Source organism: Phaeobacter sp. HS011 (assembly GCF_018101215.1).
In the GTDB taxonomy this organism is placed as follows: Bacteria; Pseudomonadota; Alphaproteobacteria; order Rhodobacterales; family Rhodobacteraceae; genus Phaeobacter; species Phaeobacter inhibens.
Genome location: NZ_JAGEUF010000006.1, coordinates 173,015 through 230,178 on the forward strand (window position 1 = coordinate 173,015; position 57,164 = coordinate 230,178).

Here is a 57,164-nt window from a genome sequence, read left to right on the forward strand (position 1 = left end):
CGAAAGTGAAATCCATTCTGATCCACCTGATTGTGCCAACCTTCGTCATTGGCACCTCAGGCGCATCGGCGATGATGCAGCGGTTGCGCGCCAATATGCTGGACGAACTGGGCAAGCCTTATGTGGAAACCGCCATAGCCAAGGGAATGGCGCCTGCCCGCATGCTGACAAAATACCCCCTGCGCGTGGCGTTTAACCCCTTTGTCGCGGATATCGGCAACCTGCTGCCCGCGATGATCTCTGGCTCCGTTCTGGTCTCTGTCGTCTTAGGCCTGCAGACCATCGGCCCAACCCTGCTGACTGCGCTTAAGACACAGGATATGTTCCTCAGCGGATTTGTTTTGATGTTTGTGGCGCTACTGACGCTGATCGGGACCATGATTTCCGATGTGTTGCTTGTCATGCTGGATCCCCGCATCCGCTATGAGGAGCGCAAGCGATGAGCACACAGCCCGACAATCGCTATGTCGACACCACCCCCTATGATCCCGATGCAGCACTGCAAGAGCTGGAGCGCAAGGATCTGGATGCCCCCAATTGGGTTCTGATCTGGCGGAAGTTCAAAACGCATAAGCTGGGCCTCACCTCCGGTGTCTTCCTGCTGGTCTGCTATCTACTGCTTCCAGTCATTGGATTCATTGCGCCATATGGGCCGAATGAACGCGACAGCGAGCATATCTATTCGCCTCCTCAGTCCATCAACCTGTTTCACGAAGGCAGTCTTCGCGCGCCATTTATCTATCCGGTGACCTCTGAGGCGGACCTCGAAACCTTCCAGTGGGTATTCAAACCCGATCTGGAGAACCCACAATCGCTACGGTATTTCTGCGAGGGCGCAACTTACAAGATTGCCGGGCTGATCCCCTCCAACACACATCTCTTCTGCGCGCCCGAGGGGGCGACCCTCTTCATCTGGGGATCCGACCGCTTGGGCCGTGATGTCTTTAGCCGCATTCTCTATGGCGCACAGCTCTCCCTCACGGTGGGTCTGATCGGTATCACCGTATCATTTATTCTGGGCATATTCTTTGGCTCTCTGGCCGGATACTTCGGTGGCAAACTGGACTGGATGATCAACCGCATGATCGAAATCCTGCGATCCCTGCCAGAGCTGCCATTGTGGCTGGCGCTTTCGGCCGCTGTGCCCTCCAACTGGTCGCCAGTCGCGGTGTTTTTTGTCATCTCGATTATCCTCGGAATTCTTGATTGGCCGGGCCTTGCACGCTCTGTCAGGGCAAAATTCCTGTCTTTGCGGGAAGAGGAATACGTCCGCGCAGCTGAAATGATGGGTGCATCATCGGAACGGGTCATTCGCAAGCACCTACTGCCGAATTTCATGTCGCATCTGATTGCTTCAGCCGCGCTATCAATCCCGGCGATGATCCTGGGTGAAACGGCCCTGTCGTTCCTCGGCCTTGGTCTACGCGCGCCTGCGGTAAGCTGGGGTGTGATGCTGAATGATGCACAGAACCTAGCCTCGATCGAAATCTATCCCTGGACCGCTATTCCGATGCTGCCAATCATCGTTGTTGTGCTGGCGTTCAACTTCCTAGGGGATGGGCTGCGCGACAGTCTGGATCCTTATCAGCAATAAGCCGCGTCAGTTTAACGACCAGCAAGAGGAGGCGGCCATGCGCGATTTTCCCAGCCATAACATGTTTCGCGTGATCCCCGGCGATCACTGGCCAAGCTGTTACGCCGTTGCGGAGTTGGCCAACCGTTCTCTGGCCGCGGTCGGGGTCGCCCTTGCAGAGCTGATGAAGGCCACAAATCTGTCCGGACAAGCGCTACCAATCACCCTAGATCAACGCCGTGCCGCGCTTTGGTTTCGCTACAGTTTTCGACCTCAGGGCTGGGAGATGCCCAACCTCTGGGATCCTCTGGCAGGTGACTATCACACTGAAGATGGGTGGATCCGTCTTCACACCAACCTGCCCCATCATCGTGCTGCTGCGTTGAATGTACTGGGCTGCAACCCGGAGCCGGAAGCCGTTCGCGACGCAGTTGCACAGCAGCCGGGCGATGCGCTGGAACAGGCGATTGTTGCCGCAGGCGGCGTCGCAGCTGCCATGCGCAGCGCCGCAGAGTGGCAAGCCCACCCGCAGGGTCAGGCTGTCGCATCGGAGCCACTGATCGCGTGGACCAATGCCCGTCCAATTCACATGCGGGAGCGGCCGTCAGCCACATCGGAGCGACCTCTGGCAGGGCTTCGGGTGCTGGACCTCACCCGCGTGCTGGCAGGCCCCGTGGCTACGCGAACCCTGGCCGCATTTGGTGCAACGGTTCTGCGGATAGACCCGCCGGGATGGGATGAACCCGGTGTTCTTCAGGATATTTCACTGGGTAAACAGATGTCATCACTGGACCTGCGCACTGATCATGGGCGTGACCAGTTCGAAGCCCTGCTGGCAAAAGCTGACGTGCTGGTGCATGGTTTTCGCCCTAGCGCGCTTGAGGGACTGGGATACGACGGTCCAAAACTGCGAAAGCTGGCACCGAACCTGATTGATGTGCGCCTGAATGCCTATGGCTGGAGCGGCCCGTGGGCCAAGCGCAGAGGCTTCGACAGCCTTGTGCAGATGAGCAGCGGCATCGCAGAGCGCGGACAACATTGGGCAGCCGGTGGCCAGATCACGCCTGATACTGCTGCCAAACCCGTACCACTCCCCGTTCAGGCGTTAGATCATGCCACCGGTTATCTGATGGCTGCTGCTGTGTTGAATGCTCTGACCAAGGCCAGCCAAGGCGACCCCGTTGGGGATGCCCGCCTATCCCTGGCCCGCACCGCTCATGCTCTTGCGACCCTGACAGAGCATCACGGTGACGACAGTTCCCCTGCCGTCCCGCTCATGGGCGCGCTTGATGCGGATTACTCCAACCATATTGAGCAAACGAGCTGGGGGCCGGGGCTCCGGCTGCTTCCGCCGCTAAAGGTCGGCAAGACCACGATGCGCTGGGATCAGCCAGCAACAGCCTCGGGCACCGCTGCACCGAACTGGCCCGGATGAGACGTTACCGGTCATCTCCTCCGCCATCGTTCACATCCATCAGATCCTCATCAATAGCGGCCTGAACCGCTCCGACTGCCAGATCGCGCTTCTCCTTCGGCGCCTGATCTGCCTGATCCTCCGCCAGACGCACGGTGACCTCGCGATGGGCAAATTTGATGCCTTCTTGGGCGAAAAGGTCGCGAATTTCCTGAAACACTTTCTTGCGCACGAGCCATTGGTCACCAGGTTTGGTCATGAATTTGACCCGGATGATCATCGCCGAATCCTGCATTTCGATCACGCCCTGCGACTTCAGAGGCTGAATGAATGTGTCGCCGATCACCGGATCATCCAGCAACTCCTGTCCCAGTTTCTTGATCAGCTTGCGAACCTTCTCGACATCAGTGTCATAGGTCACTCGCAATGGGAGCTTCATCATGACCCAATCGCGGGAATAATTGGTCAGCACGCGGATTTCCCCGAAGGGAATGGTGTGCAGGGCCCCCAGATGATGCCGCAATTGAAACGAGCGGACGGAAATACGCTCAACCGTGCCTTTGACATCGCCGATATCGATATATTCGCCTTTTCGGAAAGCGTCATCGACCAGAAAAAACGCACCTGAAAAGATATCCCGCACCAGCGTTTGTGAGCCGAATCCCACGGCCAGACCAACAACACCGGCACCGGCAAAAAGCGGGCTTACGTTGATCCCCAGTTCAAGCAGAACGATCAGGATGATGGACACCACGACGACGGCTAGAATGGCCCCCCGAAACAAAGGCAGCAGAGTAGCAAGCCGGCTGGCTCCACCGGCCCCACCTTCGTCGCCCAACTCACCGACGGGCATATCGCCAACCTCTTCGTCAATCTTGCTGTCGATCCAGATCCGGGCGATATGATAGACGATATAGCCTATAAACAGGATCACGATGATATCACTCATCCGGTCCAGTCGGGAGTTTTCCATCCACGCGGCCTCGGGGTTCCATATGGCAACCATCGCGAAGAAGCCGACAGTGAACGCCAGAATACCCGCAATCCGACGCGCGAGATCTTCAAAAGTGGCGATCGGATGCCGCGGCTTTGGCGCGATTTCAGCCTCATCGCCCTCATAGTCGGCGTCATCCTCGTCGCTGGTGGGACCGCTCTCGACCAGAACCCGTCGCTGCGACCGATTGAAAAAGCGCTCGATCACATAGTTGATGATACCGTAGACCACGAGGATTGAGGTCAGAACCGAGTAGCTCCCGGCCATCAACGGCAGCGACATATCGCGCTCAAGCACCAGATCAAAGGCCAATTCCAGCCAGCCAAAGATGATATAGATCACCAAAACCGGCGCCCAGACCACAGACAGAAGCCGGACCAGCCATGAGCACGCCTCGGGCGGGCGGCCTGCGCGGATTGCATTGGAGATCGCGCGGGCGTTGATCACCACCATCAAAAGGTTACCCACAGTGCCCACCAGCGCCAGCACGCCGTAAACAAGCGCATAGACGTTATAATTCAGACCGAAATCCCCGACCCAGGTTGCAAACAGCACCGAACAGATATCGTAGGTCGCCAGCACCGAAGCCCAGACGTAGAGGCGGCGTGCATCCCGGTCCGAAAAAACGGGAATACGGTATTGGCTCAGGTAGGGCGACAGCACCATTCGCCACAAATCCGAGACCGATCTGGACAGGAAGAAGGCAGTGTAGATGGCGGTAACGGTGAATTTCACCGATGAATTACCGGACGATCCGAAGATCAGGTAGGACGTCAACAGCGCGAAAGCCATGGCCACAATGGTCCCGACCACCCCCATGAGAAAGCGAAACACCAGAAATGGCATTTTGTCCTGATAGCCTTCGGGATTTTCCTTGATCCGTGCCACCACATGCTTCTTGGCAATCCGTTTGCCGTAGATCTCTACCGAGACCCAACGCCCTATGAACAAGAGCAATAAGCTCCAGCCAAGCACCTTTACATAGGTGATGATGCGACCGTCCGGGCTGGTCTGCCGCAGAATGTATTGCACTTCGAATATCGAATAAGGCATCGCTTCAAGGCGACTTTCCAAGGCAGCGCCGAATTGCTCGACCTCGGATTGTGCCTTCATCAGCGCTGAGGCGCCGTCCATCTGATCCGTTGCCGGAACCGGAGTGCCGTCGGCAGGTGTATCCGAGGGGGAGACGAGTTGCCCGCGCCCATCCACGATGATCACGCCAACCCCGCTATCTGCCGCCTGTTCGATCGCCTTGGCCAGATCATCTCCGGTGGTGGAACTTGTGCCCTGCGCCAGTGTTTCAGAGGTGCCACTGACCGCAAAGGAGAGTACCAGGATCAAGCAGATAAGAAATTGCGATACCAGTCGCCGCATACGCACCACCTCAGAATTTGTAACCATTCATTCACCAAGGCCGCAAAATGGCGAAAATATCAAGTCTTTGCACGGTTACGTACACGAAGAGGCAAGGATTCTTCCCGCCCTGCAGCGCTTGATTGCAACTTATGCCTCTGCGCGTTATAGAAAATTCAGCGTACCGCGTGAGACGCAAGGATGGGACGGGACCGACGTGCACCCTAAGCCGCCTTCCACGTTTTTGGCCGGACGCAGCAACGATCTGTGCCTTGGCCCGTAGTGTGTCAGGCTGAGCAACCTGAGGCGACACTATGCTGAGGCGGACCCTGGCCGAGCCAACACGCACAGCCGCTGATGCGGGGTGTGGACAAATGTGTCCAATCGTCCGCGACAACGGTGATCCGCTAAGACACACCGGTGCCGCTCTCTCCCTTTCCTCCCCCCAGACGCAGGCCCAGCTATGACAGCCAACGCCCCCTCCAGCGCCCTTCGCGGCGCGCGTGTCATGCTCTACAGCCACGATACCTTCGGGCTGGGCCATCTGCGACGGTCGCGGGCACTGGCAGGTGCAATCACCCATGCTGATCCGACAGCCTCGGCTCTGATCCTGACCGGCTCACCTGTGGCGGGACGTTTTGCCTTTCCCTCGCGGGTCGACCATGTGCGACTGCCCGGCGTGATCAAACGCTCGGACGGCTCTTATGCCTCACGCACTATGGGCATGTCGATTGAAGAGACGACATCTCTGCGCGCCGGGCTGATCCGTTCAACTGCGCTGCAATATGCCCCTGATGTGCTGATCGTTGATAAGGAACCGACCGGGTTTCGCGGCGAACTGCTGCCAACCCTTGACGAACTTAAGTCCAATGGAAACACACAGCTGATCCTCGGTCTGCGCGACGTCCTGGATGAGCCGGAGGTCCTGGCCACTGAATGGGCACGCAAGGACGCTGTTGCCGCCACCGAACAATTCTATGATGAAATCTGGGTCTACGGCATCCGCTCCGTCTACGACCCAACTGCCGGTCTGCCGCTCAGTCCGGAGGCGCAGGCACGGATGCACTGGACCGGATATCTCCGGCGCGATTTGGGTGAGCTGGGCACACCACCCGAGCAACCTTATGTGCTGATCACTCCCGGCGGTGGTGGCGATGGCGCGATGATGGTTGATCTTGTGCTGACAGCCTATGAGCTGGATCCGAACCTGGCACCGCGTGCCATGCTGGTCTATGGCCCTTTCCTGTCCGGCGACACCCGAACCGAATTCGAGACTCGTGTTGCTGCGCTTGATGGTCGGGTCACAGCCGTAGGGTTCGAATCCGAGATCGAAACCCTCTTTGCAGGCGCTCAAGGTGTTGTCTGTATGGGCGGCTACAACACGTTTTGCGAAGTGCTGTCCTTTGACAAGCCCGCTGTGATCGTCCCGCGCACCACACCGCGACTGGAGCAGTGGATTCGGGCCAGCCGCGCAGAAGAGCTTGGATTGACAGCGATGCTCGACGAACGCCGCGACGGCTGGACGCCCGAGTCAATGATCCGGGCCATTCGCGCACTTGCCGATCAGCCTCCCCCCTCTGCTGCGATCCCGGACGGATTGCTGGACGGGCTGGACTACGTAACTGACCGTGTCGATGCGCTGCTGCATGGCACCCGCGGAAAGGCTGCCGAATGACTACCGGACCATCCGAGCCGCCCCGCCCGCCCCTCGCCGTTGTTGTAAAAGGCTGGCCACGTCTGTCAGAAACCTTCATTGCGCAAGAGTTGGTCGCATTGGAAGCCGCAGGCCACCAATTTGAAATCTGGTCTCTGCGCCATCCCACAGACGTGAAACGCCACCCCCTGCATGAGAAGCTGACTGCGGCGGTCCACTACCTGCCGGAGTATCTCCACCAAGAACCAGATCGCGTTTGGGCCGCGCGGGATCAGGCCCAAGCAATGCCGGGCTATCAGACTGCTTATCAGATCTGGCGCGAAGACCTGCGTCGCGATCCAACCCGTAACCGAATTCGCCGCTTTGGTCAGGCCTGCGTTCTGGCCGCGGAGATGCCCGATGCGGTGTTGGGTCTTTATGCCCATTTTCTGCACACACCTTCTTCTGTCGCGCGCTATGCAGCAATTATGCGCGGCCTGCCCTGGAGTTTTTCGGCCCACGCCAAGGACATCTGGACCTCGCCTGATTGGGAACTGCGGGAGAAACTGGCCGCCAAGAGCCAAGGAGCCACCTTTGGTGCGACCTGCACCGGATTTGGCGCGAAGCATCTGCAGGACATGGCAGATCGGAGCGACCGGGTTGATCTGATCTACCATGGGCTTGATCTGTCACGGTTCCCCTCGCCCCCGCAGCGTAAATGGCGCGCACCGGGCGATCCGTTGCACCTGATGTCAGTGGGCCGACTGGTCGAAAAGAAAGGCTTTGATCGGCTGATCGGTGCGCTGGCGCTTTTGCCCGGCGGACTGGACTGGCATTGGACCCATATTGGCGGTGGCGACATGCGGGATTTGTTGCAGGGTATCGCCGAGGACGTCGGAGTAGCGGACCGCATCACTTGGCGCGGAGCCTGCGATCAACCCGAGGTGATCGCCGCCATGCGCGCCTGCGATCTGTTCGTCCTGCCCAGTCGTATTGCACGTGATGGTGATCGGGACGGTTTGCCTAATGTGCTGATGGAAGCCGCCTCCCAGCGCCTGCCGATCCTGTCCACGGCGGTGTCGGCTATCCCGGAGTTCATCGAAAGCGGCACCCATGGCCTGCTCAGCGAGGACACGCCTGAAGCCTTGGCTGAAGCCATTCTGACCCTCAGTCGAAATCCCGAACAGGCGGCTCGTATGGCAGAGGCTGCATTGGGTCGGTTGCGCAGCGATTTCGGAATGGATCCCGGCATCGCGCGCCTGTCGGAACGGCTGCACCAAATGATGCGTAACACATGACGCCCGGCCAAGGCCGAACTATAGCATTTTACGCGCCGATGAAATCGCCGCGCCATCCGGTACCCTCAGGTGACCGCGAAATGGCGCGAAACCTGATGGGTTTGCTTTCTGGCTCCGGTGCGTTGGTCACATTGGCCAGCGAACTGCGAATCTTCGACAAATCAGGCGATGCTGAGCGTCAGGCAATTCTTCGCGCCAAGGCAGCGCAGGAAATCGATCGTATCTGCGCCGAAGTCGCAGCGGCGCCGAAAGCGGAGCGACCGGACCTCTGGCTGACCTACCACAACTATTACAAAGCGCCGGATTTGATCGGACCAACCGTCGCCAGTCGGTTTGCTATCCCCTATGTGCAGGTGGAGTCGACACGAGCCAAGAAACGCCTTTCGGGCCCTTGGTCCCGATTTGCACAAGCGGCCCATGACGCGGCGGACGCAGCCTCTGTCATTTTCTATCTGACAGAGCAGGACCACGAGACATTGTTGCGGGATAGGTATCGCGATCAGCACTTGGTTCACCTGCCGCCGTTTCTCCCGGATCACCGGTTGCCGGAACCAAGTGATCGTTCCGGCCCCATGCTGTGTGTCGGTATGATGAGGGAAGGTGACAAACTCACATCTTACCGCCTTCTTGCCGACGCGCTGGCTCAGGTTTCGCAACCCTGGCAACTGGATATCGTCGGTGACGGCCCCGCCCGACCTGAGGTGGAGCAGGTGATGTCCCGCTTCGGCAGTAAAGTTCGCTTTCTGGGAATGCTGGACCGGGAGGCCTTGGGCGTGATCTACAGGCAGGCCTCTGTCTTTGTCTGGCCAGGCTTCAACGAGGCATTCGGGATGGTCTATCTGGAGGCCCAATCCTACGGGATACCCGTCCTGGCACAAGACCGCCCGGGCCTGCGTGACGTGGTCACCAGCTGGGAGTTCCCAGCTCTCACGCCGTCACCGAGCAACGGGCCTGAGGGGTATGCACAAGCACTGACGCAGGTGCTTGATGATCCTGCCCTGTGCGACCGACAGGCGAAGCATGTTCGCGGCCGGGTCGCAGACCGGCACCTCGCACCGGTGGCCGCACAACGTTTGTGGTCAACCCTTTTACCCCTGCTGGAGATTCCAAAATGATCAGGCTTGCTTTCTTGCGCCACGGCCACACCGATTGGAATCGCGCCGGCCGCATACAGGGGCGCAGTGACATCCCGCTGGACGACACTGCGCGCGCCGATCTCACCGCGCAGACCCTACCCGCACCTTGGGATCAGGCGTCACTCTGGTCCAGTCCTCTGAAACGCGCAGCTGAAACTGCGGAACTGGTCGCCGGGCGCGCCCCAAAAACCAGCCCGGCCCTGATTGAAATGAACTGGGGCGATTGGGAAGGGCAGCACGGCAAAGAGCTCAAGTCCGATCCAGCCAGCGGGTTTCGCGATATTGAGAACTGGGGGTGGCACTACCGACCACCCGGTGGTGAAACCCCGCAGGAGGTTTGGGAGCGGATCGCCCCCTGGCTTGCGCATCTGACGGAGGACACGGTGGCAGTCTGCCATATTGGCATCATGCGAATGATCCTCGCGCGGGCCCATGGCTGGAATTTTGACGGCCCCGCCCCGTTTCAGATCAAGCGCAATCGATTGTTCGTAGTGGAGATTGATGGCAATGGCACTCTCACGCCCATTGCCGAACCAGTGCGCCTCAGCAAACGGAATACGGAATGAAAATTCTGATTGCCGTAACGCATCTGTTGGGCACAGGACATCTATCCCGTGCCCTGACACTGGGCCGCGCCTTCGCCGCTGCCGGGCATCGGGCCTACATTGTATCGGGCGGTGGCTCCGCACCCCACCTTGACCACAGCGGCGTTGATCTAATCCAGCTCCCCCCGCTACGCTCTGACGGGGTGGCGTTTAACCGATTGCTGACACCAACCGGCGAGCAAGCTGACGATACCTATCTGAACAATCGTGTTGAGCAGCTCTGCGATACGCTTCGAGATATCGAACCCGATATTCTGATCACCGAGTTATTTCCCTTTGGTCGGCGCAGCCTAAAGCACGAGTTTCTGGTACTTTTGGACCGGGCCACTAAGCTGCCCAAGCCGCCCGTCGTTCTGGCATCAATACGCGATATTCTCGCACCACCTTCAAAACCCAAGAAGGCGCAGGATGCCACCACAATTTTGACCTCACATTACGACGGCGTGTTGGTTCATTCCGATCCGCAGGCCACCCGATTGGAGGCCTCATGGCCGGTTACAGCCGAGGTCTCGAAGAAGCTTCACTACACCGGGTACGTTGCTCCAGCTGCGCCGACCCCGCATCCTGAGGGTGTCGGCAAAGGCGAGATCCTTGTCAGCGCCGGTGGCGGCAGTGTTGGTTCTGCGCTTTATCAGGTTGCTGCGAAAGCTGCCAAATTACGACCCGCCCTGCGATGGCGCATCCTAGTAGGCGGTAGCAGTGCGGCCGAGGAAATCATGCGCCTGAAAGAACAGCACGGTGAAACCGCTGCCATTCTGGAGCCGGCGCGGCCAGATTTTCGTCAAATGCTTCATGGTGCTGCCGCCTCAGTCAGCATGTGCGGCTACAACACCGCACTGGATTTGCTGCAGACGGGTGTGCCTGCGGTGATTGTTCCCTTTGATGCGGGCAACGAAGTTGAGCAATCTCTGCGGGCCGCCAGCCTTACCCCGCTTCACGGAATCACCTCCTTGGCTGCCGCCGATTTGACGCCGGAGGCGCTTTGCGCGGCATTGGACAACGTCATCGCCGCCCCTGCACGACCAACCGATGGCTTCCGGTTTGACGGCGCGGCCCGAACGGTAGAGATTGCCTGCAACTTGGCAAAGGAGCGTGCATGACACCGGATTGGACCAGCTTGGACCGCGAGCTTTCTCGATGGCAGGACGATGGGCTGATCCTGCCAATCTGGTGGCGCGACGACGACGCTATTGCCCCCACGCCGCAGCTGGATCGACTGATTGAACTGTCAGAGCGTCTGGCCCTGCCAGCCCATCTTGCGATCGTTGCGCGGGATGCAACACCCGCCCTTGCGGACCGATTGGCGCAGGTGGACGCGCTGGTGCCTGTCGTGCATGGCTGGGCGCATGAAAACCACGCAAGCGCCGGTGACAAGAAGGCAGAATTTGGCACCCACCGTCCGATCGACGATGTGCTGGAAGACGCTGAGAATGCCTTGACCCGGCTGCGTGGCCTACTGGGTGACCGGCTGCAACCAATGTTTGTCCCGCCCTGGAACCGGATAGATACCAATGTCGAACCTTGGCTCGCCGGGTTGGGCTACAGCGCCCTGTCGACCTTCACCCCACGCCGTCGGGCAAAAGCGGCACCAGGCCTCTGGCAGATCAACACCCATCTCGACCCAATTGACTGGAAGGGATCATGCGGGCTTGTAGCGCCAACGCTGCTGCTATCACAGCTGGTGACACAGCTTGCCGCGCGTCGTAAGGGGCAAGCCGATGTTGCCGAACCCTATGGCATCCTCACCCACCATCTGGTGCAGGATGATGCGACTTGGGGATTTTGCGAGGATGTGATGCGCCGCCTGCTGGATGGTCCGGGGCGCGCTTGGGTATTTGATGAAAGGATTATCTGAATGAGCCGCTTGGATTCCATGCTGCGCCGTCTGACCGCGCAGCGGGATGGGCTGAATTGGGCCGCAGAGCAGGTTCGCAACCTTGCCGGAGATGTGCTCGACATCGGTTTGGGCAATGGGCGTACCTATGACCACCTGCGCGAAACACTGCCGGACCGGCGGGTTCGCGTCATTGACCGGGTGTTGCAGTGCCACCCCTCCTGTGTGCCGCCAGAGGCTGATTTCTTGCAAGGTGAAGCCCGTCCGGTGCTGGACAAGCTGGCGCAGGAAGGTAGCCCGATCATATTGGCCCACTACGACCTTGGCTTTGGTGTGAAAGAAAAAGACGTCGCCGAAGCCGCTGCTCTATCCCCGGCGATTGCGGCTGTGATGGCACCGGCAGGGATCATCGTCTCTGGCCAGCCCCTCGTCGGCTTTGATGAGCTGAACGGCCCGCAAGGGATACCTTCTGGACGCTACCTTTTCTATCAGGTGAGATGAGAGCCCCGCGATGCTTGAAAAAACGCCCCGGAACAGTCCGGGGCGTTTTTTTGTGACATCTTGCTTCTAGGGATCAGGCGACGCGATTGCCACGTGACCAAACCGCACCCAGCGCTGGAACGCCAGCCCGCATTCGGAAGCGGATCAGATCCGCCCGCTTGCCAATTTCGATACGCCCGCGATCCGTAAGATTGACCGCATCCGCCGGGGCCGAGGTGACCGTCGCCAGGCCGCGCGCAATATCCCCCCAGAGTTCGCCAAGCTGCGCTGCCGCCAGCAGCAAGGCCGCAGGCACATAGTCCGAGGACAATACATCGAGGAGTTCCAGCTGTGCCAGATCCTTGGCCGCGACATTGCCGGAATGCGACCCCCCCCGGATCAGGTTTGGTGCCCCCATCATCACCTTGATACCATGGTCATGACAGGCCCGCGCGGCCTCTATCGTGGTGGGAAATTCGGCCAAATGGATGCCGTGACCAGCGGACACCGTCACCTGTTCTGCGGTTGTATCATCATGACTTGCCAGAACCGCACCAAACCGGCGCGCCGCTTTCACCGCTTCTACCTCATGCAGATCACCGTATGTGTCGCGCATGCGTTTCAACCCGGCAACATGCGCCTTGAAACCACCGTCATCAAAGCCGTGCTTGCCTTTAACATAGGCTTCCAGTTTCGACATGTCCCGGAATTGCCTCTGCCCCGGCGTATGGTCCATCAAGGAGACAAGGCCGACACGATCCGCGTCTCCAAATTCGTTTAGCTCATTCACAAGCGTCTCCGAACAGACTTCGGCGCGCAGATGCAGGAAATGACTAATTTTCAGTGCGTCCTGATCGCGCAGCTCAAGCAGCTCACTTGCAAGGCTACGGGCATATGCGCCGTAGCGGGCCTCCGCTGCCTTGATGGACCCCACCCGCATAGCATCGAACACTGTGGTGATACCGGTGCCTGCCAGCTCAGCGTCATGAGCGATAATCGCTGCTGCGTGGGGCCAGTCTACCTTGGGGCGGGGTTGGATATGACGTTCCAAATTATCGGTGTGCAGTTCCACAAGACCGGGGCAAAGATAATCTCCGCCAAGATCAATAGCCCCCTTGGGAACGGATGCGCCATCCGCGATGTCAGTGATCACCCCATCTGTCAGGGCAATGGAACCAACGCGGGTTTCACCGGGCAGGACAAGAGTGGCATTGGCAAGGATCAAAGGTTCTGTCATCTGAATTTCACACGGTTTGAGCTATAGAACGGGCCACACTTAGGAGGCCATTGTGACAGTCACGCGATACGCGATCTATTATGTGCCGCCTGCAAAGGCGGAGTGGAGCCGGTTTGCATCCAGTTGGCTGGGCTGGGACGTGCATGAGGGGGCTCCGTTGGATCACCCCACCGGCACCGGCCTCGACGTCGCGGCCATCACCGATGTGCCGCGTAAATACGGGCTGCACGCGACCATAAAACCGCCGTTTCGGCTTGCGGAGGGCACAACATCTGACGCTCTGGCCGAGCGGTTTGCGCAGTTCGCCGCAGCGGCAAAGCCGGTGGCGCTGGACGGGCTGTCTCTGACCCGGCTTGGCCGTTTCCTCGCCCTGTGTCCGAGCGGGGATCAACTGGGCCTGAACCGTCTTGCTTTTCATTGCGTCCGCGATCTGGATGAGTTTCGCGCGCGCCCCACACTCGATGAGCTGGAAAAACGGCGCGCTGGTGGGTTGTCTTCTGCGCAGGAACAAGCGCTGGTAACATGGGGCTACCCTTACGTGGGCGACAGTTTCCGGTTCCACATCACCTTGAGTGGCAAGCGGCCCAAAGCGGAGCTGCCTGCCATAGAGGCTGTGCTGCGGGATCGATTGGTTCCCCAGCTGCCAACGCCTTTCGTCATTGGCGATCTTGCTTTGGTTGGCGAAGATAGCGACGGGCGGTTTCACATGCTGCATCGTCATGCCCTTTCCGGCTGAAGCCAGGGCATCAGGGCAGTTTCCGCTGCCTTGATCGCCTCTTCCAGTTGGCCGCTGTTGTCGATGTCAAACACCTGCGACAGTCCGGCAGGCACCGGCGTTGACGCGCGGGCGAGCCTGCGCTCGACCTCGGCGCTGTCCTCACGCCCGCGCGCGCTGAGCCGTGCGGCAAGTGCTTCGGGCGCGGCGGTGACTGACAGAACGATCAACGTGCCGAAGGCCGCCTCAGCCTCCAGGAGTACCTTGCGTGAGAGATTCACAAGAACACCAGAGGCCCGATTGCGCAGCTCGTCAATATCTCGCGGAATCGCATAGCGTAACCCATGCGCTTGCCAATGCAGGGCAAAGCCTGGCGCGGAACAAAGCGTTGCAAACCGATCCTCAGTCACAGCATCGTAGTCCTCCCCACCGAGTTCCGGCGCGCGGGTGATAATCCTCCGCTGCCTCACCAATCCCGGTACGCGCTCTAGCAGCGCGTCCATCAGGCTGTCCTTGCCGACACCCGACGGGCCGACCACGGCGATCACCGGTGCCTTGGCCGGTTGCGTATTCATGCTGCGGCCTTTGGTGTGAAGGCAGAAACATCGACAAAGCGATCACAGACCTGTTCGCGCGCGGCCTCATCATGGAAAATTCCGATGATGGCTGCCCCGCGCGCTTTCGCCTCTTCGATCAGGCTTAGAACCGTGGCGCGGTTTTGCGCATCAAGGCTTGCGGTCGGCTCATCCAACAACATCGCAGGATAAGTATGGGCAAAACCGCGCGCGATATTCACCCGCTGCTGTTCCCCGCCCGAAAACGTTGTCGGGCTGAGCTGCCAGAGGCGTTCTGGAATGTTCAGCCCAGCGAGCAGAGTTGCGGCGCGGTCGCGTGCAACTGCAAGATCGACCCCCACAGCCAAGAGCGGCTCTGCCACGACATCCAGTGTCGGCACCCTCGGCACCACCCGCAGAAACTGGCTCACATAACCGAGCGTCTCGCGCCGCAGCACCAGAATTTCGCGGGGCGCGGCCCTAGCCACATCAACCCCACCGATCATGACCTTGCCAGATGCCGCCAGATAGTTCCCGTAAATCACCCGCATCAGGGTCGATTTCCCTGCTCCAGACGCGCCTGTGAGGCCAATACACTCCCCTGCCGCAACCGTCAGGCTCGCGCCTTCCATGACCGGAATGACCGCGCCGCCTTGATTGTGAAGGGTGAAGCTCTTGCTCACGTTTTGAAGTTCAATCATCTCGGATCCTCAGACCTGAAGAACGCTGGAAACCAGCAATTGGGTGTAGGCGTGCTGCGGATCATCCAGCACCTGATCGGTCAGACCTGTCTCGACGACATGGCCGTCTTTCATGACCATCAGCCGATCCGCCAGAAGCCGCACCACTGCGAGATCATGGGTTACAATAATGGCGCTCAGCCCCATCTCGCGCACCAGGCTGCGCAGCAAATCCAGCAGCCGCGCCTGTACCGAAACATCCAAGCCCCCCGTGGGTTCATCCATGAAGACCAACCGTGGTCCGGTCACCAAATTTCGAGCGATCTGCAATCGTTGCTGCATGCCGCCGGAGAAGGCGGTGGGGCGATCATCAATGCGGCTTTCGGCGATCTCGACCCGCCCCAACCAATCCGCAGCATGGGAGCGGATGTTCCCGTAGTGACGATCCCCCACAGCCATCAGCCGCTCGCCGATGTTGCCGCCCGCCGAAACGGACATCCGCAAACCCTCACGCGCATGCTGGTGAACAAAGGCCCAATCCGTACGCCCGAGCATGCGCCGTGCAGGTTCCGACATGGTGACCGTATCCACGGGCCCGTCTGTGCGGGTGTCGAAAATCACTTCGCCACGATCCGGCGTCAGATGCCCTGCCATACTGTTCAACAGGGTTGATTTCCCCGACCCGCTTTCACCAACGATGCCCATGACTTCGCCCGGATAAAGATCAAAGCTCACATCTGTGCAGCCAATCCGCGCGCCATACATCTTGGCCAGGTTTTTTACTTGCAACAGCGGCGTCATCACGCGGCCTCCTCGCTCAGGCGGCCGAGATGGCCCGCGTCACGCCGGGATCGGCAATAATCCGTGTCGGAGCAGACAAACATCCGGTTGCCAGCATCATCAAGGATCACCTCATCCAGATAGCTGTCCTCTGCCGCGCAGAGATCGCAGGGATGATCTGCCTTGCTGGCTTCAAACGGATAGTCCTCGAAATCGAGTGAGACGACTTTGGTATAAGGCGGGACGGCATAGATGCGCTGTTCACGCCCCGCGCCAAAAAGCTGGATCGCCGCCATATTCATCTTTGGATTGTCGAACTTTGGAATGGGAGACGGATCCATCACATAGCGATCCGCGACCTTCACCGGATACGCATAGGAAGTCGCGATGGCGCCGTGCTGGCTGATATCCTCATAAAGTTTCACGTGCATCAGCCCATATTCCTGCAAGCTGTGCATCTTGCGAGTTTCGGTTTCGCGCGGCTCAAGGAAGCGCAGCGGCTCCGGGATCGGCACCTGATAGACCAGGATCTGGTCTTCGGTCAGCTCTGCCTCCGGGATCCGATGGCGGGTCTGGATGACGCTGGCCTTTTCCGTTTCCTCGGTGGTTTCAACATCGGCGGTCTTTTCAAAGAACTTTCGGATCGAAACTGCATTCGTGGTGTCATCGGCACCCTGATCGATCACTTTCAACGTGTCATCCGGGGTCAGCGTGGCGGCAGAGACCTGCACGCCGCCGGTGCCCCAGCCATAGGGCATCGGCATTTCGCGGCTGGCAAAGGGCACCTGATAGCCCGGCACCGCCAGCCCTTTCAGGATCGCCCGGCGGATCATCCGCTTGGTCTGTTCGTCCAGATATGCAAAGTTGTAGTCAGACATGTTGCCTCAATTCGTTGCAGGAACCGTTTTATGCAAACGCCCCTGATTTCCTGGATTTTGATTTTGGCCTTCGGGGTGTTCGCTCTTTGGGACTACCGTCGAAAGAAACGTCGAAGGGATAGCCTCCGCAAAGAACCTGATGGCACTTGGACTTGGATTGGCCTTGACGGCTCTGAATACAAATCGCCCAATCATCCTGATCGGCCAGGAGGTGACTGGTACGCCGAAACGAGCAATACTGATGGATGGGGAGACTAGCCTCATTCTGCCGCCTCCCGTGCCGCCAGCGTTTCCGCCAGCTCCGCTGCCTCGCGGCGCAGTTTGCGGACCAATTCCAGCTCGGACTGAAAATCCACGTAATGCGGCAGCTTGATATGCTCCAGAAAGCCGGTGGCCTGGATGTTGTCGGCGTGGCTCAGAACAAATTCCTCATCCTGCGCAGGCGCACCCAGATTGTCCTCGCCGAGTTCCTCCCAGCGCAGTGCCCGGTCGACCAGCGCCATGGCGATAGATTTGCGTTCTGACTGGCCGAACACCAACCCGTAGCCACGGGTGAACTGCGGCGGCACGGTTTTCGAGCCCTTGAACTGGTTCACGGTTTCACATTCGGTCAGCTCCACCTCGCCAATCTCAATGGCAAAGCCGAGTTCGGGGATCTCCATTTCGACCGGTACGGTGCCGATGCGCAGCTCACCCACAAAGGCGTGGTTGCGCGCATAGCCACGTTGGGTCGAATAGGCCATACCAAGGATAAAGCCTTCATCTCCTCGGGTCAGCGACTGCAGACGCACCGCCCGGCCCGCCGGAAATGACATCGGCTCGCGCGTCAGATCACCCGGCGTTTCATCTGTTTGAACCTCCTGCTCGATGATATTTTCCCCATCGAGAAACGACAGAATATGCGGGGTGTCTTCATCCCTAGGCTCGGCTGTCTGCGCCTGCGGTTGATCTTCTGCATCGGCCTCAGCAGCCAGTTTGAAATCCAAAAGCCGATGGGTGTAATCGAACGTCGGCCCCAGCACCTGCCCGCCCGGCGCGTCCTTGAATGTTGCAGAGATCCGGCGATCGCAGGCCATGCGGCTGCTTTCAACCGGCAGCGTCGCGCCAAACCGCGGCAAGGTGGTGCGATAGGCACGGATCAGAAAAATCGCTTCGATCAGATCTCCGCGCGCCTGCTTGATTGCGAGCGCCGCCAGATCAGGATCATAGAGCGAACCCTCAGCCATCACCCGGTTGACGGCAAGACTAAGCTGTTCGCGGATCTGGGCGAGGCTCAACTCCGCTACAGAGGTATCTCCACGGCGTTCTTCTGCGAGCCAGGCATGGGCGTTATCAATCGCCCGCTCGCCCCCTTTTACGGCAACATACATGTCTTAGCCTTCCTTGTTGGACAGCGGCGTGATCCGGCTGGATCGGGGCAGCGCAGAAATCTGGCTACCGGCGGTAAAATAGGTGTCAAAGCCAAGCGGGAAGAGCATAGAATTGGCCTGAAACGGACCGATATCCGGCAGCGAAATCTCAGTGCAGGTCTTGATGCCTGGACCACGCAGCTCGGCGTTTGTTGTATCAATGGACGGCAACTCCACAATCAGGGTTGCCGAGCGATCCGGGTATTCCGATGTCCCGATGCGATAACGATCCAGCGGCGCAAGCGCTGACCAGCCACCGATGGCGAATTCAGCCTGCTCTGGCAGGACGAAAGGCGCGCCGGTGTGGAAGGTAATCCATTCCCGCACAGCCGGGCGATCCACATCAGGCGCAAGAAATACGCCCGTATCGGGATCGCAGAGCGTCAACACCAGACATCCCGCTGCAACCGAGAGCCCTTCTGGCGGGGTGGCGCCATTGATGTCTTTGATCTCACCGGGCCGCGCCATGGCCGACATCGCAGCGCGAAACGCTTTCGCCGACTGAATGGGCGGAGCGGTAAAACCTCCGGAAAAATGAGAAGCCTGGGATTGTGATGACATCAGTCTTCCCCTCGCACCATGGTGAAAAATTCAACTTTTGTTGCCGCGGCCTTTGCAGCTCGACTCATCTTGCGTGTGTGCTTTGCCGCCTGTAGGGGCGACAGAACCCGGCGATGAACCTCCTCTGCTGCATCTGTCTGCATCAGCGCATCGACTTTGGCTGCAGTCTCTGCCTGAAGCTTGCTACGCCCCTGCACATATCCATGCCCGACAGTGCCATCTGCCAGTGTCAGAGCGCAGCGGGTGACCGTCATTTCACCAAGATTGAAAGGCGCCCCACTGGCCCCCATCCGTCCCTGGACCATGACGCCACCAACCTCCGGCGGGCGAAGCCATGTGTGATCGGGATTGCACCCATAGTTCTGCCACAGATCTTGCAGCGCCTTTGCATCTGCAGTGGCAAGCAGGCCCATCCATGCCTTGCGGTTGGCGTGATCGCCATTCTCGCCCGCTGTCATGCTCTTTTCACTGTTCATCTTGTCTAAGCCTCTTGGCCTGTTTGTCTATATAATCTATACAACTAGACAAATGTTATCCGAGTCGCCCTAGGCGGCGCAACGACAACCTTGTGAAAGTTTCGTGACATGGCTCGCACCGCGGTCTGGAAATCCATCGCTATCAGTCTCACCGATGATATCGCGCAGGGTCGCTATCAGACCGGAGACAAGCTGCCACCCGAAGTGCAGCTCTCAGGCCGGTTCGGCGTGAACCGGCACACTGTGCGGCGAGCCTTATCTGAGATGGCAGATCAAGGGCTGGTCCATGCCCGACGGGGTTCGGGGGTCTTTGTCGCGGCGCAACCGACGGAGTATCCGATTGGCAAACGGGTGCGGTTTCACCAGAACGTTGCCCGTCTGGGGCGTATTCCCGCCAAAAGGATCCTGACGCTGGAAACCCGCGCTGCCGGCCCGCGCGAGGCAGAGGCGTTGTCTCTTGATCCCGGTGCGGCCGTCCATGTTTACGACGGGCTGTCACTGGCGGATGGTCAGCCTATCGCACTGTTTCAAAGCGTGTTTCCGTCAGACAACTTTCCAGATCTGCTTGCCGCGCTGAAAGAGACCCAGTCGGTAACAGAGGCGCTGAAACACTGCGGCGTTGCTGATTTCACCAGGGTCGAGACCCGTATCACTGCCAAGCTCGCAACTGCCACACAGGCCTTGCATTTGAAGATTTCTGAAGGCAGCCCAATTTTGCGAACCACAGGTATCAACGCCGGTCCGAGCGGCGATCCGGTTGAGTTCGGGCGTACCTGGTTCGCGGGAGACCGCGTCACCCTGACAGTCAGCGACCCAAACAGCGATAAAGCAGATGTCAGTTAATCGGCGACAACACTCACGGACCTAGGATCAGCCCTGCCGGACGCTACGCATATTTCTCCAGAAACGCCTCAGCGCTCAGCACGCGAAAGTCGGGAACCGCAGCCTTCAGTCGGGTGTCCTCCCAATCCCACCACGCCAAAGCCATCATCCGTTCAGCAACGGTCTCAGTGTATCTGCGGCGGATCAGCTGGGCCGTATTGCCCCCAACAATCGTATAGGGTGCGACATCCTTGGTCACCACCGCGCCCGACGCCACCACCGCACCATGGCCGACGGTCACCTCGGGCTTGATCAGCGCACCATGGCCGATCCAGGTATCGTGCCCGATATGAGCCAGACGACTGGCCCGATGATCAAACCAGGCCGCGTCATCCTCAACATCATCCCAATAGCTGGACGACCGATAGAGGAAATGGTGCAGAGAAGCCCTTTGCAGGGGATGGTCGGTGGCTCCAATCCGGGTAGCGCTGGCAATATTGGAGAACTTCCCAATTTCCGCATTGGCGATATCGCAGTTACGATCACAATAGCTGTAGTCGCCAAACCGGCTGTTCAGCACGCGACTGTCTGCGCCGATTTCAACGAAGGCGCCGAACTGGCTATTGGTGATGGCACAGTTGGGGTGCAAATGCGGGTGATCGGCAGAGAGGCGGGGCATCTGATAGCTTTCAATGGGATAGAGCGGGCCAATGAAGACCCCAAACAGTCAGGGCAGTAACATCGCAGCCCCTTGACGGCGTGCCTTACGACCCGGTTCACCCTTGATCAGGCGGCGACGAAGCCAGCCGGAGAGCCAATCCATCAGCATTACCATGAGTATGATCAATACGATGTAGTAGGCGACTTCTTCCCAGTCTTTCTGGGTGATGATTGCCTGCGTCAGTAGCAGACCGATGCCACCTCCGGTGATGGCACCAATGATGGTCGCGCTGCGGGTGTTCGATTCAAGGAAGTAAAGCAGCTGACTTAGCAAGACCGGTGTGATTTGCGGGATCACTCCAAACCGGTAGCGCTGCGCTGGCTTGGCACCGGTTGAGGCGACGCCCTCAATCTGTTTCTGATCGACGTTTTCCAAAGCTTCGGAAAAGATCTTGCCGAAGGTTCCAGTGTCGGTCACCAGAATTGCCAGCGCACCGGTCAGCGGGCCAGGGCCGAAGGCCCGCGCCAGAACAACCGTCCAGATCAGCGAATCCACGCCGCGCACAAAGTCGAACACGCGACGGGTGGCGAAGCGAACCGCGCGCAACGGCATGAAATTCCGGGTGGCAGCAAAGGCCAGCGGAAGCGCAATCAAACCTGCCCCCATCGTTCCCAGAAATGCCATCAGCAGCGTTTCAAAAATCGCCCAGGCGACATCCTGATGACGCCACATCTTATTCGTCCAGAAATCATGGAAAATCGCGCCCGCTTCGCCGGTGGCGGCCCGCGTCATCAGCTCACCGATGCCCATGCCGTGGTACGGGCTGTCCAGGGTGAAGAAAAACAGCTCCCAACCGGCAAAATAACGAAACACCTCCGCCCGGTTCCGGGTCACCGTCAGGCGCCCAGCTTCCGTCGTGACGGCCAGTCGGTTCTTCGATGCATTGATCCAATCCGGCAAATCCCCCGCCGGGAATTCCGCCTGTACACCGGCGCTGCGGCTTGGCGTTGCGCGAATGGTACCATAGCCGGGTATATCAAAGGCGATGCTCTCAGGACCAAACCGGATCTCATAGCCATCTTCGAGGTCAATGATCGTAACCTGCGAAGATGTATCGGCGAGCGTCACCCACTCCGGAGACTGCCCGTCCGGATAGGCACCCTTGCGCTCTCCCTCGATGGCCACGCTGACGGCACCGCTGCGGTTGTCACGCGTAACGTGGGTTTTGTAACTGTAGCTGTCTGCTACCAACGTGCGTGCATTCTTCGGGTTCATCCGCTCGGCCAGACCCGCCACATCAAAGGCGACGAACACATAGGCAAGATAGGCAAGCACCAAGAGCGGCAACGCCAGACTCAAGGCACGCTTGCGCATGAACAGGCGCTCCATATCCAATTTGCGCAGAGTCGGAGGGACGGTCGTGTCAAAAGTCGTCATTGTTTGGCTCCGTGGGTCAACCGGTCACGCAGCAGGCCTGACAGTTGATCCACCAGGACGATGGTGAAAAACAGCAGAAGAAAGATTGCAGCAGCTTCGTCATAGCGCCCCTGCCCCCAGGACATGGCGTTGCGCAACTCATATCCGATGCCACCCGCCCCGACGAAACCGAGGATAGCCGAGGCCCGAATATTGATTTCAAACCGCAAGAGCGCGTAGCTGACATAGTTTGGACCAACCTGAGGAAAGACACCCAACACCATGCGCTGCGCCCAGCCAGCGCCGACGGAGGCCAGCCCTTCGACTGGTTTCAGGGATGCATTTTCATTCACTTCCGAGAACAGTTTGCCCAGCGCCCCCGCCGTATGGATTGCAATCGCAATCATCGCAGGCACAGGGCCGCCACCCAGAAGAAAGATCAGAACCAGTGCGATCACGATTTCCGGGATCGCGCGGAAGATATCCAGCAACCGGCGAAAGACCGGGATCAAGGACGGCCAGCGGGCCAGACCCCGCGTCGCCAACAGCGACAGAAGAGTGCCAAAAATGGCGCCAATCAGCGTAGCCGCGGCGGCAATATTCAGCGTCTCAATCAACGCGGGGAAGAACTGCACCACATGCGCAGGCAGCAGGGAAACCTTCTCGACCGCTTCTGACAGCACCTCGGAAGGATAATCGAAAACATGGGTAATGCCATTCCAGAATGAGCCGGCATTGCGATCATCTGCGATCCGAAAACCGGCTGCCATCATGGCGACAAATACCGCCAGAATGACCCCTCCATACAAGCGTTTTCGCTGGATTAGTGCCTGATACTCGGCCTGGATATCAGCCACTGGCCGGGCCGAGACTGTTGCATGTGTCATGACTGGGATCCTGTGTGGCAGCAATTGCGTCAGCATCCTACGGGACGGTGATGCTCTCGAACGAGCATCTCTGCTGACCTGTTCAGGCTGTTGGCAATTGGCCGTCAAAATGGCGGGAGCGATGCTGATGCTCCGCCCCCGCACGCTTTGGTGCTGAAATTAGTTGGACTTCAATTTCCGCGCTTCGATGATCACCTCATAGGCGTCATGGGTGATCGGCATGAAACCTTTAGCCTCACCTGCTGCGACCCCGTAGAAACACTCCGCATCCATTGATTTCAGGGACGCCATCAGGCCGGTCATCTTCAGTTTCACGTCCTCAGGCAAATCGGTACGCAGGACAACAGGGCCTTCGGGGATAGGCTTGGACTGCCAGATCTGGACAAGGTCATTCATATCGACAAGGCCTGCATCGACAGCCCGACGCAGCGCACCTGAGTTAAAGCCATCTTCCCATTCGCCCAGGCCATCGGCCCAGCTGACGCCGGCATCGACATCGCCATTGGCAACCGCAACGATAGTCTGTTCATGGCCACCGGTGAATTTCACTTCACCAAAATAGTCGCCTGACGTCATGGTGGCGCCGGTTGCTTCGGGGATCTCGATCGAGGGGATCAGGAACCCGGAGGTGGAGTTCGGATCACCAAAGCCAAAGGCCTTGCCCTGCATATCGTCCAGCGACGTGATGCCGCTGTCCTTGCGGGCAAAACCAACGGAGTAGTAGCCATAGCCACCGTCATTGTTTACCTTCACAAGGATAGGCTCAACGGCAGCCGGATCGCTCAGGTAGGTCTTCGCGTAACCCGATGCGCCCAGCCATGCCATATCGATGGTGCCGCCCAACAGGCCCTGAATGACACCGTTGTAATCTGCCGGGGCAAAGAGCTTGGTTTCGACACCGAGCAGATCTTCGGTTTTCTGGCGCAGACACTCGTTGTTGTTCAAACGATCCTGAGCGTTCTCGCCACCAAGAATACCGATGCGGAATTCCTGAATCTCCGCGGTGTCAGCCAGAACCGGTGCGGTCAGGGCTGTGGTCGCCAGAATGGCAATAAACAGGTTTTTCATAGTCAATCTCTCTGGTTGGTCAGCCCGGCACACAAACGGCCGGGTTTGGAAAAGCGATCAAACAGCCACAGCTGGCTGACGGCGCGGTTTGGTACGGTTCAGGGTCTCAATCTCGGTGGAGGTGGCGGCTTCGGAGAAATCATCGCCGGCGCCATAGATTTCGCGCGCAACGCCTGTGGTCAGCTGCTCTGGCAGACCATCAAAGACGATACGCCCGTCGCGCATGCCAACAACGCGGTCACAGTAGCGGCGCGCCGTGTCCAACGTGTGCAGATTGGCGATAACGGTACGGCCATCCTCTTCATGGATACGGCGCAGGGCCTCCATCACGGTCTGTGCGTTCATCGGATCCAGTGAGGCAATCGGCTCATCGGCGAGAATGATCGCCGGATCCTGCATCAGGGCGCGGGCAATAGCGACGCGTTGCTGCTGACCACCGGAGAGTGCCTCTGCCCGTTTCGCGGCATGTTCCGCGATGCCCAGCCGATCAAGAATGTCGATCGCGCGGTGAATGTCATCCATCGGGTAGAGATTGAACAGCGTCGCCAAAGTTGAGCGTCGGTTGAGTGTACCGTGCAGCACATTGGATACGACATCCATGCGCGGCACCAGATTGAACTGCTGGAAGATCATCGCGCAATCCGATTGCCAGGCGCGCTTCTCCTTACCGCGCAGCTGGGTCACGTCTCGCCCTTCGAAAAGGATCCGCCCATCGCTGGCGTCACCAAGCCGGTTAATCATGCGCAACAGCGTGGATTTACCCGCCCCCGACCGGCCGATGATGCCGATCATGCAAGGCTTATCGATATCCAGCGTGGCGGTATCCACCGCGATTTTATCACCGAATCTCTTGGTCAGTTTGTCAATTCGCAGCACCTGAGGCTCCCGTCTCTGTCTGGGACTGCCTAAGGGGAGAGAGCAAAACTTGTGTGTCATCGCGGTGAAGCTTTTGTAACGCTACCCTTCGTGGTCACCGGTGCCCCCTAGGCGCGCAGCCTCCAAGCCGCTATATGGCGGCAAAACGCTATCCATGAACCCAAGGAACCGCTGCCATGTCTTTCGACCGCTCCATCAAGATTGCACCGTCTATCCTGTCCGCCGATTTTGCCAACTTTGGCCAAGAGATTCAGGCCATCGAATCTCAAGGAGCCGATTGGGTCCATATCGACGTGATGGACGGGCATTTTGTGCCCAACCTCACCTTCGGTCCGATGGCGGTGAAGGCATTTCGCCCCCATGTAAAAACTGTGATGGACGTCCACCTGATGATCGCACCAGTCGATCCATATATCGACGCCTATGCCGATGCAGGCGCCGATGTTCTGACCGCCCATATTGAGGCAGGCCCACACATCCACCGCACCCTGCAGGCGATCCGTGCTGCCGGCATGAAAGCCGGCGTCGCGCTTAACCCAGGCACCCCAGCAGAAGCTGTGGCGCATCTGCTCGACCTGACCGACCTGATCTGCGTGATGACCGTCAATCCCGGTTTTGGCGGTCAAAAATTCATTGATATGACCAGCAAGATCCGCAGCCTGCGCTCAATGATCGGTGATCGTCCGGTCCATATCGAGATTGACGGCGGCGTTGATCCGAGCACAGCCCCACTGGTCGCCGAAGCTGGCGCCGATGTGCTGGTGGCCGGATCTGCGGTATTCAAGGGGGGCTCCGTCAATGACCCCGACGTCTATGGCGCCAACATTCGCAATATCCGAGATGCTGCCAACGGCGTCTGGGCCTGAAACTATCGCTGACAAGCACTGCGGGCCTAGGTAGCTCTGATCCGCACCCTCCCACCCGCTGTGAGACCTTTAAAAAAGGCATCCCTACTGTTGGGGTAAGCGCCGCGCGATGCGCGGCGCGGGCGCATCAGGTCAGCTGATCCGCAAAATGCGTCAGCAACATATGCTTCAGGATCTTACCTGTCGGCGCAGCTGGCAGCTGGTCCGTCAGGATGATGAGACCAGGTCGTTTGTAGCCTGCAAGCTGCTCCGCAACGAAGGCCCGCAGTTCATCGACCTTTGGCTCATCCCCAACCGCTACCTGTACGAAGGCAACCACCTGCTCGTCGCCATCCTGCGGGCGACCGACAACAGCGGATTGAATCACCTGCGGATGGGCGTTCAGCGCAGCTTCGACTTCTGGCGGAAAGACATTGAAGCCTCCGTGGATGATCAGTTCCTTGGCGCGCCCATCAATGTGTAGGTTGCCACTTTCGTCCAAACGCCCCATGTCGCCGCTGCGCAACCAGCCCGCAGGATCGAGGACAGCCTGCGTTGCCTCCAGGTTGCCGAAATATCCCAGCATGACGTTACCCCCGCGCAGGCAGATCTCTCCCACCCCATCGCCACCACCCGGAACGCTCTGGTCCAGACGCACATCAACACCGGGTAGCGGCGGACCAACCGATGTATCAGAGTCACCCAAACGGTTGCGCGTGGCGCAGATGCCTGCGGTGGCCTCGGTCATACCATACCCGTTTTGCAAGGCAACGCCATAAAACGCCTCGGCCCGACGTTTCCAATCCGGATCCAACGGCGCAGCACCGGACGACACGTAGCGCAAATCCGGGCTACCGAGATGGTCCAGTCCCTGTTCCTTGGCATATTGCATCACCAGCGCATGCATCTGTGGCACTGCAGAGACCAGCGTGACCCCGGATCGTAGCGCCTGATAAAACCGCTCCGCCGTAAAGCGTGTCTCAAGCCGAACCTCCGCCCCGATCATCACGGAAGCGGTCAAAACGGACGCAAGGCCAAACACATGGCTAAGAGGCAACACACCGTAAACCACATCCTTGGTCGTCATATCGCGCAGCCGTGCCGAGGCGCCGCCCCCGAAACTCAGATTGTCGTGACTCAGCATCACCCCTTTCGGATCGCCAGTGGTGCCTGTGGTATAGAGGAGCACCGCCAGCCCCTCTGGTATCTGGGCGCAGGATTTGCCACCGGCATCCTGAGAAACAACATGCAGGCACCCGAAGTCGCCCTCGACCCTCTGCGCGCCAAGACGGCTGGCATGGGCCGCCGCGTCAGGCGAAGCGGCAGCAGTCAATAGGACAGCTGCGGGCTGGGCGTGAGCGAGAATTCGGTCCACCTCAGCGGCGCGCATCCGGGCATTGACCGGCACCGCCACGGCCCCCAGCTGCGATGTGGCAAACAGCGCAGCGACTGCCGCACAGCAATTCTCGCAAAGCAACATGACCCGATCACCGGGCCCGATACCCAAGTCGGCCAGATGTGTCATCAATGCGTTGCAGGCCCGCGCGAGATCACCATAGGTCCAGCGCGCACCACCACTGTCACCAAAAGCCGGGGCCTTAGGGCGTTGGCGCGCATGCTGTTCGATATATTCATGCCATAGCGTCATGGGTCACCCCTGTGATTGTACCGATCGTGAAAGATCACCCGGCGAAGAAACAGTGGAGTCGCGTCAGCCGCGTATCCTTTTGAAAACGCCATTTGCAGTAGCCAAAATTTGACCGCTGCCATCCATCAACTCGCCTGCGACATAGGCCAGCGATGCGCCACCACCGGTGGCCTTCGCCTTGGCCTCAACCCGTCCAGCGCGCGCAGCTGCCACATAGGAGAGGGTTAGCGATACGGTGACCACCGGTGGATGCGCTGCCGTATCGAAATGTTGTGAGGCCGTATTACCGCAAACCACATCCATCAATATCGCAACGATACCACCATGCAGCAGCCCGTTGCGGTTGAGATGTTGCGGCGCGAGCTCCAGTGAGACGCGGCAGGCTCCAGTGCGCGTGTCAATCTCAGTGCGATAGCCGACCAGTTGCTGGCAGCCCAGATCCTCAATGATCCGTTTGACCGGAACCGGCGCCTGTCCGCCCTCAGCCGGGTCGGTTGGCGATATCGGATCAGGCTGCCGATAGGTCAATGAACCGCTCCAGCTGAGTGTCCGCGTCGCCGAACCGATGTTCGGTCATCACAATGCGTTTGGCGATATGGGCCAACTCATATTCTGCGGTCATGGCAATACCGCCGTGCAACTGGATTGCCTCCTCGGCGATATGACGCCCGGTTCGACCGATGAGATTGCGTGCGGCTGCAATGTGGCGGTCGCGGACCTGCGGCGCACCCTCGAGATGACCCGCAGCATTGATGACCGCAGAACGCGCCTGCTCTACCTCAATCAACATCTCAGCGAGACGATGTTGCAGCGCCTGAAACGTCCCGATCGGTCGCCCGAATTGGTGTCGCGTGGTAAGGTAATCCATGGTCAGCCGCGTGGCCGTTTCCATCGCACCAAGGGCCTCTGCCGCCAGTGCAACCTCCGCTGCCGCCAATGCGCTCTCAACCCGGACAGCAGCCCCTCCTGCTGTACCAAGACGCGCTGAGGGCGACAGGCGGACACCATCCAATTCGATCTCTCCGGCTCTGCCGCCGGCCAGTAGCGCGCTGCCTTGCATGCGCACCCCAGCCGTCTTCGGATCGACGAGGAACAGTGACAGGCCGTCGCGGTCACCAGACGCGCCCCCTTCACGCGCAGAGACAATCAACAGCTCCGCCGCCTCAGCATTGACCACCACAGATTTGCGGCCTGTCAGGACAATATCCTGTCCATCAACAGTCGCCGTGGTCTCAACCCAAGTGCGCTCGTAGCGGCTGGCTGGCTCCCCATGGGCAAAGGCCAGCTGCAGATCCCCCGCGATCAGCCGCTCAAGAAATTGCCGATCACGGGGCAACGGCTGCGCACCATGTGGCCCGCACAACAAAGAACCGCAGAGCACGGCTGTATCAAGGACCGGTTCAACTACACCCGCGCGGCCTAACTCTTCAAAGATCGTCGCGATGTCGAAGCCAGCGCCGCCATATCCACCGACCGCTTCGGGCAGCAAGGCGCCAAGTACACCAAGGTCAGCCAACTGCCTCCAAATCGCAGAGGAATACCCAGAGGGATCCGCAATAGCCTTGTTTCGCGCAGTAACCGTATAGCGATCCGCAAGAAACCGGCGCAGGCTATCCTGCAACATCTGGCGCTCTTCCGTCAGCTGAAAATTCATGTCCGGCCTCCCAGCGATACCTTTGCGATGATGTTCTTCTGGATTTCGTTCGAACCGCCAAAGATAGACAGCTTGCGATTGTTGAAATACTGCGCCGCAGCGGCGTCGCTGCCTTCCGGTGGAGCGAGGGCACTGTTGTCACCCGCCAGAGCCTCAGACGCGAAGGGGAGCGCGTAAACGCCAGCGGCACGGCGCGCCAGATCGTTGATCTCCTGACGAATTTCGGTGCCTTTTACCTTGAGCATCGAACTCTCGACGCCCGGAGCCTGACCTTGGGCGGCGGCAGAGATGATACGCAGATTGGTGGTCGCCATAGCCATCAGATCGATTTCCGCGCGGGCCAGTCGCGCCGCAAAATGTGGGTTCTCAATCAGCGGGCGGCCGCGGTGGATCTGTTGACGTGCGAGCCGCTTTACCGCTTCCAACCCCGCCTGACTGAACCCCACGCCTGCGATATTCGTACGTTCGTGGGTCAGCAGATATTTCGCGTAGGTCCAGCCCTTGTTCTCCTCTCCAACCAGGTTTTCAACCGGCACCCGCACATCGGTGAACCAGACTTCGTTCACCTCGTGGGTGCCATCAAGCAGGATGATTGGCCGCACCTCGATACCGGGTGTATCCATATCGATCAGCAGGAAGGAAATGCCCTCCTGCTGTTTCGCATCCGGGTCGGTCCGCACGAGGCAGAAAATCCAGTTGGCGTATTGGCCAAGCGTGGTCCAGGTTTTCTGCCCGTTGACAACGTAATGATCCCCGTCACGAACAGCCCGGGTGCGCAGGCTGGCAAGATCAGAGCCGGCGCCAGGTTCGGAATACCCCTGACACCACCAATGTTCCCCCGAAAGGATCTTTGGCAGAAAATAAGCACGCTGTTGGTCAGATCCGAATTTCTGCAAAACAGGCGCCAACATGGTCAGCCCAAAGGGGACGATACGTGGCGCATGAGCGCGGCAGCATTCTTCCTCAAAGATATGACGCTGGACTGCATTCCAACCGCAGCCTCCGTATTCCTCTGGCCAGGTTGGTGCCAGCCAGCCCCGCTCATTCAAAATACTGTGCCAGCGATCATGCCCTTCCTTGCCCAGCCCGCGCCCCAGACGCACGGCATCCGATAGATCCTGGGGCAGTTTGGCCTCCAGAAACGCGCGGACCTCTGCGCGGAAGGCAAGGTCCTCGGTCGAATAGTTCAAATCCATATGCCGCGCACCTCCCCGTGCTGATTGGCCGTTATGCTTGATTTACCCGTCCTGCTCTCCTGATCATGCAAACAGCGCGGCCAGAAAACCCCGCGTAGTTGTGATCAGTAAATCTCAAACAGGCCCGCCGCGCCCATGCCGCCGCCTATACACATGGTCACCACCCCGAGTTTGGCGCCGCGTCGGTGACCTTCGCGTAGGAGGTGCCCCACCATCCGCGCACCAGTCATGCCGAACGGGTGGCCGATCGCAATTGAGCCGCCGTTCACGTTGCAGATCTCATCCGGAATGCCGAGTTTGTCCCGGCAGTAAAGCGCCTGACTTGCGAAGGCTTCGTTCAATTCCCAAAGGTCAATATCCGCCGCCGTCAACCCGTGTCGCTCCAGCAGGCGCGGCACGGCATGCACGGGGCCGATGCCCATTTCATCGGGCGCGCAGCCTGCCACACAAAACCCTCGAAACGCACCCATAGGATCAAGGCCGCGGCGGCTGGCTTCGTCGGCCTCCATCATCACAACCGCAGCTGCACCATCCGAGAGCTGGCTGGCATTCCCTGCGGTGATGTACTTGCCCGCGCCACGCACCGGCTCCAATCCCGCCAGCCCGTCCAACGTCGTCTGGGGACGGTTGCATTCATCCCGATTTACTGTGACCTCGCGATGGCTGATCTCTCCTGTGTCCCTGTCCTTTACGGCCATAACCGTTTGCATGGGCACGATTTCATCGTCGAAGATACCTGCATCCTGCGCTGCTGCAATTTTCTGTTGACTGCGCAGGCCATAGGCATCCTGCGCCTCCCGGCTGATGCCATAACGCTCAGCCACGACATCTGCCGTGTCAATCATCGCCATGTAGACGTGCGGGTTATGCTCCTGCAGCCAGGTATCCTGCACCTGAGTCACATTGGGCTGCACCATGGAGATACTCTCCACCCCACCCGCAACCATCGGTCCGGCCCCTTCGGCGGTGATCTGCTGCGCCGCCAGCGCGATGGTCTGAAGGCCCGACGCGCAAAACCGGTTCACCGTCATACCAGCAGCAGTCTGCGGCATGCCAGAACGTAAAGCGATCTGGCGCCCGATATTGTGCCCTGTCGCCCCTTCGGGAAAGCCACAGCCAATAATGCAATCCTCAATTACGCCCCCCTCCAGACTGGCCCGCTCAACAGCGGCAGCGACAGCATGCCCCCCCAAGGTGGCACCATGCGTCTGATTGAAAGACCCACGAAAGGATTTGGCCAGCCCGGTGCGGGCAGCAGAAACGATAACAGCCTGTTTCATATCAGCGGGCCTCCTTGTTGAGGTCATCAAAGCTGCGCCCTTCGGCAACCATCTGCTCCAACAGCGGAGCCGGTTGCCAGAAGAAGGCATCTTCCTTGGCGTAACGACGAATATCCTTGAGAATGCTGTCCAGCCCCTGCAGATCCGCCCATTTCAGCGGGCCACCCCAGAACCGGGGAAAACCGTAGCCAAACAGCAGCACCATATCGACATCCAGGGGGCGGCAGGCGATACCCTCGCCGACGACCTTTGCCGCTTCGTTGACCATCGCGCACATGTAGCGGCGCAGAACCTCGTCATTGGCAAAAATCTGCGGTGTCACGCCCTGATCACGCTGATCGCGCTCAATGTATTCGGCTACCTGTGGATTCGGCGTCCCGCCACGCTTGCCCTCTTCATAAACGTAGAAGCCCCGACCGGTTTTCTGCCCGAAATCGCCGCCTTCACAAAGCATATCAGAGAAATGCACCACCCGTTCGCGTGGATCGAGTGTCGGCGCACGACGCTTGCGCGCGGCCCAGCCAATGTCCAGCCCCGCCAGGTCAGCGACCGCAAACGGTCCCATGGCGAAACCAAACCCCGTCATCACCTTGTCGATCTGATACGGGGATGCACCGTCCAGAACCATATAGTCAGCCGCCTTGCGATAGCTGTTCATGATCCGATTGCCGATAAAGCCATCACAGACGCCGGAACGTACGGAGGTCTTCTTCAGCCTTTTGCCCAAGGCGAAGCCGGTGGCCACAACATCAGGCGCTGTCTGATCCGCGACCACCACTTCCAGCAGTTTCATCACATGCGCGGGAGAGAAAAAATGCAGTCCGATCACGTCAGATGGCCGACTGGTGGCGGCAGCAATGTCGTTGATATCCAGATATGACGTATTGCTGGCGAGAATGGCGCCCGGTTTGCAATGCTCATCCAGCGCTGCAAAAACGTCGCGTTTTACATCCATGTCCTCAAAAACCGCTTCAACCACCAGATCGACCTGCGACAAAGCCGCGTAATCCGTCGCCAGCTTGAGCGTCTCATTAAGGATAGCATCGAATTGCGACTGGCTGATCTTGCCTCGCTTCAGCGCCCCCCTGAGATTGCCTTCAATGCGCTCCCGAGCCGCAACTGAGGCCGCCTCGTCCCGTTCAATCAGCACCACTGACAGTCCTGCCAGCAGCGCGGCTGTTGCAATGCCAGCACCCATGGTGCCGCCGCCGATGACGCCCATCGCAGCGACATCGCGGGGGGAGACATCAACAAGCTCAGGCAGTTTACTGACCGCCCGTTCCGAGAAGAAGGCGTGGATCAATCCCTGCCGCTGATCGCTTTCCATCAGCTTCATAAACAATTCGCGTTCTTGCCGCACACCATCAAGAAAACTTGGTGCTTCGCAGGCGGCCTGCACTGCCCGCACCGCAATCGCCGGGGAGAGCTGGCCGCGCCCACGGGCCAGAACACGTTCGTATGTAGCATCAAAATCGACGGGCTCTGGTGCGGGCATGTCACAGACCGGGCGACGCAGTGCATTCTGTTCAAGCAGCTCACGGGTATAGGCCAGTCCGACCTCGCGCGGGTTGCCCTCAGCAATGCGATCGATGACGCCCTTGTCGAAAGCCTCGGCAGCGGCCACGTGACGGCCAGTTGTGATCATCTCCAACGCAGCCTCTGTACCTGCGACGCGGGGTAGCCGCTGGGTCCCACCGGCGCCTGGGATGATCCCCAGATGGACCTCCGGCAGCCCCATCTTGGCGCCTGGTACGGCAATCCTGTAGTGCGAGGAGAGTGCGACCTCCAACCCACCGCCCAGCGCTGTGCCGTGCAGGGCCGATACAACGATCAGCTTTGCGGCCTCGATACGGTTGCAAAGATCCGGCAGGCCCGGTTCTTCCATGGGTTTGCCAAACTCACGGATATCAGCGCCTGCAAAATACGTCCGCCCCTCGCCATAGATCAGTACGGCACGCGCGCCTTCCTTCTCGGCGCGCTCAATACCAGCCAGCAAGCCGCGGCGCACATTTATTCCAAGTGCATTCACCGGCGGGTTCTGTGCAGCGAGAACTGCGATATCGCCAATCCGTTCATAGACAATGGCTTCGGTCATGGATCTTTCCTCTTCTTGCGGGCGGTATCGATCAGGATTGCGACGAGGCTCAAGTCACGAAAGCCGGTCTGCCACGTGACTACCCTTGATCGAAACACAGGTGTCAGCCCTATCAATTTCGCAATGCGGAACATTATTCCGCAGATTTGCATTTGACCCTAGATCCGGATCCACAAGCTGACAAGATCCATCATGCCGCGCGTCAACGCAGCTTGCCAAGCGTCGCCCAGCATCTGCTGCATATGACGGTACGTCTCTTCGAACGCGAGAACTGCATTCAGCTCGTGGGTTTCGGGATCGGTCGACGGTAGGCCTCAGTCAAGGTATCATCCACCTCGGATGGCTCATAGACGCCCAAGAGGATACCCTTCCGGGCCGACTTTCCCCGCCGCGTGGCGATCTGTGTGTCCGATAACGTGATGCGCTGCGACATCCGCAAACCCCACTCCAGTAAGCGATCACACATCAGATCGATCACCTCCTGGTGCGCGCCACTCTTAGCAAGATCTACCAACTCATCAGGATCTTCCTGAAGATCAAACAGCATTGGGCGCAGACCGCCTTCCGCGTGCATGAATTTCCACCGTTTATCGACAACCATAAACAGGCGGGCATCTTTGGGAGTCAGCCCGAGCTTTTCGCACAATGGCAGCGTCGCATAGTCAAACTCTGCTACGGCATAGTCGCGCCATTCGGGCATTTCTCCGCGCAGCCATGGCATCAGAGAGCGCCCCTCAAGGATATGTGGGGCAGGTTCCCCTCCTGCAGCTTCCAGAAAAGTCGGCAACAGATCAATCGCCTCAACCACCTCATCACAAGTGGCTCCGCGCGTGGCATCTGCCTCACCTCGTGGGTCATAGATAATCAATGGCACCTTGATCGACGGCTCGTGGAACAGGTTCTTCTCGCCCATCCAGTGATCGCCAAGATAATCCCCATGGTCTGACGTCAGCACGACCATCGTATCCTGCATGCGTCCCGTCGCCTCCAACCAAGCAAACAAATGACCCATCTGATCGTCTGCCTGCTTAATCAACCCCATATAGGCCGGGATCACCTTCTGGCGCACCTCATCGCGGGAAAAGGCCTGGCCAATCTGGTTGTTCATCATCCCCTCGAACACGGGATGAGCATCCTGCCGCTCGGCCGCACTACGCACAGCCGGAAGCACATGCTCAGCATCATACATATCATGATAGGGGGCCGGCACGATGTAGGGCCAGTGCGGTTTGATATAGCTCAGATGCGCGCACCAAGGCTGATCACCGTTTTGTTCTGCTATCTCAATAAACCGCATTGCCTCACGGGTAAGCCAGGGTGTCTCGCTGTCTTCCTCTGCAATATTGGCTGGCTTGTCCGCATTGACCATAAACCAGCCGGACGCGACATCCTGCCCCTCCGTCCCGGCATTGGCGAAATCACTCCACGGATTTTCGCCCGGATAGCCCTTCGATTTGAGATACTCATTATATGGGCTACGCTTATCATCATAAAGACCATCCGGCCCTTCGGCCCAAAGCCCATCGTCACGAACAAAGGGATCAAAACCACATTCCGTCTGGCGCACGCCGATAAGGCTGTCCGGAGCAAGACCAAGGCGCTGCAGCCCTTCGGCATCGGCAACCATATGGGTCTTACCAATCAGATGGCAGCTCATCCCGGCTTTGCGCAGATGGTCGCCCATCGTCCACTCGCCGACGCGCAGAGGGTAGCCGTTGAATTGCACGCCGTGGCTTGATGGGTAGCGTCCTGTATAGCTGGACATACGCGAGGACCCGCAGGTCGGCGATTGCACATAGGCACGAGTGAACCGCACCCCACGCTTTGCCAAACCGTCAATATGCGGCGTCTGCAAGTGCGGGTGTCCAGCACAGCTGAGATAATCGAACCTCAGTTGGTCAAACATGATGTAGAGAATATTCATCAAGCCCTCCTCTGTCTGTGACCGTCTCTGCCTGTGACTGACACGCTGATCAAAAATGCAGGCCAAGGCCAGTCAGAGTGCAGGCGCAAAATTAGTCAACATGTAAACTATTCCATTTCTCATCGCGCGACGAAACAGGCTTCTCGATGGGACACATCCACACAGTATTGCGCGATCGCCCGACCAGTGGCAGATTATTAATATGTTACAGATTTTGCAAAAATAGATATATATAGTTACATATCTCTTGCCGAGAATCACTTCTAAGCCTATTACCGACTATATGGTCGGCTTATAACTTGCCGCGATTTGGAGACCCGTAGACCCATGGATGCTTTCATCTGCGATGCCACCCGCACCCCGATCGGCCGCTACGGCGGCGCGCTGAGCCAGGTGCGGACCGATGACCTTGCCGCCCTGCCGATTGCTGCCCTAGCGGCGCGCAACCCGGATGCGGACTGGGGCGCCTTGGATGACGTGATCCTGGGCGATGCCAACCAGGCCGGCGAAAGCAACCGCAATGTCGCCCGCATGGCCGCCCTGCTGGCAGGCCTGCCTGCCACCGTGCCCGGCACCACCATTAACCGGCTTTGCGCCTCCGGCATGGATGCGGTCGGCATGGCATCGCGCGGTATCAAGGCGGGTGATTATGACATGGCCATCGCCGGCGGTGTTGAGAGCATGTCGCGCGCACCCTTTGTGATGCCCAAGGCAACCTCCGCCTTCACCCGCGCCAATGAAGTTTATGACACCACCATCGGCTGGCGTTTCGTGAACAAGAAAATGCACGAGATGTATGGCACCGATTCCATGCCGCAGACTGCCGACAATGTCGCCGCAGACTATGGCATTTCCCGCGACGATCAGGACGCCTTTGCTGCCCGCAGCCAGGCCCGCTGGGCCGCAGCGCATGAGGCGGGCCTTTTCAACGACGAAATCACCCCGGTGACGATCCCCCAGCGCAAGGGTGAAGCCCTGGTGGTGGACACCGACGAACACCCGCGCCCCGGCACCTCGGCTGAAAAGCTCTCGGGCCTCAAGGGCGTCAACGGACCGGACAAGACCGTCACCGCAGGCAATGCCTCTGGCGTCAACGACGGCGCTGCGGCGATCCTGATGGCAAATGAAGCCGCGGCCGCGAAAAACGGGTTGAAACCGATGGCGCGCATCGTCGGCATGGCCGCCGCCGGGGTTGAGCCGCGCATCATGGGCATCGGCCCGGTGCCTGCGACCCGCAAGGTGCTGGCCCGCACCGGTCTGACCATAGACCAGATGGACGTGATCGAACTGAACGAGGCCTTCGCTGCGCAGGGCCTCGCCACCCTGCGCGAGCTTGGCCTTCCGGACGATGCGCCCCATGTTAATCCCAACGGCGGTGCAATTGCACTGGGCCACCCGCTTGGCATGTCCGGCGCCCGGCTGGTGTTGACCGCTGCCTATCAATTGCAACGCACCGGCGGGCGCTATGCGCTCTGCACCATGTGCGTCGGCGTCGGACAGGGCACCGCCCTGATCCTCGAACGCGTGTAACAAACCCAAGGGAGGTCCCAGACATGTATGCTCAGATGGTCAAATCCGAAGCGACCCAGGACGATCCGGAACAGCTGGCGGCCTTTCAGGCGCGCATCGACGCGGGCGAGAAGATCGAGCCCAAGGACTGGATGCCCGAAGGCTACCGCAAGACGCTGATCCGCCAGATTGGCCAGCACGCCCATTCCGAAATCGTCGGCCAGCTGCCCGAGGGCAACTGGATCACCCGCGCACCGACGCTGGAGCGCAAGGCGATCCTGCTGGCCAAGGTGCAGGATGAGGCAGGCCACGGTCTGTACCTCTATTGTGCTGCGGAAACGCTGGGCGTGTCGCGCGACGAGATGACCGAGATGCTGCTGGACGGGCGCATGAAGTATTCGTCGATCTTCAACTATCCGACGCTGAACTGGGCCGACATCGGCGCGGTCGGCTGGCTGGTTGACGGTGCGGCGATCATGAACCAGGTGCCGCTGCAGCGGACCTCCTTCGGCCCCTATTCGCGAGCGATGATCCGGGTGTGCAAGGAAGAAAGCTTTCACCAGCGACAGGGCTATGACGCCATCCGAAAGATGGCCGAGGGCACGCCCGAGCAGAAGAAGATGGCCCAGGATGCGCTGAACCGGCTGTGGTATCCGTCGCTGATGATGTTCGGCCCGTCCGACAAGGACTCGGTCCATTCCGCCCAGTCGATGGCCTGGAAGATCAAGATGAACACCAATGACGAGCTGCGCCAGAAGTTTGTCGACCAGACCGTGCCGCAGGCCGAATACCTGGGCCTCACCGTTCCCGACCCGGACCTGAAATGGAACGAGGAGCGCGGCCATTATGACTACACCGACCCGGACTGGAACGAATTCTTTGACGTGATCAAGGGCAACGGCCCCTGCAACGTGGACCGCCTTGCCGCCCGCAACAAGGCCTGGGACGACGGCGAATGGGTCCGCGACGGGCTGTTGGCGCATGCCAAAAAGAAGGCCGCGCAAAAGCACGCTGCCGAATAACCCCAAGCATTCCGGCGCTCTGCCCGTTTTCGAACACTGCGGCGGCGCCCCCTCAGCCAGGAGGATTTAAGACATGAAAAACGAATGGCCCCTCTGGGAAGTCTTCATCCGCGGCCAGCACGGCATGAGCCACCGCCACGTCGGCTCCCTGCACGCGCCGGACGCCGAGATGGCGATCAAGAACGCCCGCGATGTTTACACCCGCCGCAATGAGGGCGTGTCGATCTGGGTGGTCGAGGCGAACCACATCGCCGCGTCCTCGCCCAGCGACAAGGGCCCGCTTTATGAGCCGTCCGAGTCCAAGGTCTATCGCCACCCGACCTTCTTCGACATCCCCGAAGAAGTGGGGGCGATGTAATGACCCGCCCGCTTAACAAAGACGAGGCACTCACCCAGTTCCTGCTGCGGATGGGTGACAACACCCTGATCCTCGGCCACCGGGTCAGCGAATGGTGCGGCCATGCGCCGGTGCTGGAAGAGGACATCGCGCTGGCCAACACCGCGCTGGACATGATCGGCCAGACCCAGATGTGGCTAGGCCTCGCGGCTGAGGTGCAGGGAGACGGCAAGTCCGCCGACGATCTGGCTTTCCTGCGCGATGCTTGGGATTTCCGCAACGTGCTGCTGGTGGAAGTGCCCAACGGCGACTTTGGCCGCACCCTGATGCGCCAGTTCCTGTTCGATGCCTGGCATTCGATCCAGCTGGGCCGGTTGATGAAATCTTCAGACGAACGCGTCGCTGCGATTGCCGAAAAGGCCTCGAAAGAGGTGGCTTATCACCTGGAACGTTCCGCCGATACCGTGGTGGGCCTGGGCGACGGAACTGAGGAAAGCCATCGCCGGATGCAGGAGGCACTGGACTATCTCTGGCCCTACGCGGGTGAGATGTTCCAGTCCGACGACGTGGACGCGGAAATGGTCAAGGCGGGCATCGGACCCGACCCGGCCTCCCTGCGTGAGGAATACGACGCACTGGTCTCCCGCATCCTGGGCGACGCAACACTGACCATTCCGGAAAGCCGTTTCGCCCATAAGGGCGGCCGCACCGGTGCAATGCATACCGAGCACCTGGGCCATCTGCTGACCCAGATGCAATGGCTGCAGCGCGCCTATCCCGGCGCCAGGTGGTAAGGCCACGGCCAAAGAACTGAGGGCGGCCCCCGGCCTCGGGTGGGGGTGAAGCCCCCTCCCGTGGGGGAGGTCGGGGGCTGCCCGGCCTATCGTCCGGGCGGTGCATAGCAAGGATAAACCGCATGAGCCAAGTGACAACTCAGCCAAGCATCAACCAGATCTGGGAGTGGCTCGACTCCGTGCCGGATCCGGAAATCCCGGTGATTTCGCTGGTGGATCTGGGCATCATCCGCGATGTGGCCTGGGAAGGGGAAACCCTTGTGATCAGCGTCACCCCGACCTATTCCGGCTGCCCGGCAACTGCAGTGATTGCCCTGGATATCGAAACCGCCCTGCGGGGCCACGGCGTTACCGATCTGAGACTGAAAACCCAGATCTCCCCTGCCTGGACCACCGATTGGCTGTCCGACAAGGGCCGCGCCAAGCTGGAGGATTACGGCATCGCCCCGCCCCAGGCCGCAGGAGGCCCGGAAAAATGCCCCAACTGCGGCAGCACACATGTCACCAAGGTCAGCCAGTTCGGCTCGACCCCCTGCAAGGCCCACTGGCGCTGCCAGGACTGCCTCGAACCCTTTGATTATTTCAAGTGCATCTGAGGAGACCCTGATGGCGCGCTTTCACGACCTAGAAGTCACCGACGTCCGCAAGACCATCCGCGATGCGGTGGTTGTCACCCTGAAACCCGTGGGCGGCGCGGCAGAAGAATTCGATTTCACCCAAGGCCAGTACCTGACCTTCCGCCGTGACTTCGACGGCGAGGAACTGCGCCGCAGCTATTCTATCTGCGCAGGCAAGGATGAAGGCATCCTGCAGGTCGGCATCAAACGCGTCGACGGCGGCGCGTTTTCAACCTGGGCCAACACCGACCTGAAGGTCGGCGACACCCTGCAGGCGATGGCGCCGATGGGCAGTTTCTTCACCCCGCTTAATGAGGCGGCCGAGAAGCACTACCTGGGCTTTGTCGGCGGTTCCGGCATTACCCCGGTACTGTCGATCCTCAAGACCACGCTGGCGGCAGAGCCGAACGCCTCCTTCACACTGGTCTACGCCAACAAGGGCGTGAACACGATCATGTTCCGCGAGGAACTGGAGGATCTCAAGAACCTCTACATGGGCCGCTTCAACGTGATCCATGTGCTGGAAACGGACGCGCAGGAAATCGACCTGTTCACCGGTCTGGTGACCGAGGAGAAATGCGCCCAGCTGTTTGAGCGTTGGATCGACATCCAGTCTGTCGATACTGCCTTCATCTGCGGCCCGGAGCCGATGATGCTGGGCATCGCCAGTGCCCTACGCACGGCGGGCCTCAATGATAGCCAGATCAAGTTTGAGCTGTTCGCCTCAGCCCAGCCAGGCCGTGCCAAACGCAAGGTCACGGCAGGTGGCACAGGGACCGGTGCCAATCAGACCAAAGCTGCGATCACCCTGGATGGCGCGACCCAGACCATCGAGATGGGCAAGGATATGACATTGCTGGATGCGGCACTGGAGAACGCAATGGATGCGCCCTATGCCTGCAAGGCCGGCGTCTGCTCCACCTGCCGCTGCAAAGTGCTGGAGGGCGAGGTCGAGATGATCGCCAACCATGCGCTGGAGGATTACGAGGTCGAAAAGGGCTATGTCTTGTCCTGCCAGGCCTATCCGCTCAGTGACAAAGTCGTGGTGGACTACGATCAATAGCCCATTAGGTTAGGACGCAGGCGGCGACAGCTGCGCATCAGCAGATCCGAGGAGAGCATGGCATGAATGATGAGATGAGCATCGAGGGCTATCTGGCGGCCGGTGGCGTCCTCAGCAACCCTTCCAATGTTCCGCCACGCTACCGCGCAGAGTTGATGACAATCATGGCCAGCTTTGTCGACAGCGCGCTTGCAGGCGCCGCGGGGTTTGTCGATATCATCAACGAAGGTCCGGGTATCAAATCCCGCATGGCTGCAGCCCGGATCGTTTTGGAAAAAACCGCCAACGCTGATCGTGTTCTGCAGGTAATGGGTGATTTTGGCGCCGATACTGAACGCTATGTGGATCATCACCCCTGGACTGCGCGTCTAGATCGCGATGCAGGACTTGATCAGAGCCGATCAAAACACGACCGGCGCCTTGCGGTGTTCAACTACCCGCTGGAAGGTTGGGCCGATGCGGTGGTTATGAACCTTTTGATGGGCCGCGCGGTCGCTGTTCAGCTGGCAGAGCTGTCGATGATTTCCTACCAACCGTTGGCTGAGGCCTTCCGCTCAATTCAACCTGTCGAGGCCCATCATGCGCGCCTTGCCCACGAAGGGCTGGCGCGATTGGTGCAGGAAGGCGACATCAGCATGTTGACGGAATCCATTCACTATTGGTGGCCCCGGGTTGCCATCAGCTTTGGAACTGATGCCTCTGACAAGTTCGAGACCCTTTCTGCACTTGGCCTGCGCCACCGCAGCAATTCAGACCTGCGCACCAGGTGGCAAAGCGAGATGCGCGGCGTTCTGCGGGAGCTGGGGTTAGATGCGCCAGAACCTGCCTGATCAAGACGTATTCGCCGCCCAGATCTAGCAATACGCCCAAGCGCAGACGGCAGGAAAAGGTCTGGACGACTGACCCATTGCGCCCTAGGGTCGCCCCACTCCAGCACCTACAGGACGAGGCCCGGCATGGCGATCAGCAAGACCATTCGCACCTATTTCAACGGCAGCTGGCACGACGGTGATGTCGCGATCATGAAGGCTGCAGACCATGCCGCGTGGCTCGGGTCCTCCGTATTTGATGGGGCCCGTCTGTTTGATGGGGTCACCCCTGATCTTGATCTGCACTGCGCGCGCGCCAACGCTTCAGCTGAAGCCCTTATGATGGCACCGACCGTCAGTATCACAGACATGGTCGCCATTGCCAAAGAAGGGCTGTCTCTCTTTGCCCCCGGCGCAGCCGTCTATATCCGGCCCATGTACTGGGCGACAGACGGCGATTCCACAATGATCGCACCGGGGCCAGAAAGCACCCAATTCGCGCTCTGTCTGGAAGAGATCCCGATGGCACCCCCGACAGCCTCCGCCACACTGACCCGCACCTCTTTTCGGCGGCCCATCCTTGAAAGCGCCGTGGTGAATGCAAAGGCGGGCTGCCTCTATCCCAACAACGCCCGCATGCTGCGCGAAGCCCGCGCCAAAGGCTTCAGCAACGCTTTGGCACTAGATGCGATGGGCAATGTTGCCGAAACCGCGACGGCAAATATCTTCATGGTGCGTGACGGCGAGGTCTTCACCCCGATTGCCAACGGCACCTTTCTTGCCGGGATCACCCGCGCCCGCCACATTGCAAACCTACGCGCCGATGGCATCACGGTTCACGAGAGCGTGCTGGGCTACACGGATTTTGAACAGGCCGATGAGATCTTCATGTCGGGCAACATGAGCAAAGTCACCCCGGTCACCGCTTTCGACGACAATCAGTATCAGATCGGCCCCCTCGCCAAACGAACCCGCGAACTCTACTGGGACTGGGCAACAAGCAACGCCAGTTGATCCCGTCGATGTGACGCCGCGTGCTCGTCTATTGCACCAAGGGATCGCTTACGCCATGATCCAATCGGAACAACCAGAGGATCAATATGCGCAAATTTCTTGTCGTATTGGATGACAGTCGCGAATGTCTGAACGCGATGCGGTTCGCCGCCATGCGCGCTGCCAAAACCGGCGGCGGGGTTGAGATCCTTTCAGTGATTCCCCCGGATGAATTCAACCACTGGATCGGGGTTGGCGAAGTGATGCGGGAAGAAGCCCGTGAACGCATACACGCGCATTTTGAAGTTTTTGCAAAATGGATGCGGGACCGTCAGGGGATTGAACCCAAACTTGTGATCCGTGAAGGCGAAGCTGTGCCTGAGATCATCGCCCAGATCGAGTCCGACACCGAAATTGGTGTTCTGGTACTGGGCGCAGGGGACGATCGCAAAGGTCCCGGCCCGCTTGTCACCCAACTTAGCCGCTCATCTGGCAGCCTGCCGGTGCCGATCACAATCGTGCCCGGCGATCTGTCCAAGGAAAAACTGGAAGCGATCACCTGACGGCTTCTGACCTGCCAGCACAGTTGTCGCTCTCCTCCTGAGGGGATCCGACCAGGACACGCCAGCACGGCCCGATAGGGCTTTCGAATTTAGAATTGTTCCAAATCTTGACTTAAGCGGGTCGGAGGCGCATATCTCTGCCACGCTTTAAGGAGGCCCGACATGTTCATTCAGACCGAATCCACGCCCAACCCGGCGACGCTGAAATTCCTGCCGGGCCAGACTGTTCTGGAGATGGGCACCGCCGATTTTCCAACCGCTGATGCCGCGGGCAGCTCGCCTCTAGCGCAGCGAATCTTTGCCGTTTCCGGGGTCACAGGCGTGTTCTTTGGCAATGACTTTGTCACAGTAACCAAAGCTGATACCGTTGAATGGGACCATATCAAGCCCGCAATCCTGGGCGCCGTGATGGAGCATTTCCAGTCCGGTCAGCCGGTCATCTCTGAGGGCGGAGAACAGACCTCGGGTCATGCTGAACACACTGGTGAAGACGGCGAAATCGTCAACCAAATCAAGGAATTGCTTGACAGCCGCGTGCGCCCAGCGGTGGCCCAGGATGGCGGCGACATCACGTTCCATGGATTTGATCGCGGCGTTGTTTATCTGCACATGCAAGGGGCTTGTGCCGGTTGCCCGTCTTCAACCCTGACCCTGAAGATGGGCATCGAAAACCTGCTGCGTCACTACATTCCGGAAGTAACCGAGGTGCGACCCGTTGCCGTCTGACGTTCTCGTCCTCGGATTTGATACATCGGCCGCGCATTGCGCGGCCGCTTTGTTGCAGGGGGACGTCATCCTCGCACAAACTTGTGAAGAGATGACACGCGGACAGGCCGAACGGCTGATGCCGCTGCTGGAGGAAGTACTCGCTGAAGGTGGAGCAACCTGGGCCGATCTTGATGCGCTGGGAGTTGGCATAGGTCCGGGCAACTTCACCGGAATTCGCATTGCCGTCTCAGCTGCGAGAGGCCTGGCATTGGGGTTGGAAATCCCCGCCGTCGGCGTCAACGGGTTTGAGGCGCGCGAGCATCCCGGTACATTCGCTGCGGTGCCAGCGCCACGTGATCAGGTGTACGCGCATCCCCCAGGAGAAGATCCCCGACTAATGCCGCTCGCCGAAGCGCACGCCATCGCAACAGTGCTGAGGCTGGAGCTGGTTGCTGAGGCGACGCCACCGCACATTGCCGAAACGATCGCACGACGGGCTGCAGAGCGCTACAAAGATGCCACATCCGCACCAGCTCCCCTGTACCTGCGGGCTGCTGATGCCGCCCCTGCCAAAGACGCACCGCCAACACTGATTGACGGTTAAGATCTGCCTGCTGACCATGACGACACCCGCGCACAACCAGCTAACTCCCCCAACGCCGGAGGACATGGCCCGTACCCATCAGGCGGCTTTTCTGCAGGGTCGTCCTTGGTCCGCACGCGAATTTTCTGCCCTCTTGGACAGCCCGTTCAGCTATGTGGTCGGAGATGCGCGCAGTTTTGCCCTTGGCCGCGTCGTCGCCGGGGAAGCGGAACTCCTGACCATTGCCACCCACCCCAGTCATCAGCGGCAAGGGCTGGCACGAGCCATCCTGGAGAGATGGCGGGAGGTTGCCCTGACGCGCGATGCAACCGATGGGTTTCTGGAGGTTGCAGCAGACAACCAGCCGGCCCGCACCCTGTACAAGGCCTATGGATTCGCAGAAAGCGGTCGACGGGTCGGTTACTACCCCCGCAAAGGCGCGGCAGCAGTGGACGCAGTGCTCATGAGTGTCAGCTTACGCAAGGCCGAAAGCCCAGAATAACACCAAAAGGTCAAAAAACGGTTGACCCTCTCCGCAGCCTACGGCCTAAATTGTCGCACCTTTTTAAAAACACATGGGTTGGGGCGGTCAGACTGGCCGCATCAAGAGCAACAAATTGGGAGTACCCCTATGACCCTGATGAAATCCCTGATGAGCGCAGCGGCAGCCGTGGCGCTGACAGCGGGTGCTGCGATGGCAGAACCCGCGCTGATCTTCGATCTGGGCGGCAAGTTCGACAAGTCCTTCAACGAAGCAGCCTTCGCCGGCGCGCAGCGTTGGGCTGAAGAGACCGGCGAAAGCTTCCGTGAAATCGAACTGCAGTCAGAAGCTCAGCGTGAGCAGGCGCTGCGCCGCTTTGCCGAAGCTGGCGCAAACCCGATCGTGATGGCAGGTTTTGCCTTCGCCGACGCTCTGGGTCAGGTCGCTGCAGACTACCCGGACACCAAATTCGTGATCATCGACATGGTTGTGGACGCACCCAATGTCCGCTCCGTTGTTTTCAATGAGCACGAAGGCTCCTACCTCGTGGGTATGCTGGCGGCCAAAGCCTCAAAATCGGGCACTGTTGGTTTCATCGGCGGCATGGATATCCCTCTGATCCGCAAATTCGCCTGTGGCTATGCCGAGGGCGTGAAAGCGGCCAATCCGGACGCAACCGTGATCGCCAATATGACCGGCACCACCCCGGCGGCGTGGAATGACCCGGTCAAGGGCTCCGAGCTGACCAAAGCGCAGATCAGCCAGGGCGCTGACGTTGTTTATGCTGCAGCAGGCGGCACTGGCGTTGGCGTACTGCAGACCGCAGCCGACGAAGGCATCTTGTCGATCGGCGTGGACAGCAATCAGAACCACCTGCACCCGGGTAAGGTCCTGACCTCCATGATGAAGCGCGTCGACAACGCTGTGTTTGAGGCCTTCTCCGACGGTACTGAGCTGGAAACAGGTTTCTCCGTCATGGGCCTGTCCAATGGTGGCGTGGGCTTCGCGGTTGACGACAACAACGCGTCGCTGATTACCGAGGAGATGACAGCCGCGACTGATGACGCCGCTGCCAAGATCGCCACCGGTGAGATCACTGTGCATGACTATATGTCGGATGACAGCTGCCCGGCTCTGTCCTTCTAAGCACTGAACTGCCCCCCGGCCCACCGTGACCCTGTTGCGATCATGGTGGTGACCGGGGGTTTCATATTGCCCGGAGGCTGCGCCTTTGCCGCCTCCGGGTTTGGTTTTTCCTAGGTTGGCTAAAATGCACATGTTAACCGCCCATCGCTGTGACGCGGATCTGTGCCAACTGATCCAGGATGAATAAGGGGAGCCCGAATGACGGCACCAGCAATTGAACTAAAAGGCATCTCCAAAGCCTTTGGCCCGGTTCAGGCCAATAAGGATATCTCAATCCGTGTTGCCCCGGGCACGATCCACGGGATCATCGGCGAAAACGGAGCGGGTAAATCAACGCTGATGAGCATCCTCTACGGGTTCTACAAGGCCGATAAAGGCGAGGTTTGGATTCACGGGAAACGGACCGAAATCCCCGACAGCCAAGCGGCCATCTCAGCCGGTATCGGCATGGTGTTCCAACACTTTAAACTGGTGGAGAATTTCACCGTATTGGAGAATATCATTCTAGGCGCCGAAGATGGCGGGCTGCTGAAACCATCGCTGAGTAAGGCACGAAAGTCGCTGAAGGATCTGGCAGCAGAATATGAGCTGAACGTTGACCCCGATGCGCGCATCGACGAGATCGGTGTGGGTATGCAACAGCGCGTCGAGATCCTGAAGGCACTCTATCGTCAGGCCGACATCTTGATTCTGGATGAACCCACCGGTGTGTTGACCCCGGCAGAAGCGGATCAACTGTTCCGTATTCTGGACCGGCTGCGCGCAGAGGGAAAAACAATCATCCTGATTACCCACAAGCTGCGCGAAATCATGGAATACACCGACACGGTATCGGTGATGCGCCGTGGCGAGATGACCGCCACCGTGAAGACCGCCGAGACCAGCCCCGAGCATCTGGCTGAGCTGATGGTCGGCCGTAAGGTGCTGTTGCGTGTCGATAAAGTTCCCGCCACCCCTGGCAAGCCAATCCTTGAGATTGAGAACCTCAGCGTTGTTGATGAGGCCGGCGTCGCACGCGTTAAGAACATTGATCTGACTGTCCGTGCCGGAGAAATCCTGGGGATCGCCGGTGTTGCCGGCAATGGCCAGTCCGAGCTGATGGAAGTGCTGGGTGGCATGCGTGAGGGTCAGGGCAGCATTCGCCTCAATGGCGCGCCCCTGCCTTTGTCAGGTGCCGGATCCGACGCCCGCGCCCGTCGCGCAGCCCATGTGGCCCATGTCCCAGAAGACCGCCAGCGCGAAGGTCTGATCATGGACTTTCACGCTTGGGAAAACGTGGCGTTCGGCTATCACCACGCCCCCGAATACCAGCGCGGCCTGCTGATGAACAACGCTGCCCTGCGCGCAGATACAGAGGCCAAGATGGCCAAATTTGACGTCCGCCCACCGGATCCATGGCTCGCCGCCAAGAACTTCTCCGGAGGCAATCAGCAGAAAATCGTTGTCGCCCGCGAAATCGAACGCAATCCAGAGCTGCTGCTGATCGGCCAGCCGACACGGGGCGTCGATATCGGTGCCATCGAGTTTATTCACAAGCAGATCGTCGAGCTGCGCGATCAGGGGAAGGCTATCCTGCTGGTCTCTGTTGAGTTGGAAGAGATCCTGTCGCTTGCCGACCGTGTTGCTGTGATGTTTGACGGGATGATCATGGGCGAACGCCCTGCTGATCAGACCGATGAGAAAGAGCTGGGCCTGTTGATGGCCGGCGTCGCGGGGGAGGCCGCGTAAATGGATAAGATGCCTAAATGGGCCGATGTCGTGCTGATCCCACTGATCAGCCTCATATTGGCCGCTATTCTCTCTGCCTTGGTGATCCTCGGCATTGGCGAAGACCCAATTGCTGCCGTGAACCTGATGGTATCCGGGGCGCTGGGGTCGACCTATGGCTGGGGCTATACGCTCTACTACGCCACCAACTTCCTGTTCACGGGTCTTGCCGTATCCGTGGCCTTCCACGCGCGACTGTTCAACATCGGCGGCGAGGGTCAGGCAATGCTCGGCGGTCTGGGCGTCGCCCTAGTCTGCCTGTACATCCCGTGGCCCCATTGGTCACTTGCGTTGATCTTTGCCAGCCTCGGTGCTGCGGTGTTTGGAGCGGCCTGGGCGGCCATCCCGGCCTATCTTCAGGCAAAACGCGGCAGCCACATCGTGATCACCACCATCATGTTCAACTTCATCGCTGCTGCGGTGCTGAACTATGTGTTGGTGAACCTGCTGCGGCCCGAAGGCTCGATGGATCCGGCCACAGCCCGCTTTCCTGAGGCCGTTCACCTGCCGTCGCTGCATGAAATTCTGGCGCCTATCGGCATTGAGTTTTCCAAAGCAGCCCCCGCGAATGTCAGCTTCCTTGTAGCGGTTGCGGCCTGCATCGCGGTCTGGCTGCTGATCTGGCGCACCAAGCTTGGCTATGAGATTCGGGCCTATGGCAATTCCGAATATGGTGCGCTCTATGCCGGGATTTCGCCGGTGAAGATCACCATGGTTGCCATGCTGATCTCTGGCGGCCTGGCAGGCATGATGGCCACCAACAATGTGATGGGTGAGGCAGAGCGTCTGGTTCTGAATTCTACCGAAGGCGCTGGTTTCATCGGCATTGCCGTAGCTCTTATGGGGCGCAGCCATCCCTTTGGTGTGTTCCTTGCCGCGATCCTGTTCGGCTTCCTCTATCAGGGCGGCGCTGAACTGGCGCTCTGGACCAGCATTCCGCGCGAATTGATCGTGGTCATTCAGGCGCTGGTGATCCTATTCACAGGCGCATTGGACAATATGGTGAGAGGCCCGCTAGAGCGGATCTTCCTTGCTCTGCGCCGGGGGAAAGCATGATGGATTTTCTGACTCTGATCCAAGTGCTCGACAGCACCGTTCGTCTTGCTACGCCGCTGCTGCTGGCCTGTCTGGCAGGCCTGTTCTCTGAACGGGCCGGCATTTTTGATATTGGGCTTGAAGGCAAAATGCTGATGGCTGCCTTCTTCTCCGCTGCGGTTGCCGCGACCACGGGGAATGTCTGGCTGGGCCTTTTGGCTGGTATCGCGTCTTCGCTGGTCCTTAGCGGGCTGCACGGTCTCGCCTCGATCACCTTCCGCGGCAACCAGCTGATCTCAGGTGTGGCGATCAACTTCCTCGCTGCCGGGATGACGGTGCTGATTGCGCAGGACTGGTTCCAGCAAGGCGGCCGCACCCCGTCCCTCTTCTCAGGCGGTCGTTTTGAGCCAATCAACCTGCCGTTTGCGGATGCGCTGGCGAATGTACCGGTACTCGGGCCGATCTACAGTGAACTGCTATCCGGTCACTCTGTACTGGTCTACCTGGCCTTCCTAGCGGTTCCCGCCACAGCGTGGGTCCTGTTTGGTACCCGCTTCGGCCTGCGCCTCCGCGCCGTTGGGGAGAACCCGGCAGCTGTTGATACCGCCGGTGTATCTGTTGTCGGGCTGCGCTACGCAGCCGTGATGATCTGTGGCCTGCTTTGCGGGATCGCGGGTGCGTATCTTGCGACCGCCCTTCAGGCTGGGTTCGTGAAGGATATGACTGCGGGTCGTGGCTTTATCGCCTTGGCAGCCCTGATCTTTGCCAAGTGGCGGCCCTGGCATGCGCTTGGAGCCTGCCTTCTGTTCGGCCTCCTACAGGCGGTTGCCCTGCGGTTCCAGAATATTGAAATCGGGACCTTTGTGATCCCGGTTCAGATGATGGACGCGTTGCCCTACATTCTGACCGTCGTGATCTTGGCTGGGTTTGTTGGCAAAGCCGTACCGCCCAAGGCCGGTGGTGAGCCCTACGTCAAGGAACGCTAATATCCAGCTCCATTCCGCATAGCCACTTGGATCTGTGCGGAAACATCTTCAAGCGCCCGGCTATGGCCGGGCGTTTTGCGTCTCACGGTACCTACGCCACCGAACAGCAATCACCAATAAACGGACTGCCCTGCCGAAAATCATAGGTCCAGTTTTCCCACAACTTCAGTCCTGTTTTCTGCACAGCGGCATCGACAGTTGATTTTACGCAAGTGCTGCGGTCTAACACTGATATGCAGATTTATCTTCCCATCGCCGAGGTGTCGGTCAACGCATTCCTGCTTCTGGGGCTCGGCGGTATGGTCGGCATCCTGTCCGGCATGTTCGGTGTTGGCGGCGGCTTTTTGATGACGCCGCTTTTGTTTTTCATCGGCATCCCTCCTGCGGTTGCCGTGGCGACCGAAGCCAATCAGATCGTCGCCTCCTCTTTCTCCGGCGTTCTTGCCCATTTCAGGCGGCGAACCGTAGACATCAAGATGGGCCTTGTCCTGCAAGCCGGAGGTCTGCTTGGCGCCGCCCTCGGGGTTGTGGTCTTCAACTACCTCAAGGCCCTTGGCCAGGTCGATCTGCTGGTCAAACTCTGCTATGTCGTCTTCCTTGGCGTGGTTGGCGGACTAATGTTCGTCGAAAGCCTGAACGCGATCCGAAAATCCAAGACCTCAGCAGGCGCCGCGCCAGCGCCCCGCAGGCAGCGTGGCTGGGTCCATGCACTCCCGTTCAAGATGCGGTTCCGCACCTCAGGTCTTTATATCTCTGTCATTCCACCACTGCTGGTCGGCGTCGTCGTCGGTATCCTTGCCGCAATCATGGGGGTTGGTGGCGGTTTCATCATGGTGCCTGCGATGATCTACATTCTGGGCATGCCAACCAAGGTGGTTGTGGGCACATCGCTGTTCCAGATCATACTGGTGACAGCCTTCACCACCATGTTGCACGCCACTACAAACTACACAGTGGACATCGTCTTGGCGGTTCTGCTGTTAGTCGGCGGCGTCATCGGGGCGCAGATTGGCACCCGTATTGGGGTCTATCTGAAAGCAGAGCAGTTGCGTATCCTGCTCGCCCTCATGGTGATCGTGGTCTGTGTCAAGCTCGGTCTGGATCTCTTGCTCATACCCTCCGAGCTCTATTCGCTCGGCAGCGACGGGGGCCATTGAGATGCTCGGTTGCGCTATCCATCGTAAGGGCCGTGTCGAGTCGCGCTCGGGCTTGCACCACGCCAGTCAGCGCCTTTGTGCGGCACTCTTGCTGATCCTGCCGCTCGCGTCACTCGCACCGGCACCAACAGAAGCCCAAACCACAGCCACCCTGATTGACAGTGAACCCGCAACCGGGCCGCGCGAAGAAGTCGTGCTGGGCCTCAGCCAGGACCGTGTTGCCATCACAGCCAACTTTGATGGTTCGGAGATCCTGATCTTCGGCGCCGTGAAACGCGAAGCACCGATCCCGCAGGATGACCCGCTTGAGGTGATTGTCGCCGTGTCCGGCCCGTCGTCGCCGGTGATGGTCCGGCGCAAGGAAAAAAAGCTTGGTATTTGGGTGAATACAGACAGCGTTCTGGTGGACTCAGCCCCCAGCTTCTATGCCGTCGCAACCAGCGCGCCCCTCTCGCAGGTGCTGAGCGATACCGAAGATCTGCGGTATCGGGTATCCGTGGGTCGTGCGATCCGCTCGGTTGGGGCCGGGATGCACATACGCGGCGCCCAGCGATTTGCCGAAGCCGTGATCCGCATTCGCTCCGACAATGATCTCTACTCGCTACGGGAAAATACCGTCGCTGTAGATCAGCAAACCTTGTTTCGCACAGCGATTGACATGCCCGCCGACCTTACGGAAGGAGCCTATCGCACGCGCATCCTGCTGACCCGAGGGGGAACGGTGGTAGCGCAGTACGAAACCAACATCGACGTGCGCAAGGTGGGGCTGGAACGTTTTCTCTACGCGATGTCGCGGGAGCAGCCGTTTCTCTACGGTTTGATGTCACTGGCCATTGCGATTGCCGCAGGCTGGGGAGCCTCGGCCGCCTTCCGCCTCTTGCGCAGAAGCTGAAGGCAGCCCCGCCGTGCAAAGCGCGGCGCCACGCCCAACGGATGCGCTGCCAGCTTGGTGGTATCGTACCCGGGCGGGAGCCTCCCCCGTCCCGTCTAACCGCGCCCGATGTAGGGCATGGTCGTCGCCATGATCGTCATGAACTGAACATTCGCCTCAAGTGGCAGATCTGCCATATGCAGCACCGATTGCGCGGCGTCTTCCACAGCAAAGGTCTGCATCGGTACGGCAGACGGATCAGCTGCGATCTGCCGTGCACTCAGATCTTCCAACATGGGCGTGCGCGCGTTGCCGATATCGATTTGCCCGCAGGCGATCTGAAAGGGGCGCCCATCCAAGGACAGGCTACGGGTCAGCCCGGTGATCGCCGATTTTGTCGCCGCATAGGGGGCTGATCCGGGGCGCGGAACATGAGCCGCGATGGATCCGTTGTTGATGATCCGGCCACCCTGCGGCGATTGCTGGCGCATCTGGCGAAAGGCCGCGCGCGCTGCCAGAAACATACCGTTTAAGTTCACATTGACCGCAGCAAACCAATCTTCCAGCTCAATCTCGTCGATGGTGCCCGAAGGGGTGAAAATACCAGCATTGTTGAACAGCACATCCAACCGCCCTACCCGTTTTGCAAAGCAATCAAAGGCGTGGTCGACAGCGCCGGGGTCCGTCACATCGGCGGGCAGAACATGAGCTGTGTCACGATCCTGCGCGACCTCTTCCAACTGTTCTGCACGACGCGCCAACAGGCCAACCTGCCAGCCCTTCTCCAGAAACAACTCAGCCACGGCACGACCGATACCCGAGCTTGCCCCGGTGATCAGGATCGTACGCTTGGAGACTTGATCCTCTGCGCTCATACCGGGCTGTCCTCCTGCATTTCCAAGGTCAGGGCACTAGCCGGTGCTGCGCGCAGGTCATCCACCTGCAGGGGCCCGGTTGGCTTTGCGAGACGGTTACGCACCACCCAGATCAGCCGTTCCTGAGCCCGCGTGATTGCGACATAAGCCAGCCGCTTCCATAGGGGCTGGCCAGCCTCAACCCGGCCCATCCGTGCAGCTGCGTAAATGTCAGGCGCAAAAACCTGTGCCGTTGGCCACTGTGATCCTTGGGCCTTGTGAATGGTGACCGCTGCCCCATGCAGAAAAGCCGCCCCCATCCGCGCAGCAAACGGAATGAAAGGCTCTTCTTCCTCAGGCTTTTCGATCTTCACGATTGATGCGGCGGACACCTGCGGGTCTTCTGCCCCCATCACATGAAGACGCGAAAACCCCGGTTTCCGGCCAGGCCCGAGATAGATTACCTGCGCGCCCTTAATCAGACCGCGGGCCTCAAGATCCAGCCGTTTCTTGCGGTGTTTCATCGGCAATTCAATACCATCACAGATTAGCGGTTCGCCCGCCAGCAGGCTGTCTTCCGGCGCGCCATGCACATTTCGGAAGGCATTGATCAGCCGGATGCGAGTGTTGTTGCGCCAGACCAGAACCGGGGAGCGCGCCATCAGATCCACCTCCACCCGCTGGCCCCAGACCACGCGCTCGTCCTGGCGGGAGAGACCTTCAACCATACGCTCGAAATCCTCGAAGCCGACGTCTGGATCGGCCAGCGCATGGGCGAGATCCAGAATAGGGTTACCGGCCTCCTGACGGTGAATGCGATTGAGGATCAGCTTTCGCTCTTCCGGCAGCGTTTCAAAGACCATCGCACCAGATTGGTTCACTGGCGCAAGCTGCGCGGGGTCTCCGAACAGCAACAGCGTCGGAAAAATCTCCTTGAGATCCTGAAACTGGCGATCATCCAGCATCGAGGCCTCATCGATAAAGCCGATGTCCAGCGGCTCCTCTCGGCGTTTCCAGCCGGTAATGAAATCAGACCCCCGCAGCCCCGCAGCCGCCAAGGCGCCGGGGATCGATTTATTACGCTCGTAGAAAGCTTTGGCACGGGCCAACGCCTCCTCGGTCACCCCCTCAATTTCGGGCTCGTCGCCACTACCCGCCAGCCATTCGGCAATCCGCTCGTATTCAGGGTCATAGACCGGTGTATAGAGAATTCGGTGGATCGTGGTTGCCGGCACTCCGCGCAGGCGCAATACACTGGCCGCTTTGTTTGTCGGCGCCAGGATCGCAAGCGTGCGGCGGTCCTCATTTTTCTTCCGGCTTTCATAGTCGCCCGACACGACCTCGACCCCGGCTTTCTCCAGTGCTTTGTACAGCTCCGCCAGCAACAGTGTTTTGCCGGATCCTGCCTTGCCGATAACAGCCATTGCGCCGCCGTCACCGCGCGGCGGGTGGAGCAGATCGTCTTCCAGATCGACCCCCGCGTCGTGGAGAAGACTGCTAACGCGATCAAAGGCAACCGCCTGATCATCGGAGAATTTTATGGGTGCTGCGCTCATGCCGCGACCCTACAGGCGCCGGGCCGGCTGCACCAGAGCAGACGGCCCGGCGTGGCCCGGTTTTGGCAGAGGGCAGGTCTGACTGTCACATCCTCTTCAGCGTTGCCATCAGCCTGTCAGGGCAACGGATCCCGGCTCTACGGCCCCACCGAACGAACGATCAAACCACAATGTCGAGAGCTCCGGCTGGATACCCGCCTTCTGTGCGACGCGGTGATAGGCCTCCACCGAATAGTCCCAGAGACCAAGGCAAATCCGGTCCCGCCCTTCGCCCATGGTGCCAATGACGTCCGGACTAAAACCGAGCGATCGGTAGATTCTTACCATCCGGCGATCAAACACGCCTGCAAAGTGAGCAATGTTGAAATTCCGCATGATCTCCAGCCCAGCCAAGGTAAGCGCCCCGGCGACATTACCACTCACATCACGTGAGAGGCAGAACCGCGTGCATTCCCAGATCAGCGGGCTGCTGATGGCGTCACCTCCGGTCAGCTCAGGAAAGACATCATTAACCATGATCGGGCCCGTGGAGGGCAGGAACCGCATTGAGCCGCCGTGACGGCCATCGGCCTGCTCCCAAATCACATAGAGCGGATCAAGCGCGTCATACTCGTCGCGCTCTTCTCCTTGGGCATCTACCGTGACATCCCACCCAAGCCGCGTCTTGAACTGATCCGCGCGGTCCACGAACATCGAATGAGCCAATTCACGGTGCTGGTGCAGGTCGTGTGCATATACATAGCGAAGCATAACTTAGTCCCCTTTAGATAGAAAAGTAGGACCAGATTACGACCAGAAGAGATTCTCAACTATAAGGTTAATGAATGCCTGTAGCTTCAACGTGTTAAATGATGATCAGCCCGAGACTCAGGGCACGCGCGATGGCATGGGTGGTGTTGATGGCCCCCAATTTGAATCGCGCGCTCTCGATATAAACACGCAAAGTATGTTCCGAGATCGTTAGCGTCTTCGCCACCTGAGCACGGCTATATCCCATCGCAAGCAGGGTCAGCGCGTCAATCTCGCGAGGGGACAGCGGTTGCACATGCTCCGGGCTGCGATCCGGTTCGAACTCCAGTGCCTTGCGATTAAAGTAGTGCCCGATCAAGATCAGATCACGGCTGTGCTTGTCGGTGAACCGGGTCCAAGTGTCATCATCGCAGTTGTGACTGACTGTAAATAGTGCAAATTGCCCGTTCGGACCCCGGATCGGGATTGAGTACCCCTGGTTGCCGACATCATGCGCCAACGCATCTTGCAAAAACTCACGTGCGGGTTTGGAGGACCAGTCAAGCCGCCGCCAGTCGACCGGGTGGAACCGCTGATAGCACCCAATAATAACCGGGTCGACGCGCACATAGGCTTTTTCCTGATAGCGCTCTACCCAGCCCTGCGAATAGGTGCCAAAGTGATAGTGATCACCGGCACTATCCACCCAATGATACATGGCATGATCAACGTCAAAGGTATCGCAGACCCGCTGGATGATCTCCTGCAGACCATCGACTGAGGTTGTCGCATCCAATACCTCAAGGATCAGATCAAGATTAACTTTGGTTGCCATAAATTGCCTGAATCTCACTTAGTCTTGGCACAGGTCTCCTGCACCGTTGCGGCTGCCTGCATGAATTACAAACCGCGCTCTTGGTCTTTGTGCCGCGATCGTCGCAGCAGCGTCAACGGCATGCCTGCATATTGATCGAGTTTTTATTTCATAAGGGATTATCTAGCGCGCTGCCACAGAATGTCTGCACCATCAGCACCAAGCCGCCTGCTCATCTAGCGTCACAACCCACTGCACGACAGCATGCAGAACACACGAAAAAACCCGCCAGTCCTATCTGTGACTGGCGGGGCAAACTCATAGAAATCAGCCGGAGGTTCTACCCGGCCAGCACATCTTCCAAGGTACGCAGTCCGGTACGCGGCGCCTGAACAAGAACGGACATATTGCCGGGCTTATGTTCATTGCGCAGCATTTTCATATGGGCCTCCGGCAAGTCAGACCACGAGAAAACTTCAGACATGCAGGGGTCAAGGCGACGCTCTACCATCAGTTTATTCGCTGCAGCTGCCTGTTTCAGATGTGCGAAATGCGAACCCTGCAGGCGCTTTTGGTGCATCCACATATAGCGCACATCGAAGGTCAGATTGTAGCCGGTGGTGCCGGCGCAGATCACGACCATGCCGCCCTTTTTGCAAACAAAGGTCGAGACCGGGAACGTGCTTTCGCCAGGGTGCTCGAACACCATGTCAACATTGTTGCCCTTGCCGGTAATGTCCCAGATCGCCTTGCCGAATTTGCGCGCTTCCTTGAACCAATTGGCATAT

At 59.2% G+C, this 57,164-nt stretch carries 57 protein-coding genes (2 of these 57 running past the window's edge); 31 read left to right on the plus strand and 26 right to left on the minus strand.

Annotation, left to right across the window (positions count from 1 at the left end; all coding sequences use genetic code 11):
* The 3 genes in view from J4721_RS13320 to J4721_RS13330 are tightly spaced (at most 37 nt apart) and all read left to right on the plus strand, a layout consistent with a single transcriptional unit that may run on beyond the window.
* Positions 1-443, plus strand: partial view of an ABC transporter permease gene (locus J4721_RS13320; protein WP_014873544.1) — the 3' end only. 586 nt of this gene lie to the left of the window's left edge; only the last 443 of its 1,029 coding nucleotides appear in the window; its start codon lies off the left edge, out of view; the stop codon is at positions 441-443.
* Entirely contained in the window at positions 440-1,594 is a 1,155-nt protein-coding gene (locus J4721_RS13325; RefSeq protein ID WP_211002842.1) for an ABC transporter permease, read from the plus strand. Before J4721_RS13320 ends, J4721_RS13325 begins: the two co-directional genes overlap by 4 nt.
* A gap of 37 nt (positions 1,595-1,631) precedes the next feature.
* Positions 1,632-3,008, plus strand: coding sequence for a CoA transferase (locus J4721_RS13330; RefSeq protein ID WP_102857899.1), 1,377 nt, complete (start codon positions 1,632-1,634; stop codon positions 3,006-3,008).
* Between the two features lie 4 nt (positions 3,009-3,012).
* On the opposite strand, the gene J4721_RS13335 is transcribed toward J4721_RS13330, so the two are convergent.
* Positions 3,013-5,355, minus strand: a complete 2,343-nt coding sequence (locus J4721_RS13335) for a mechanosensitive ion channel domain-containing protein (RefSeq protein WP_211002916.1) — start codon at positions 5,353-5,355, stop codon at positions 3,013-3,015.
* 442 nt (positions 5,356-5,797) lie between these two features.
* On the opposite strand from J4721_RS13335, the gene J4721_RS13340 reads away from it, so the two are divergent.
* The 7 genes from J4721_RS13340 (at position 5,798) to J4721_RS13370 (ending at position 12,341) form a co-directional block, all read left to right on the plus strand.
* Entirely contained in the window at positions 5,798-7,009 is a 1,212-nt protein-coding gene (locus J4721_RS13340; protein ID WP_211002841.1) for a glycosyltransferase family protein, read from the plus strand.
* Positions 7,006-8,265, plus strand: coding sequence for a glycosyltransferase family 4 protein (locus J4721_RS13345; RefSeq protein WP_102854010.1), 1,260 nt, complete (start codon positions 7,006-7,008; stop codon positions 8,263-8,265). The genes J4721_RS13340 and J4721_RS13345 overlap by 4 nt, the downstream gene beginning before the upstream one ends.
* 95 nt (positions 8,266-8,360) lie before the next feature.
* A complete protein-coding gene (locus tag J4721_RS13350) occupies positions 8,361-9,380 on the plus strand; it encodes a glycosyltransferase family 4 protein (protein WP_371816070.1) in 1,020 nt (339 codons plus the stop codon).
* A complete protein-coding gene (locus J4721_RS13355; RefSeq protein WP_211002840.1) occupies positions 9,377-9,967 on the plus strand; it encodes a histidine phosphatase family protein in 591 nt (196 codons plus the stop codon). The genes J4721_RS13350 and J4721_RS13355 overlap by 4 nt, the downstream gene beginning before the upstream one ends.
* Positions 9,964-11,106, plus strand: a complete 1,143-nt coding sequence (locus J4721_RS13360) for a glycosyltransferase family protein (protein WP_211002839.1) — start codon at positions 9,964-9,966, stop codon at positions 11,104-11,106. The genes J4721_RS13355 and J4721_RS13360 overlap by 4 nt, the downstream gene beginning before the upstream one ends.
* On the plus strand, positions 11,103-11,861 hold the full coding sequence (locus J4721_RS13365; RefSeq protein ID WP_211002838.1) for a polysaccharide deacetylase family protein: 759 nt from the start codon (positions 11,103-11,105) through the stop codon (positions 11,859-11,861). The genes J4721_RS13360 and J4721_RS13365 overlap by 4 nt, the downstream gene beginning before the upstream one ends.
* Entirely contained in the window at positions 11,862-12,341 is a 480-nt protein-coding gene (locus J4721_RS13370) for a class I SAM-dependent methyltransferase (RefSeq protein WP_211002837.1), read from the plus strand.
* Positions 12,342-12,414: 73 nt separating this feature from the next.
* Here the strand turns inward: J4721_RS13370 and J4721_RS13375 are convergent, their stop codons facing one another.
* Positions 12,415-13,557 (minus strand): alpha-D-ribose 1-methylphosphonate 5-triphosphate diphosphatase, encoded by a 1,143-nt coding sequence (locus tag J4721_RS13375; protein WP_027248050.1) that lies wholly within the window; start codon positions 13,555-13,557, stop codon positions 12,415-12,417.
* A gap of 52 nt (positions 13,558-13,609) precedes the next feature.
* Between J4721_RS13375 and J4721_RS13380 the strand changes: the two genes are divergently transcribed.
* A complete protein-coding gene (locus J4721_RS13380) occupies positions 13,610-14,293 on the plus strand; it encodes a DUF1045 domain-containing protein (protein ID WP_014873532.1) in 684 nt (227 codons plus the stop codon).
* Here the strand turns inward: J4721_RS13380 and phnN are convergent.
* The 7 genes from phnN to phnG all read right to left on the minus strand — a co-directional run bounded on the left by phnN (position 14,275) and on the right by phnG (position 19,610).
* Positions 14,275-14,847, minus strand: coding sequence for a phosphonate metabolism protein/1,5-bisphosphokinase (PRPP-forming) PhnN (phnN, locus tag J4721_RS13385; RefSeq protein ID WP_014873531.1), 573 nt, complete (start codon positions 14,845-14,847; stop codon positions 14,275-14,277). The genes J4721_RS13380 and phnN overlap by 19 nt on opposite strands.
* Entirely contained in the window at positions 14,844-15,527 is a 684-nt protein-coding gene (gene phnL, locus J4721_RS13390; RefSeq protein ID WP_102874851.1) for a phosphonate C-P lyase system protein PhnL, read from the minus strand. The genes phnN and phnL overlap by 4 nt, the downstream gene beginning before the upstream one ends.
* Before the next feature lie 9 nt (positions 15,528-15,536).
* Positions 15,537-16,307 (minus strand): phosphonate C-P lyase system protein PhnK, encoded by a 771-nt coding sequence (gene phnK, locus J4721_RS13395; protein WP_014873529.1) that lies wholly within the window; start codon positions 16,305-16,307, stop codon positions 15,537-15,539.
* Entirely contained in the window at positions 16,307-17,164 is an 858-nt protein-coding gene (locus J4721_RS13400) for an alpha-D-ribose 1-methylphosphonate 5-phosphate C-P-lyase PhnJ (RefSeq protein ID WP_211002836.1), read from the minus strand. The genes phnK and J4721_RS13400 overlap by 1 nt, the downstream gene beginning before the upstream one ends.
* A gap of 260 nt (positions 17,165-17,424) precedes the next feature.
* Positions 17,425-18,534, minus strand: coding sequence for a carbon-phosphorus lyase complex subunit PhnI (locus J4721_RS13405; protein ID WP_211002835.1), 1,110 nt, complete (start codon positions 18,532-18,534; stop codon positions 17,425-17,427).
* A gap of 3 nt (positions 18,535-18,537) precedes the next feature.
* Positions 18,538-19,134, minus strand: coding sequence for a phosphonate C-P lyase system protein PhnH (phnH, locus tag J4721_RS13410; protein ID WP_014873526.1), 597 nt, complete (start codon positions 19,132-19,134; stop codon positions 18,538-18,540).
* Entirely contained in the window at positions 19,134-19,610 is a 477-nt protein-coding gene (gene phnG, locus J4721_RS13415; RefSeq protein ID WP_014879099.1) for a phosphonate C-P lyase system protein PhnG, read from the minus strand. Before phnG ends, phnH begins: the two co-directional genes overlap by 1 nt.
* Before the next feature lie 108 nt (positions 19,611-19,718).
* On the opposite strand from phnG, the gene phnF reads away from it, so the two are divergent.
* Positions 19,719-20,453 (plus strand): phosphonate metabolism transcriptional regulator PhnF, encoded by a 735-nt coding sequence (gene phnF / locus J4721_RS13420; RefSeq protein WP_102853998.1) that lies wholly within the window; start codon positions 19,719-19,721, stop codon positions 20,451-20,453.
* 43 nt (positions 20,454-20,496) lie between these two features.
* Here phnF and J4721_RS13425 read toward each other — a convergent pair whose 3' ends face one another.
* From J4721_RS13425 to phnC, 5 genes are all read right to left on the minus strand, one after another.
* The gene (locus J4721_RS13425) at positions 20,497-21,111 is read right to left on the minus strand and encodes a chloramphenicol acetyltransferase (protein WP_014873523.1); all 615 of its coding nucleotides are present in this window, start codon (positions 21,109-21,111) and stop codon (positions 20,497-20,499) included.
* A 48-nt stretch (positions 21,112-21,159) separates the two neighbouring features.
* Positions 21,160-22,530, minus strand: a complete 1,371-nt coding sequence (gene phnE / locus J4721_RS13430) for a phosphonate ABC transporter, permease protein PhnE (RefSeq protein ID WP_014879097.1) — start codon at positions 22,528-22,530, stop codon at positions 21,160-21,162.
* On the minus strand, positions 22,527-23,396 hold the full coding sequence (phnE, locus tag J4721_RS13435) for a phosphonate ABC transporter, permease protein PhnE (protein ID WP_014879096.1): 870 nt from the start codon (positions 23,394-23,396) through the stop codon (positions 22,527-22,529). Before phnE (J4721_RS13435) ends, phnE (J4721_RS13430) begins: the two co-directional genes overlap by 4 nt.
* A 159-nt stretch (positions 23,397-23,555) precedes the next feature.
* Positions 23,556-24,464, minus strand: a complete 909-nt coding sequence (gene phnD / locus J4721_RS13440) for a phosphonate ABC transporter substrate-binding protein (RefSeq protein ID WP_014873520.1) — start codon at positions 24,462-24,464, stop codon at positions 23,556-23,558.
* Between the two features lie 57 nt (positions 24,465-24,521).
* Entirely contained in the window at positions 24,522-25,340 is an 819-nt protein-coding gene (gene phnC, locus J4721_RS13445) for a phosphonate ABC transporter ATP-binding protein (protein WP_014879094.1), read from the minus strand.
* Between the two features lie 176 nt (positions 25,341-25,516).
* On the opposite strand from phnC, the gene rpe reads away from it, so the two are divergent.
* Positions 25,517-26,206: a ribulose-phosphate 3-epimerase gene (gene rpe, locus J4721_RS13450; RefSeq protein ID WP_027248060.1), complete on the plus strand. Its 690-nt coding sequence runs from the start codon at positions 25,517-25,519 to the stop codon at positions 26,204-26,206.
* Between the two features lie 127 nt (positions 26,207-26,333).
* Here rpe and J4721_RS13455 read toward each other — a convergent pair whose 3' ends face one another.
* From J4721_RS13455 to J4721_RS13485, 7 genes are all read right to left on the minus strand, one after another.
* Positions 26,334-27,833: a class I adenylate-forming enzyme family protein gene (locus tag J4721_RS13455; protein ID WP_211002834.1), complete on the minus strand. Its 1,500-nt coding sequence runs from the start codon at positions 27,831-27,833 to the stop codon at positions 26,334-26,336.
* Between the two features lie 63 nt (positions 27,834-27,896).
* Positions 27,897-28,361 (minus strand): PaaI family thioesterase, encoded by a 465-nt coding sequence (locus tag J4721_RS13460; protein ID WP_211002833.1) that lies wholly within the window; start codon positions 28,359-28,361, stop codon positions 27,897-27,899.
* Positions 28,342-29,487, minus strand: a complete 1,146-nt coding sequence (locus J4721_RS13465; RefSeq protein ID WP_102882972.1) for an acyl-CoA dehydrogenase family protein — start codon at positions 29,485-29,487, stop codon at positions 28,342-28,344. Before J4721_RS13465 ends, J4721_RS13460 begins: the two co-directional genes overlap by 20 nt.
* A complete protein-coding gene (locus J4721_RS13470) occupies positions 29,484-30,683 on the minus strand; it encodes an acyl-CoA dehydrogenase family protein (RefSeq protein WP_102857882.1) in 1,200 nt (399 codons plus the stop codon). The genes J4721_RS13465 and J4721_RS13470 overlap by 4 nt, the downstream gene beginning before the upstream one ends.
* Before the next feature lie 104 nt (positions 30,684-30,787).
* Positions 30,788-31,963 (minus strand): acetyl-CoA C-acyltransferase, encoded by a 1,176-nt coding sequence (locus J4721_RS13475; RefSeq protein WP_211002832.1) that lies wholly within the window; start codon positions 31,961-31,963, stop codon positions 30,788-30,790.
* 1 nt (position 31,964) lies between these two features.
* On the minus strand, positions 31,965-34,058 hold the full coding sequence (locus tag J4721_RS13480; RefSeq protein ID WP_211002831.1) for a 3-hydroxyacyl-CoA dehydrogenase NAD-binding domain-containing protein: 2,094 nt from the start codon (positions 34,056-34,058) through the stop codon (positions 31,965-31,967).
* Positions 34,059-34,335: 277 nt separating this feature from the next.
* Positions 34,336-35,982, minus strand: coding sequence for a sulfatase-like hydrolase/transferase (locus tag J4721_RS13485; RefSeq protein ID WP_211002830.1), 1,647 nt, complete (start codon positions 35,980-35,982; stop codon positions 34,336-34,338).
* Between the two features lie 327 nt (positions 35,983-36,309).
* Between J4721_RS13485 and pcaF the strand changes: the two genes are divergently transcribed.
* From pcaF to J4721_RS13575, 18 genes are all read left to right on the plus strand, one after another.
* A complete protein-coding gene (gene pcaF, locus J4721_RS13490; protein ID WP_102882969.1) occupies positions 36,310-37,512 on the plus strand; it encodes a 3-oxoadipyl-CoA thiolase in 1,203 nt (400 codons plus the stop codon).
* 23 nt (positions 37,513-37,535) lie between these two features.
* Positions 37,536-38,513, plus strand: coding sequence for a 1,2-phenylacetyl-CoA epoxidase subunit PaaA (gene paaA / locus J4721_RS13495; protein ID WP_027248067.1), 978 nt, complete (start codon positions 37,536-37,538; stop codon positions 38,511-38,513).
* 73 nt (positions 38,514-38,586) lie between these two features.
* Positions 38,587-38,871 carry a 1,2-phenylacetyl-CoA epoxidase subunit PaaB gene (gene paaB, locus J4721_RS13500; protein WP_014879084.1) on the plus strand — a complete coding sequence of 95 codons (285 nt, stop codon included), beginning with the start codon at positions 38,587-38,589 and terminating at the stop codon, positions 38,869-38,871.
* The gene (paaC, locus tag J4721_RS13505) at positions 38,871-39,644 is read left to right on the plus strand and encodes a 1,2-phenylacetyl-CoA epoxidase subunit PaaC (protein WP_211002829.1); all 774 of its coding nucleotides are present in this window, start codon (positions 38,871-38,873) and stop codon (positions 39,642-39,644) included. The genes paaB and paaC overlap by 1 nt, the downstream gene beginning before the upstream one ends.
* 122 nt (positions 39,645-39,766) lie before the next feature.
* Positions 39,767-40,240 (plus strand): 1,2-phenylacetyl-CoA epoxidase subunit PaaD, encoded by a 474-nt coding sequence (gene paaD / locus J4721_RS13510; protein WP_102876106.1) that lies wholly within the window; start codon positions 39,767-39,769, stop codon positions 40,238-40,240.
* 10 nt (positions 40,241-40,250) lie between these two features.
* Positions 40,251-41,324 carry a 2Fe-2S iron-sulfur cluster-binding protein gene (locus J4721_RS13515; protein ID WP_102876105.1) on the plus strand — a complete coding sequence of 358 codons (1,074 nt, stop codon included), beginning with the start codon at positions 40,251-40,253 and terminating at the stop codon, positions 41,322-41,324.
* 62 nt (positions 41,325-41,386) lie between these two features.
* Positions 41,387-42,154 (plus strand): Phenylacetic acid catabolic protein, encoded by a 768-nt coding sequence (locus J4721_RS13520; RefSeq protein WP_102853983.1) that lies wholly within the window; start codon positions 41,387-41,389, stop codon positions 42,152-42,154.
* Between the two features lie 126 nt (positions 42,155-42,280).
* Entirely contained in the window at positions 42,281-43,147 is an 867-nt protein-coding gene (locus tag J4721_RS13525; protein WP_211002828.1) for a branched-chain amino acid aminotransferase, read from the plus strand.
* A gap of 86 nt (positions 43,148-43,233) precedes the next feature.
* Complete coding sequence (locus tag J4721_RS13530; protein WP_014873502.1) at positions 43,234-43,689, plus strand: universal stress protein; 456 nt, start codon at positions 43,234-43,236, stop codon at positions 43,687-43,689.
* A 162-nt stretch (positions 43,690-43,851) separates the two neighbouring features.
* Positions 43,852-44,415 (plus strand): NifU family protein, encoded by a 564-nt coding sequence (locus tag J4721_RS13535; RefSeq protein ID WP_014873501.1) that lies wholly within the window; start codon positions 43,852-43,854, stop codon positions 44,413-44,415.
* Complete coding sequence (tsaB, locus tag J4721_RS13540) at positions 44,405-45,001, plus strand: tRNA (adenosine(37)-N6)-threonylcarbamoyltransferase complex dimerization subunit type 1 TsaB (protein ID WP_014879079.1); 597 nt, start codon at positions 44,405-44,407, stop codon at positions 44,999-45,001. The genes J4721_RS13535 and tsaB overlap by 11 nt, the downstream gene beginning before the upstream one ends.
* A gap of 64 nt (positions 45,002-45,065) precedes the next feature.
* On the plus strand, positions 45,066-45,482 hold the full coding sequence (locus J4721_RS13545; protein ID WP_211002827.1) for a GNAT family N-acetyltransferase: 417 nt from the start codon (positions 45,066-45,068) through the stop codon (positions 45,480-45,482).
* A 129-nt stretch (positions 45,483-45,611) separates the two neighbouring features.
* Entirely contained in the window at positions 45,612-46,607 is a 996-nt protein-coding gene (locus tag J4721_RS13550) for a BMP family protein (RefSeq protein ID WP_014873498.1), read from the plus strand.
* A 198-nt stretch (positions 46,608-46,805) separates the two neighbouring features.
* Positions 46,806-48,335: an ABC transporter ATP-binding protein gene (locus tag J4721_RS13555; RefSeq protein WP_014873497.1), complete on the plus strand. Its 1,530-nt coding sequence runs from the start codon at positions 46,806-46,808 to the stop codon at positions 48,333-48,335.
* Entirely contained in the window at positions 48,336-49,430 is a 1,095-nt protein-coding gene (locus J4721_RS13560; RefSeq protein ID WP_014873496.1) for an ABC transporter permease, read from the plus strand.
* The gene (locus J4721_RS13565; RefSeq protein WP_044040428.1) at positions 49,430-50,395 is read left to right on the plus strand and encodes an ABC transporter permease; all 966 of its coding nucleotides are present in this window, start codon (positions 49,430-49,432) and stop codon (positions 50,393-50,395) included. The genes J4721_RS13560 and J4721_RS13565 overlap by 1 nt, the downstream gene beginning before the upstream one ends.
* Before the next feature lie 233 nt (positions 50,396-50,628).
* Complete coding sequence (locus tag J4721_RS13570; protein ID WP_211002826.1) at positions 50,629-51,552, plus strand: sulfite exporter TauE/SafE family protein; 924 nt, start codon at positions 50,629-50,631, stop codon at positions 51,550-51,552.
* 1 nt (position 51,553) lies between these two features.
* Positions 51,554-52,444: a TIGR02186 family protein gene (locus J4721_RS13575; RefSeq protein WP_211002825.1), complete on the plus strand. Its 891-nt coding sequence runs from the start codon at positions 51,554-51,556 to the stop codon at positions 52,442-52,444.
* Between the two features lie 95 nt (positions 52,445-52,539).
* Here J4721_RS13575 and J4721_RS13580 read toward each other — a convergent pair whose 3' ends face one another.
* The 5 genes from J4721_RS13580 to ccrA all read right to left on the minus strand — a co-directional run.
* On the minus strand, positions 52,540-53,298 hold the full coding sequence (locus J4721_RS13580) for an SDR family oxidoreductase (protein ID WP_211002824.1): 759 nt from the start codon (positions 53,296-53,298) through the stop codon (positions 52,540-52,542).
* Positions 53,295-54,833 carry an AAA family ATPase gene (locus J4721_RS13585; RefSeq protein ID WP_102882963.1) on the minus strand — a complete coding sequence of 513 codons (1,539 nt, stop codon included), beginning with the start codon at positions 54,831-54,833 and terminating at the stop codon, positions 53,295-53,297. The genes J4721_RS13580 and J4721_RS13585 overlap by 4 nt, the downstream gene beginning before the upstream one ends.
* 108 nt (positions 54,834-54,941) lie before the next feature.
* Entirely contained in the window at positions 54,942-55,583 is a 642-nt protein-coding gene (locus J4721_RS13590) for an acyl-homoserine-lactone synthase (RefSeq protein WP_014879070.1), read from the minus strand.
* A gap of 94 nt (positions 55,584-55,677) precedes the next feature.
* Positions 55,678-56,397, minus strand: coding sequence for a LuxR family transcriptional regulator (locus tag J4721_RS13595; RefSeq protein WP_014873489.1), 720 nt, complete (start codon positions 56,395-56,397; stop codon positions 55,678-55,680).
* A 319-nt stretch (positions 56,398-56,716) separates the two neighbouring features.
* Positions 56,717-57,164 carry the 3' portion of a crotonyl-CoA carboxylase/reductase gene (gene ccrA, locus J4721_RS13600; protein ID WP_014873488.1) on the minus strand. 833 nt of this gene lie beyond the right edge of the window, so 448 of the gene's 1,281 nt are visible here — the last part of the coding sequence; the start codon falls outside the window, past its right edge — the gene reads right to left on this strand; the stop codon is at positions 56,717-56,719.

Coding starts and splice junctions, on each gene's coding strand:
- J4721_RS13325 (WP_211002842.1), top strand. CDS start 440: ATGAGCACACAGCCCGACAATCGCTATGTCGACACCACCCCCTATGAT.
- J4721_RS13330 (WP_102857899.1), top strand. CDS start 1,632: ATGCGCGATTTTCCCAGCCATAACATGTTTCGCGTGATCCCCGGCGAT.
- J4721_RS13335 (WP_211002916.1), bottom strand. CDS start 5,355: ATGCGGCGACTGGTATCGCAATTTCTTATCTGCTTGATCCTGGTACTC.
- J4721_RS13340 (WP_211002841.1), top strand. CDS start 5,798: ATGACAGCCAACGCCCCCTCCAGCGCCCTTCGCGGCGCGCGTGTCATG.
- J4721_RS13345 (WP_102854010.1), top strand. CDS start 7,006: ATGACTACCGGACCATCCGAGCCGCCCCGCCCGCCCCTCGCCGTTGTT.
- J4721_RS13350 (WP_371816070.1), top strand. CDS start 8,361: ATGGGTTTGCTTTCTGGCTCCGGTGCGTTGGTCACATTGGCCAGCGAA.
- J4721_RS13355 (WP_211002840.1), top strand. CDS start 9,377: ATGATCAGGCTTGCTTTCTTGCGCCACGGCCACACCGATTGGAATCGC.
- J4721_RS13360 (WP_211002839.1), top strand. CDS start 9,964: ATGAAAATTCTGATTGCCGTAACGCATCTGTTGGGCACAGGACATCTA.
- J4721_RS13365 (WP_211002838.1), top strand. CDS start 11,103: ATGACACCGGATTGGACCAGCTTGGACCGCGAGCTTTCTCGATGGCAG.
- J4721_RS13370 (WP_211002837.1), top strand. CDS start 11,862: ATGAGCCGCTTGGATTCCATGCTGCGCCGTCTGACCGCGCAGCGGGAT.
- J4721_RS13375 (WP_027248050.1), bottom strand. CDS start 13,557: ATGACAGAACCTTTGATCCTTGCCAATGCCACTCTTGTCCTGCCCGGT.
- phnN (WP_014873531.1), bottom strand. CDS start 14,847: ATGAATACGCAACCGGCCAAGGCACCGGTGATCGCCGTGGTCGGCCCG.
- phnL (WP_102874851.1), bottom strand. CDS start 15,527: ATGATTGAACTTCAAAACGTGAGCAAGAGCTTCACCCTTCACAATCAA.
- phnK (WP_014873529.1), bottom strand. CDS start 16,307: ATGACGCCGCTGTTGCAAGTAAAAAACCTGGCCAAGATGTATGGCGCG.
- J4721_RS13400 (WP_211002836.1), bottom strand. CDS start 17,164: ATGTCTGACTACAACTTTGCATATCTGGACGAACAGACCAAGCGGATG.
- J4721_RS13405 (WP_211002835.1), bottom strand. CDS start 18,534: ATGTATGTTGCCGTAAAAGGGGGCGAGCGGGCGATTGATAACGCCCAT.
- phnH (WP_014873526.1), bottom strand. CDS start 19,134: ATGTCATCACAATCCCAGGCTTCTCATTTTTCCGGAGGTTTTACCGCT.
- phnG (WP_014879099.1), bottom strand. CDS start 19,610: ATGAACAGTGAAAAGAGCATGACAGCGGGCGAGAATGGCGATCACGCC.
- phnF (WP_102853998.1), top strand. CDS start 19,719: ATGGCTCGCACCGCGGTCTGGAAATCCATCGCTATCAGTCTCACCGAT.
- J4721_RS13425 (WP_014873523.1), bottom strand. CDS start 21,111: ATGCCCCGCCTCTCTGCCGATCACCCGCATTTGCACCCCAACTGTGCC.
- phnE (WP_014879097.1), bottom strand. CDS start 22,530: ATGACGACTTTTGACACGACCGTCCCTCCGACTCTGCGCAAATTGGAT.
- phnE (WP_014879096.1), bottom strand. CDS start 23,396: ATGACACATGCAACAGTCTCGGCCCGGCCAGTGGCTGATATCCAGGCC.
- phnD (WP_014873520.1), bottom strand. CDS start 24,464: ATGAAAAACCTGTTTATTGCCATTCTGGCGACCACAGCCCTGACCGCA.
- rpe (WP_027248060.1), top strand. CDS start 25,517: ATGTCTTTCGACCGCTCCATCAAGATTGCACCGTCTATCCTGTCCGCC.
- J4721_RS13455 (WP_211002834.1), bottom strand. CDS start 27,833: ATGACGCTATGGCATGAATATATCGAACAGCATGCGCGCCAACGCCCT.
- J4721_RS13465 (WP_102882972.1), bottom strand. CDS start 29,487: ATGAATTTTCAGCTGACGGAAGAGCGCCAGATGTTGCAGGATAGCCTG.
- J4721_RS13470 (WP_102857882.1), bottom strand. CDS start 30,683: ATGGATTTGAACTATTCGACCGAGGACCTTGCCTTCCGCGCAGAGGTC.
- J4721_RS13475 (WP_211002832.1), bottom strand. CDS start 31,963: ATGAAACAGGCTGTTATCGTTTCTGCTGCCCGCACCGGGCTGGCCAAA.
- J4721_RS13480 (WP_211002831.1), bottom strand. CDS start 34,058: ATGACCGAAGCCATTGTCTATGAACGGATTGGCGATATCGCAGTTCTC.
- J4721_RS13485 (WP_211002830.1), bottom strand. CDS start 35,982: ATGAATATTCTCTACATCATGTTTGACCAACTGAGGTTCGATTATCTC.
- pcaF (WP_102882969.1), top strand. CDS start 36,310: ATGGATGCTTTCATCTGCGATGCCACCCGCACCCCGATCGGCCGCTAC.
- paaA (WP_027248067.1), top strand. CDS start 37,536: ATGTATGCTCAGATGGTCAAATCCGAAGCGACCCAGGACGATCCGGAA.
- paaB (WP_014879084.1), top strand. CDS start 38,587: ATGAAAAACGAATGGCCCCTCTGGGAAGTCTTCATCCGCGGCCAGCAC.
- paaC (WP_211002829.1), top strand. CDS start 38,871: ATGACCCGCCCGCTTAACAAAGACGAGGCACTCACCCAGTTCCTGCTG.
- paaD (WP_102876106.1), top strand. CDS start 39,767: ATGAGCCAAGTGACAACTCAGCCAAGCATCAACCAGATCTGGGAGTGG.
- J4721_RS13515 (WP_102876105.1), top strand. CDS start 40,251: ATGGCGCGCTTTCACGACCTAGAAGTCACCGACGTCCGCAAGACCATC.
- J4721_RS13520 (WP_102853983.1), top strand. CDS start 41,387: ATGAATGATGAGATGAGCATCGAGGGCTATCTGGCGGCCGGTGGCGTC.
- J4721_RS13525 (WP_211002828.1), top strand. CDS start 42,281: ATGGCGATCAGCAAGACCATTCGCACCTATTTCAACGGCAGCTGGCAC.
- J4721_RS13530 (WP_014873502.1), top strand. CDS start 43,234: ATGCGCAAATTTCTTGTCGTATTGGATGACAGTCGCGAATGTCTGAAC.
- J4721_RS13535 (WP_014873501.1), top strand. CDS start 43,852: ATGTTCATTCAGACCGAATCCACGCCCAACCCGGCGACGCTGAAATTC.
- J4721_RS13545 (WP_211002827.1), top strand. CDS start 45,066: ATGGCCCGTACCCATCAGGCGGCTTTTCTGCAGGGTCGTCCTTGGTCC.
- J4721_RS13550 (WP_014873498.1), top strand. CDS start 45,612: ATGACCCTGATGAAATCCCTGATGAGCGCAGCGGCAGCCGTGGCGCTG.
- J4721_RS13555 (WP_014873497.1), top strand. CDS start 46,806: ATGACGGCACCAGCAATTGAACTAAAAGGCATCTCCAAAGCCTTTGGC.
- J4721_RS13560 (WP_014873496.1), top strand. CDS start 48,336: ATGGATAAGATGCCTAAATGGGCCGATGTCGTGCTGATCCCACTGATC.
- J4721_RS13565 (WP_044040428.1), top strand. CDS start 49,430: ATGGATTTTCTGACTCTGATCCAAGTGCTCGACAGCACCGTTCGTCTT.
- J4721_RS13570 (WP_211002826.1), top strand. CDS start 50,629: ATGCAGATTTATCTTCCCATCGCCGAGGTGTCGGTCAACGCATTCCTG.
- J4721_RS13575 (WP_211002825.1), top strand. CDS start 51,554: ATGCTCGGTTGCGCTATCCATCGTAAGGGCCGTGTCGAGTCGCGCTCG.
- J4721_RS13580 (WP_211002824.1), bottom strand. CDS start 53,298: ATGAGCGCAGAGGATCAAGTCTCCAAGCGTACGATCCTGATCACCGGG.
- J4721_RS13585 (WP_102882963.1), bottom strand. CDS start 54,833: ATGAGCGCAGCACCCATAAAATTCTCCGATGATCAGGCGGTTGCCTTT.
- J4721_RS13590 (WP_014879070.1), bottom strand. CDS start 55,583: ATGCTTCGCTATGTATATGCACACGACCTGCACCAGCACCGTGAATTG.
- J4721_RS13595 (WP_014873489.1), bottom strand. CDS start 56,397: ATGGCAACCAAAGTTAATCTTGATCTGATCCTTGAGGTATTGGATGCG.